The 41,665-nt window shown below is 70.4% G+C and carries 37 protein-coding genes; 16 read left to right on the plus strand and 21 right to left on the minus strand.

Features of this window, described 5'->3' with window-relative positions; genetic code table 11:
* Positions 1–290 precede the first annotated feature (290 nt).
* Entirely contained in the window at positions 291–1,574 is a 1,284-nt protein-coding gene (locus tag AC07EQ_RS17120) for an alginate O-acetyltransferase AlgX-related protein (protein WP_478388886.1), read from the minus strand.
* Between the two features lie 107 nt (positions 1,575–1,681).
* Here AC07EQ_RS17120 and AC07EQ_RS17125 point away from each other — a divergent pair, with 107 nt between their 5' ends.
* Together AC07EQ_RS17125 and AC07EQ_RS17130 are read left to right on the plus strand one after the other, a co-directional pair.
* Positions 1,682–2,041 (plus strand): VOC family protein, encoded by a 360-nt coding sequence (locus AC07EQ_RS17125; RefSeq protein WP_478388887.1) that lies wholly within the window; start codon positions 1,682–1,684, stop codon positions 2,039–2,041.
* 233 nt (positions 2,042–2,274) lie between these two features.
* Positions 2,275–2,496, plus strand: coding sequence for a hypothetical protein (locus AC07EQ_RS17130; protein ID WP_478388888.1), 222 nt, complete (start codon positions 2,275–2,277; stop codon positions 2,494–2,496).
* Between the two features lie 133 nt (positions 2,497–2,629).
* Here the strand turns inward: AC07EQ_RS17130 and AC07EQ_RS17135 are convergent, their stop codons facing one another.
* Positions 2,630–3,220, minus strand: a complete 591-nt coding sequence (locus AC07EQ_RS17135) for a TetR/AcrR family transcriptional regulator (RefSeq protein WP_478388889.1) — start codon at positions 3,218–3,220, stop codon at positions 2,630–2,632.
* Positions 3,221–3,316: 96 nt separating this feature from the next.
* Here AC07EQ_RS17135 and AC07EQ_RS17140 point away from each other — a divergent pair, with 96 nt between their 5' ends.
* Complete coding sequence (locus AC07EQ_RS17140) at positions 3,317–4,249, plus strand: alpha/beta fold hydrolase (protein ID WP_478388890.1); 933 nt, start codon at positions 3,317–3,319, stop codon at positions 4,247–4,249.
* A 120-nt stretch (positions 4,250–4,369) separates the two neighbouring features.
* On the opposite strand, the gene AC07EQ_RS17145 is transcribed toward AC07EQ_RS17140, so the two are convergent.
* Together AC07EQ_RS17145 and AC07EQ_RS17150 are read right to left on the minus strand one after the other, a co-directional pair.
* Complete coding sequence (locus AC07EQ_RS17145) at positions 4,370–6,106, minus strand: hypothetical protein (RefSeq protein WP_478388891.1); 1,737 nt, start codon at positions 6,104–6,106, stop codon at positions 4,370–4,372.
* A gap of 74 nt (positions 6,107–6,180) precedes the next feature.
* Positions 6,181–7,614: an MBOAT family O-acyltransferase gene (locus AC07EQ_RS17150; protein ID WP_478388892.1), complete on the minus strand. Its 1,434-nt coding sequence runs from the start codon at positions 7,612–7,614 to the stop codon at positions 6,181–6,183.
* A gap of 150 nt (positions 7,615–7,764) precedes the next feature.
* Here AC07EQ_RS17150 and AC07EQ_RS17155 point away from each other — a divergent pair, with 150 nt between their 5' ends.
* Positions 7,765–8,604 (plus strand): phospholipid scramblase-related protein, encoded by an 840-nt coding sequence (locus tag AC07EQ_RS17155; RefSeq protein WP_478388893.1) that lies wholly within the window; start codon positions 7,765–7,767, stop codon positions 8,602–8,604.
* A gap of 189 nt (positions 8,605–8,793) precedes the next feature.
* Here AC07EQ_RS17155 and rlmB read toward each other — a convergent pair whose 3' ends face one another.
* From rlmB to AC07EQ_RS17190, 7 genes are all read right to left on the minus strand, one after another.
* A complete protein-coding gene (gene rlmB / locus AC07EQ_RS17160; protein ID WP_478388894.1) occupies positions 8,794–9,747 on the minus strand; it encodes a 23S rRNA (guanosine(2251)-2'-O)-methyltransferase RlmB in 954 nt (317 codons plus the stop codon).
* Between the two features lie 3 nt (positions 9,748–9,750).
* Entirely contained in the window at positions 9,751–11,145 is a 1,395-nt protein-coding gene (gene cysS, locus AC07EQ_RS17165; RefSeq protein WP_478388895.1) for a cysteine--tRNA ligase, read from the minus strand.
* 71 nt (positions 11,146–11,216) lie between these two features.
* Positions 11,217–11,897, minus strand: a complete 681-nt coding sequence (locus tag AC07EQ_RS17170) for an HAD family hydrolase (RefSeq protein ID WP_478388896.1) — start codon at positions 11,895–11,897, stop codon at positions 11,217–11,219.
* Positions 11,898–11,979: 82 nt separating this feature from the next.
* Complete coding sequence (locus AC07EQ_RS17175; RefSeq protein ID WP_478388897.1) at positions 11,980–12,180, minus strand: hypothetical protein; 201 nt, start codon at positions 12,178–12,180, stop codon at positions 11,980–11,982.
* A 186-nt stretch (positions 12,181–12,366) separates the two neighbouring features.
* On the minus strand, positions 12,367–12,849 hold the full coding sequence (gene ispF / locus AC07EQ_RS17180) for a 2-C-methyl-D-erythritol 2,4-cyclodiphosphate synthase (RefSeq protein WP_478388898.1): 483 nt from the start codon (positions 12,847–12,849) through the stop codon (positions 12,367–12,369).
* Complete coding sequence (gene ispD / locus AC07EQ_RS17185; RefSeq protein ID WP_478388899.1) at positions 12,846–13,535, minus strand: 2-C-methyl-D-erythritol 4-phosphate cytidylyltransferase; 690 nt, start codon at positions 13,533–13,535, stop codon at positions 12,846–12,848. The genes ispF and ispD overlap by 4 nt, the downstream gene beginning before the upstream one ends.
* Positions 13,536–13,554: 19 nt before the next feature.
* Positions 13,555–14,043: a CarD family transcriptional regulator gene (locus AC07EQ_RS17190; RefSeq protein WP_009947449.1), complete on the minus strand. Its 489-nt coding sequence runs from the start codon at positions 14,041–14,043 to the stop codon at positions 13,555–13,557.
* A gap of 298 nt (positions 14,044–14,341) precedes the next feature.
* Here AC07EQ_RS17190 and AC07EQ_RS17195 point away from each other — a divergent pair, with 298 nt between their 5' ends.
* From AC07EQ_RS17195 to disA, 3 genes are all read left to right on the plus strand, one after another.
* Positions 14,342–14,929 (plus strand): copper chaperone PCu(A)C domain-containing protein, encoded by a 588-nt coding sequence (locus tag AC07EQ_RS17195; RefSeq protein ID WP_478388900.1) that lies wholly within the window; start codon positions 14,342–14,344, stop codon positions 14,927–14,929.
* A 250-nt stretch (positions 14,930–15,179) separates the two neighbouring features.
* On the plus strand, positions 15,180–16,556 hold the full coding sequence (gene radA / locus AC07EQ_RS17200) for a DNA repair protein RadA (RefSeq protein WP_478388901.1): 1,377 nt from the start codon (positions 15,180–15,182) through the stop codon (positions 16,554–16,556).
* Positions 16,553–17,656: a DNA integrity scanning diadenylate cyclase DisA gene (disA, locus tag AC07EQ_RS17205; protein ID WP_478388902.1), complete on the plus strand. Its 1,104-nt coding sequence runs from the start codon at positions 16,553–16,555 to the stop codon at positions 17,654–17,656. The genes radA and disA overlap by 4 nt, the downstream gene beginning before the upstream one ends.
* A gap of 253 nt (positions 17,657–17,909) precedes the next feature.
* Here the strand turns inward: disA and AC07EQ_RS17210 are convergent, their stop codons facing one another.
* Positions 17,910–18,497 carry a hypothetical protein gene (locus tag AC07EQ_RS17210; protein ID WP_478388903.1) on the minus strand — a complete coding sequence of 196 codons (588 nt, stop codon included), beginning with the start codon at positions 18,495–18,497 and terminating at the stop codon, positions 17,910–17,912.
* A gap of 351 nt (positions 18,498–18,848) precedes the next feature.
* Here AC07EQ_RS17210 and AC07EQ_RS17215 point away from each other — a divergent pair, with 351 nt between their 5' ends.
* From AC07EQ_RS17215 to AC07EQ_RS17240, 6 genes are all read left to right on the plus strand, one after another.
* On the plus strand, positions 18,849–19,751 hold the full coding sequence (locus AC07EQ_RS17215; protein WP_358567137.1) for an HhH-GPD family protein: 903 nt from the start codon (positions 18,849–18,851) through the stop codon (positions 19,749–19,751).
* Positions 19,751–20,269 (plus strand): 2'-5' RNA ligase family protein, encoded by a 519-nt coding sequence (locus AC07EQ_RS17220; RefSeq protein WP_478388904.1) that lies wholly within the window; start codon positions 19,751–19,753, stop codon positions 20,267–20,269. The genes AC07EQ_RS17215 and AC07EQ_RS17220 overlap by 1 nt, the downstream gene beginning before the upstream one ends.
* 232 nt (positions 20,270–20,501) lie before the next feature.
* Positions 20,502–21,185, plus strand: coding sequence for an ATP-binding cassette domain-containing protein (locus tag AC07EQ_RS17225; protein WP_478388905.1), 684 nt, complete (start codon positions 20,502–20,504; stop codon positions 21,183–21,185).
* Positions 21,182–23,122, plus strand: a complete 1,941-nt coding sequence (locus AC07EQ_RS17230; RefSeq protein WP_478388906.1) for a YhgE/Pip family protein — start codon at positions 21,182–21,184, stop codon at positions 23,120–23,122. Before AC07EQ_RS17225 ends, AC07EQ_RS17230 begins: the two co-directional genes overlap by 4 nt.
* A 57-nt stretch (positions 23,123–23,179) precedes the next feature.
* Positions 23,180–24,148, plus strand: coding sequence for a DUF1444 domain-containing protein (locus AC07EQ_RS17235; RefSeq protein ID WP_478388907.1), 969 nt, complete (start codon positions 23,180–23,182; stop codon positions 24,146–24,148).
* Positions 24,149–24,217: 69 nt separating this feature from the next.
* On the plus strand, positions 24,218–24,526 hold the full coding sequence (locus tag AC07EQ_RS17240) for an antibiotic biosynthesis monooxygenase family protein (RefSeq protein ID WP_093267950.1): 309 nt from the start codon (positions 24,218–24,220) through the stop codon (positions 24,524–24,526).
* A 98-nt stretch (positions 24,527–24,624) separates the two neighbouring features.
* Here the strand turns inward: AC07EQ_RS17240 and AC07EQ_RS17245 are convergent, their stop codons facing one another.
* Positions 24,625–25,626 (minus strand): endonuclease/exonuclease/phosphatase family protein, encoded by a 1,002-nt coding sequence (locus AC07EQ_RS17245; RefSeq protein ID WP_478388908.1) that lies wholly within the window; start codon positions 25,624–25,626, stop codon positions 24,625–24,627.
* An 83-nt stretch (positions 25,627–25,709) separates the two neighbouring features.
* On the opposite strand from AC07EQ_RS17245, the gene AC07EQ_RS17250 reads away from it, so the two are divergent.
* Together AC07EQ_RS17250 and AC07EQ_RS17255 are read left to right on the plus strand one after the other, a co-directional pair.
* Positions 25,710–26,663 carry an ATP-binding cassette domain-containing protein gene (locus AC07EQ_RS17250; protein WP_478388909.1) on the plus strand — a complete coding sequence of 318 codons (954 nt, stop codon included), beginning with the start codon at positions 25,710–25,712 and terminating at the stop codon, positions 26,661–26,663.
* Entirely contained in the window at positions 26,660–27,481 is an 822-nt protein-coding gene (locus AC07EQ_RS17255) for an ABC transporter permease (RefSeq protein ID WP_478388910.1), read from the plus strand. The genes AC07EQ_RS17250 and AC07EQ_RS17255 overlap by 4 nt, the downstream gene beginning before the upstream one ends.
* A 300-nt stretch (positions 27,482–27,781) precedes the next feature.
* Here the strand turns inward: AC07EQ_RS17255 and AC07EQ_RS17260 are convergent, their stop codons facing one another.
* Positions 27,782–30,958, minus strand: coding sequence for a BTAD domain-containing putative transcriptional regulator (locus tag AC07EQ_RS17260; RefSeq protein WP_478388911.1), 3,177 nt, complete (start codon positions 30,956–30,958; stop codon positions 27,782–27,784).
* Positions 30,959–31,319: 361 nt separating this feature from the next.
* Between AC07EQ_RS17260 and AC07EQ_RS17265 the strand changes: the two genes are divergently transcribed.
* Positions 31,320–32,045, plus strand: a complete 726-nt coding sequence (locus AC07EQ_RS17265; protein WP_478388912.1) for a DedA family protein — start codon at positions 31,320–31,322, stop codon at positions 32,043–32,045.
* Between the two features lie 127 nt (positions 32,046–32,172).
* Here AC07EQ_RS17265 and AC07EQ_RS17270 read toward each other — a convergent pair whose 3' ends face one another.
* The 7 genes from AC07EQ_RS17270 to AC07EQ_RS17300 all read right to left on the minus strand — a co-directional run bounded on the left by AC07EQ_RS17270 (position 32,173) and on the right by AC07EQ_RS17300 (position 41,483).
* The gene (locus tag AC07EQ_RS17270; protein ID WP_478388913.1) at positions 32,173–34,725 is read right to left on the minus strand and encodes an ATP-dependent Clp protease ATP-binding subunit; all 2,553 of its coding nucleotides are present in this window, start codon (positions 34,723–34,725) and stop codon (positions 32,173–32,175) included.
* A 243-nt stretch (positions 34,726–34,968) separates the two neighbouring features.
* The gene (locus tag AC07EQ_RS17275) at positions 34,969–35,841 is read right to left on the minus strand and encodes an ABC transporter ATP-binding protein (protein WP_478388914.1); all 873 of its coding nucleotides are present in this window, start codon (positions 35,839–35,841) and stop codon (positions 34,969–34,971) included.
* A complete protein-coding gene (locus AC07EQ_RS17280; RefSeq protein ID WP_478388915.1) occupies positions 35,838–36,929 on the minus strand; it encodes a FecCD family ABC transporter permease in 1,092 nt (363 codons plus the stop codon). The genes AC07EQ_RS17275 and AC07EQ_RS17280 overlap by 4 nt, the downstream gene beginning before the upstream one ends.
* Positions 36,926–38,008, minus strand: coding sequence for a FecCD family ABC transporter permease (locus AC07EQ_RS17285; RefSeq protein WP_478388916.1), 1,083 nt, complete (start codon positions 38,006–38,008; stop codon positions 36,926–36,928). The genes AC07EQ_RS17280 and AC07EQ_RS17285 overlap by 4 nt, the downstream gene beginning before the upstream one ends.
* Before the next feature lie 289 nt (positions 38,009–38,297).
* A complete protein-coding gene (locus tag AC07EQ_RS17290; protein WP_478388917.1) occupies positions 38,298–38,651 on the minus strand; it encodes a histone-like nucleoid-structuring protein Lsr2 in 354 nt (117 codons plus the stop codon).
* Between the two features lie 184 nt (positions 38,652–38,835).
* Positions 38,836–40,290, minus strand: a complete 1,455-nt coding sequence (gene lysS, locus AC07EQ_RS17295; protein ID WP_478388935.1) for a lysine--tRNA ligase — start codon at positions 40,288–40,290, stop codon at positions 38,836–38,838.
* Between the two features lie 398 nt (positions 40,291–40,688).
* The gene (locus AC07EQ_RS17300) at positions 40,689–41,483 is read right to left on the minus strand and encodes a type III pantothenate kinase (protein ID WP_358567185.1); all 795 of its coding nucleotides are present in this window, start codon (positions 41,481–41,483) and stop codon (positions 40,689–40,691) included.
* Positions 41,484–41,665: the final 182 nt, after the last annotated feature.

Here is a 41,665-nt window from a genome sequence, read left to right on the forward strand (position 1 = left end):
GTAGAGCCTTTCGCGGCAAGAACCCCCCTCCCGGCTTTCTTCGCCTCCAGAAAACCACTCCCACCCAACCTCTGCCCTGTTGGGGTGGGGCGGCCCCCGCTCCCGGTCCCCCCCCCACCTCGGCACCTCAGACCACCCGGGTATGGCCTCGATGGCGCGCGATTTTGCCTAAAACTGGATCCCGACGCGCCCGGGCATGTCCGGCCGGATTCCCATTTTGCCTAAAATTGGGATTTCCAGTTTTAGGCAAAATCGGGATGTCTGGAAGTGCCCGTCCGCATTGCGGAAGGTCAGCGGATGGGGTGGGCTGCGAGGATCGCGCCGACCTGGTCGGCCACCTCCGCGTCGAGCATCGGGTAGCGGCCTCCCGCGACGAAGCGCTCCGAGAGCTCGAAGGTGACCACTTCGCCTTCCGCCAGCAACCGGCCCGCCGCCACCGGGTCCACCGCGACGTTGTCCGGGTGCGTGATCGTGATGTCGGCGAACGTCGCCGCCAGGTACGGGCTCGCGAACTGGGTGAACGAGTCGCCGACCATCCGCACCGGCCGGTCGATCATGCCCGGCAGCGCCGGCGACTCCAGGTGCAGCGGCTGGTGGAAGTCGCTGGGCCTGAACTGCGTGTTGTCCTCCGGCCCGCCGTCGGGCGCCAGCGAGTACGCCTGGATCGGCACGGTCCGGTCCTGCCCGAGCAGGTCCGGGATGTCGGCGCTGTGCGGGTACTGCCGGGACGGCCGGACCAGCCAGCCGCTCGTCACGCCCGGCCGCAGTCGTTCCGCGAGCTGGTAGGTCATGGCGATGCCGCCCTCGTGGGTCCAGTGCGTGTCGATGTCGTGGTAGACCGGCCGCTGGTTGCGCGCCGCGACCTCGCGCAGCTGGGCGCGCAGGTCCACCGCGCCGGTCGCGGCGGGCACCCGGCTCCAGAACTCGTCGCGGGCCTGCGTCGAGCAGTCCTTCCCGGCGTAGCCGTCCGGCATGTTCTCCGGGTAGACGGTGGACTTGTCCGGGGCGATGACCAGCTGGAACTTCCGGCCCGACGCCTCCACCACGGCTCGCCAGCGGCGCAGCCCGGCGATCACCTGGTCCAGGGTCCGCTTCGGCACGCACCGGTATGCCACGTCGTGGCCGAGGTACAGCCAGCCGTTCTTGCCCTCGATGACGGCGGGGAACACGTTCTCGTTGATCGGCGGTTTCTCGTCCACCTGCCCCGCACCTATCGGCGAGGTGTGCGAGCCGCCGGCCAGCCGCGCGGGCTCGCCGAACACGCCGCGGCTGAGCGCGTCGACCGACTGCACGGCGCCCTTGCGGAACGGCAGGTTGTCGGTGGCCCACGCGTTCAGCCCGGTGAAGAACCCCCAGCCTTCGGTGACGCTGGGGAAGGCCGCGAGCGGGCGGTTCTCCAGCTGCTCGGCGCGCGCACCGAAGATCCAGGTCACCACCGGCGCGGTGAAGAACAGCACCGCGCACAGCAGCGCGGCCAGCTGGCGCCTGCCGTGCCGGGGCCGGTGCAGCGGGTGTTCCCGCGGCAACCACGCCTCGTGGACCGGGGGAAGATCGGAATGCTCCTGCCGCGACACGGCACCACGTTAACCGGGCACGCACCGCAACCGACCCAGAACTCGCGGATTCCCGGCACCCCGGCGCGCAGCGGTGAAATTTCCGGGCCCGGCGGTAGCGTCCGCGCATGTTCCGCGAAGCCTTCCCGATCTTGTCGACGCCCGACCTCGGCCGCGCGATGCGCTTCTACTGCGATGTGCTCGGATTCGAGCCGCAATACCGGTTCCCCGCCGAAGGCGAACCCGAATTCGTCACGCTCCGCCTGGAATCCCTCAAGCTCGGCCTCGGCGCGAATCCCGAAGTGCGGCCAGGCCGCCATTTCGCCCTGTGGCTCTACACCGACGACGTCGACGAAGCGGTGGGCCGCCTCCGAGCCGCAGGCGTCCCGATCCTCCGGGAACCCCAGGACATGCCCTGGGGCGAACGCATCGCCACGGCCGCCGACCCGGACGACAACCAGATCCATCTCGGTGCAGCGATCACCTGACCGACACCGCTTTTCCGCCGGCCTGGCCCGTGAGTGTTTTGTGTTGCTATAGCGACACAAAACACTCACGGGCCGCTACCTGACGAAAGCGCATTCGCGGTGCCATAAGGGAAGGCGGGTGTCCTCTTCGGGCAGTTCGTTCTCCGGATTCTTGGGCGGGCACTCCGCGCCCGGATAGCGTTTTCCACGAAAGCGGATCCGCGCAACATTCCTACTATCTCGGAGGAATCATCGTGCTTCGCAAGATCACCGTCGGGGTCGCGGCCGTCGCCGGACTCCTCGCCTTCAGCGCCCCGGCCATGGCCTCCGGTGGCCCGTACCCGGCAGGCGTTTACCCGTCGTACGAAGCGGCTGTGGCGGCGTGCGACGCCGGGAAGGCCCAGGGTCGCTGGACCGGCTGCTCCATCGAGGCCGGCATGGGCGACCCGATCCTCCTGTGGGTCTGGACCGACTGAACGAACTGACTTCGAAGCGCCGCCCCCACATCCGAAGAAGGCGGCGCACCAAGACGCACACCCCGGGGTGCAGGTTCAACAGGCGCATCGAACCTGCACCCCGGGGTGCTTCTTTTCAGGAACGGGCTGCGCGTCAGCCGGTAGGGGCGAGCCGGCTCGCGACGGTCTCACAGGCGAGACGCACCACGGTCCGCAGCTCCCGATCCGATGCACCGGCACGGCTGAGCACCGCGAGGGATTGGTTGATCGCGACGACGTAGATGGCGAGGTCGTCGAGCGTCGCCGGATCGGCGCGCTGATCGTCGAGCGCGGCTCGGATGCGCGTCTGCTGGATGTCGAGCAGGCGGCGGACGTGCGCAGCACTTTCGGGCGTCAGCACGGCCGACTGGGCGGCCGCCTGAGCGATGAGACAGCCCTCCGGCACAGCAGGGTCGTTGATCCTGGCCAGGACGACACCGAAGAACGCCTCGACGGCACGGACCGGATCGCCCGGGTGCGCCGCGAGCGCGTCCTCGAAGCGGGCACCGTACGTCGCGGAGTACCGGTCCAGCGCTCGGCGGAACAACTCGTCCTTGCCGCCGAACGCTCCGTAGAGCGATCCCCGGCCCAGTCCGGTGGCAGTGCCGAGCATGTCCAACGATGCGTCTGCGTATCCCCGCTGCCAGAACACCGCCATCGCCTTGTCCAGGGCTTCGTCGACGTCGAACTGCTTGCGACCCGACATGCCACCTCCTCCGCTCGGCGTGAGCCTACCTACTTCTTGGATCGAACAGTACAAGAATCATGGACCGATCGTTCCAAGATGGTTTACGGTCGGAGCATGGGAGAAACAACCGAGCTCGCAGGCCGCGGCTCCGCCAGCGGCGCCCCCGGGCTGCCCGCCGGGTTCACCGACACCTTCCGCAGCCGCTGGGTGCAGGTCGGTGACCTGCGCCTGCACGCCGTGACCGGCGGCGATGGGCCGCCGTTGCTGCTGCTCGCCGGCTGGCCGCAGACCTGGTACGCATGGCGCGAGCTGATGCCGACGCTGGCGCGGGACTTCACGGTCGTCGCCCCAGACCCCCGGGGCGTTGGCCTGTCCGGCAAGCCGGACGACGGCTACGACACCGGCACCCTCGCCGCCGACATGGCGGGCCTGATGAGCGCGCTGGGACACGACCGCTTCGCGATGGCCGGCCACGACGTCGGCATGTGGACCGGATGCGCGCTGGCCGCGGACCATCCCGAGCGCGTGGAACGCCTGGCCCTCACCGAGGCCGTGATCCCCGGTTTAGCGCCCTCCCCACCGCTGTTCGCGCCGCAGGAGGCCGTCGATCGGCTGTGGCACTTCGGGTTCAACCGGCTCGGCTCGCTGAACGAGGAACTCGTCGCAGGCCGGGAACGGCTCTTCTTCGGGTACCAGTTCGCGACCAAAGCGGCCCGCCAACTGCCGGAGCACGCCGTCGACCTCTACATCGAGGCCCTGTCCGCCGATCGAGAGGCCCTGCGCGCCAGCTTCGAGTTCTACCGCGCGATCGACACGACGATCGCGCAGAACGCCCAGCGCAAGGAGCGGAAGCTGACCATGCCCGTGCTGACCATCGCCGGCGCCCGCTCCGTCGGCGACCTGGTCGGCGAATCCCTGGCCCCGGCCGCCGAAGACGTCACGAGCGTCGTCCTGCCCGAGTGCGGGCACTACCCGGCCGAAGAAGCCCCGCAGGAAATGCTCGCCGCCATGACCGAATTCCTGACCCCGTACCGCGCCGCATTCTGATCGTCAGAACCAGTGAGGTTCTTCCAACCTCGTTTTGCGTGGCGGTGCGGGTAACGGAACCTCAGAGGCTCCCTGGTCCGTGGGTGCCCTGACTTATGCATGTCCGTGTGCGCGGTGCGCTCAGCCGCCGCCGGTGCCGGTGTCGCTGTGGCCGCCAGTGCCGGTACCGCTGCCGCTGCCGCCGATGTCGCTGCCAGTGCCAGTGTCGCTACCCGTGCCGGTGCCGGTACCGCTGTCGCTGCCAGTGCCGCTGCTGCTGTCGCTGCCGCCGGTACCGCTGTCGCTGCCAGTGCCCGTACCGGTGTCGCTGCCGGTACCAGTGCCACCGGTGCCGGTATCGCTGCCAGTGCCAGTGTCGGTGCCGCTGCCAGTGCCCGTACCGGTATCGCTGCCCGTACCGCTGCCGGTGCCAGTGTCGCCGCCGGTGCCAGTATCGCTGCCAGTGCCGCCAGTGTCCGTGCCTCCGGTGCCGGTGTCGGTGCCTCCGGTGCCGCTGTGGCCGCCGGTGCCGGTATCGCTGCCAGTGCCGCCTGTGTCAGTGCCGCCGGGGTTGCTGCCGTGCTGCCCGGGCTCGAACGGATTCGGGGGTGCGGGTGCTGCCGGGGGCACCGCTGGCTCACTGTTCGCACCCTTACCGGGTTCGAAGGGAGGCGGCGGTGCCGGTTCCGGGACGTGCGGCGGTACGTACGGGTTCGGAGGCGGGGATTCGGGCCCACCGAACGGGTTCGGCGGCGGGGGTTCAGGTCCGCCGAACGGGTTCGGCGGCACCGGTTCCGGAACATGAGGTGGCACGAACGGATTCGGCGGCGGCGGTTCAGGTGCCGACGGGGCCTGCACACCGGGAGGTTCGGGAGGCCGTGGCTCGGGAGCACTCCCGCTCGGCCAGAACGTGTAGATCAGGCCACCGGCGGCGACCACTGTGCCCACCACGGCGACGATCTTCTTGAACCGACCCTTGACGACCTCGAACCCGACTTGCGCAGCCTTGACCAGGCTCGTGCCTGCCAGCCACTTCGCGATCTGGCTCACCACGCCCGGGCCTTCGGCAGACTCCGCTCCACCCGGTCCCGGCGCCGGAGGCAGCTGATCACCTGGCTCGGTCGTGGACGGCTCACCGTCCGGCCCCACGGGCGACGGCGCGGAAGGCCCGGGGGCCTGCTGTGCCTGACCAGGCTTCAGGGTCCAGTCCGGCGTTTTCTCACCGGTGCGCAACGTGGGCGTCTTGCCGCCGGCACCCGCATCCACCGCCGGCGGCTCGCCGGCACTCGGCAGCGGCTCCGCAGCTTCGGTGATCGGCAGCTCCGAAACGTCATCACCGCCCGGCCGCCCCGGTTCGTAACCGCTCTCGACCGGCCCCAGCCCGGAATCTTCAGGCGGCGTCACACCGAACTCGTCCAAGGCGGTCTGGTCCGCCCAGGTGTCCCCCTGGTGGTCGTTCAGGAAATCCTCGCTCGCGCGGGACCCGTTGAGGCGAGCGTTCCGCGCCTCCTCGATGCGTTGCCTGGTCGCCTCGATCTCCCGCTGACCGTCCCGGAGTTCGTCGCTGAGCCCGCGTCCTTCCTCATCGAGGTGCTCGACCTCCGACACCGGTTTGCCGAGGGCCTCGGCCGCCTGCATCTCCGACCGATGCATCTTCTGGTGCATCGCCAGCGCCTTCTGGGCGACCTCCAGGCCCCTCTCCTGGTTTTCGATGTAGTTGTCGATCGCCTTCTGGACGACCTGCTGCTTCGTAGTGACCATTCGTCCCCGCCTCCGGATCCGCCACGTGCTCGTCCGAAGAGAGGGCTGCGCCGGCCGGGACCACCATGAGGCGCAGCCGGTCCCCGACAGGCCGGGAATCTCCACTTCCCAGTCCACGCCACATCGATTCGTGGACCGACAGAGCAGAAAGTCCCAACAAGCGAAAAGCCTGGTCAGGGACCCTGAGATGGTCAGAATTGGTAGTACAGGAACGGGCTGAAGGAGCCGGTGGCGACGAGCAGGCCCGCGTAGCCGAGGCCGAGGGTCAGGACGCCGATCCGGAGCGCGTAGGCCTGCGGGGTCCGGACCGCCTCCAGGAACGGGCCCGTGCCCGAGTTCGCCGGCAGCGCCACGACCACCAGCGCCAGCAGCAGGAACACCAGGCGCTGGTTCGTCACCGACGCCGCGACGATGTCCGTCAGGCCCGCGAAGTCCGGCAGCAGCATGTGGCCCAGCATCACCAACGCGCTGCCCAGGTCCGACGACCGGAAGAACACCCAGCCGATCACCACCAGCAGCATCGTCAGCGCGCGGCGGCCGAGCCGGGCCCGGGTGCTGCTCGGCGCGTGCGACCAGCCGAAGGCGCGCTCCACCACCAGCAGCGCGCCGTGGAACAGCCCCCACACCAGGTACGTCCACGCCGCGCCGTGCCAGAAACCGGTCAGCACGAAGATGATCGCCAGGTTCCGGTAGGTGCGCGCCGTGCCCCCGCGGTTGCCGCCCAGCGGGATGTAGACGTAGTCCCGGAACCAGCGGGACAGCGACATGTGCCAGCGGCGCCAGAACTCCGTGACGGTCACCGAGGAGTACGGCCGGGCAAAGTTCTCCGGCAGCCGGAACCCGAGCATCCGGCCCAGCCCGATCGCCATGTCCGAGTAGCCGGAGAAGTCGAAGTACAGCTGCATCGTGTAGCCGATCGCGCCGAGCCAGGCGATCGCGAACGTCATGTCCTCGTTCGGAGTGGCGAAGCAAGCGTCCACCATCGGCGCCAGCGTGTCCGCGATGACGACCTTCTTCGTCAGGCCCCACGCGAACCGCGGGAAGCCCGCCGCGATGTCGTCGAGCCGGTGCGTCCGCTGCTGCGGGAGCTGGTCGGCGATCTCCCGGTAGCGCACGATCGGACCGGCCACCAGCTGCGGGAACATCGCGATGTAGGTGATGAACGAGACCGGATCGCGCAGCGCCGGGCGCTCGCCCCGGTAGATGTCCACCACATAGGAGATGTGGTGGAACGTGTAGAACGAGATCCCGATCGGCAACGCCAGGTGCAGCACCGGGAAGTCGCCGCCGAACCACTGGCCGAGCACCGCGAGCTGCGCGGTGGCGAACCCCGCGTACTTCCAGATCGCCAGGATCGCGAGGTTGAACGAGATCGTGCCGATCAGCAGCCACTTCCGCCGGTTCTGCTCGAAACCCCAGTCGTCGGGCTCCAGGCGCCGGCCGGCGAAGTAGTTCACTGCGATGCAGGCGAGCAGCAGCAGTGTCGTCCCGCCCGCGCCGCTGACGTAGAACAGCAGGCTCGCCACGGCGATCACGACGTTGCGTCCACTGCGCGGTGCGATCAGCACGGCCGCGAGCACAGCCGGCAGGAAGTACCAGAGGAACAGCGGACTTGCGAACGACATCGGGGGCCTCGGGGTACGGGAGGCCCTCGCCTCCTCGCTGGTGCTGAATTGCTCCGTCGGACTCTAGCCGAGCCCGGACCGTCACCGGCCCGGAACGCGATGAGTGCAAACCCGGGACGGCCGCCGCGGCGATCGCCTAGCCTGAGGCCCATGAACGCTCCGCCGCCCGGCTGGTACCCGGACCAGGCAGATCCGCGTTACGTGCGCTGGTGGGACGGCCGGCAGTGGACCCCGCACGTCCAGCCCGCCCAGCCGGTCCAGCAGCAGCCGCAGTACGCGCAGCAGCAGAACGACGCCTCGGCCATCGAGCTGGCGATGGGCGGCACCGGCGACGCCGCGTCCGTCCAGCAGCAGGTGCAGCAGCGCGCCGGTGTCGGCGGCACGGTCGCCGGCGGCGGTGGCACGCTGTTCACCGAGCCGGTCCTGGTGATCAACCAGAAGGCGAAGCTGATCGAGATGGCGAACGAGTACGCCGTCTACGACCAGCACGGCCGCCAGCTCGGCTCGGTCATGCAGGTCGGCCAGAGCGGCGCGCAGAAGGCGCTGCGGATGTTCACCAAGCTCGACTCGCTGATGACCGTGACGCTGGAGATCCGCGACGTCACCGGCCGGCCGATGCTGGTGCTGACCCGCCCGGCGACCATGTGGAAGGGCACGGTGCACGTGCAGCGGCCGGACCAGTCGCCGGTCGGGGACATCAAGCTGGCGAACGTCTGGGGCAAGGCCAGGTTCGACTTCGAGGTCAACGGGCAGCGCATCGGCGGCATGCGCGCGGAGAACCTGCGCGCCTGGGACATCAAGGTCCTCGACCACGCGGACACCGAGATCGGGCAGATCACCAAGACCTGGCAGGGCCTGGCGAAGGCGGCGTTCACGACCGCCGACAACTACGTCCTGCAGGTCCACCGACCGCTCCAGGACCCGTTGCTGAGCATGGTCGTCGCATCGGCCCTGACGGTCGACACCATCCTCGGCCAGAACCAGTCCTGACGCCCCCACCTGCGGTTTCAATTGAAACTGACCCTCAAGTTCCAACCGAAACCGCACCCCTCCGGTGTGTCGGGGTCACGACACACCGGAGGGTGTGGACAACCTCGTACGGCTGTGGAGAACTTCCGCAATTTCAATGGAAATCGGACCTTCGATTTCCATTGAAATTGCGGACCACCGGACCGGGGGTCAGTGCCTGCGGCGGCGGGCGACCTCGGCGAGGACGACGCCCGCGGCGACCGAGGCGTTGAGCGACTCCACTCCTCCCGCCATCGGGATCGACACCGTCTGGTCGCAGGTTTCCCGGACCAGCCGGGACAGTCCGCGCCCCTCCGAGCCCACGACGACCACCAGCGGTCCCGTCGCCAGCTCCAGCTCGTCCGAGGTGACGTCGGCGTCGGCGTCCAGGCCGATGACCATCAGCCCGGCTTCCTTCAGGTCCTTCAGCGTGCGGGTGAGGTTGACCGCCTTGGCGACCGGCAGCTTCGCGGCCGTGCCCGCGCTGGTGCGCCAGGCGACGGCCGTGATCCCGGCGCTGCGCCGCTGCGGCACGATCACGCCGTGCGCACCGAACGCCGCCGCGGAGCGGATCACCGCGCCCAGGTTGCGCGGGTCGGTCACGCCGTCGAGCGCGACGATCAGCGGCGGCATGCCGGAATCGTGCGCCGCCGCGAGCACGTCCTCCGGGTGCGCGTAGGAGAACTGCGGCACCTGGAGCGCGAGCCCCTGGTGCATCGCGTTGTTCGTCATCCGGTCGAGCTCCATGCGCGGCACGTCCACCACGGAGATCCCGCGCGACTTCGCCTCCCGCACCGCCTCGGTGACCCGGTCGTCGATGTCGATGCCCTGCGCCACGTACAGCCCGGTCGCGGGCACACCGGCCCGGATGCACTCCACCACCGGGTTGCGCCCGGCCACCAGCTCCGGCTGCGTGTCCTGCTGCGCCTTGCGCTTCGCGCGCTGCTGCTCCGCCTTGCTGCGCGCGTCGGCGCGCCGCTTCGCGGGGTGGCTGACCCGGTCCTCCGCCTTCGGCGTCGGCCCCTTGCCGATCAGCCCCCGGCGGCGCTGCCCGCCGGATCCGACGACCATGCCCTTCTTGTTGCTCTTGCGCATGCCGCCGCGGCGTTTGTCGTTGCCGGCCACGTGTTACCCGTCTTTCAATGTCCACATCGGACCGTCGGGGGTGTCCTCGACGGCAATCCCGCTGGCCTGCAACCGATCGCGCAGCAGGTCGGCGGTGGCGAAGTCGCGCTCCTGGCGGGCCTGCCGGCGCTGGTCGAGCATCGCCTGGACCAGGTCGGCCAGCGCGGCGTGCGCGGCATCGTCCGAACCGGCGTCCTCGGCCCACTTCTCGGACAGCGGGTCCAACCCGAGCACGTCCATCATGGCCCGCACCGACGCCGCCGCGTCGCGAGCCGCCTCGTCGTCGCCGCGGTCCAGCGCCGCGTTGCCCTCCCGGACCACGTTGTGCACCGCCGCGATCGCCTGCGGCGTCGACAGGTCGTCGTCCATCGCCTCGGTGAACTCCGCGGCCGGCTCGCCGGGCTCGACGTTGCCGGCTCGCTGCCCGACGCGGCGCACGAACGACTCGATGCGCCGGTACGCGGCGACCGCCTCGGCCAGCCCGCCCTCGGAGAACTCGATAGTCGACCGGTAGTGCGGCGTGACCAGGTAGTAGCGCAGCTCGGCCGCGCGGGCGCGCTTGAGCACCGCCGGGATGGACAGCGTGTTGCCGAGCGACTTCGACATCTTCTCGCCGCTCATGGTCACCCATGCGTTGTGCATCCAGTACTGCGCGAAGCCGTCCCCGGCCGCGTTCGACTGGGCCAGCTCGTTCTCGTGGTGCGGGAACACCAGGTCCAGGCCGCCGCCGTGGATGTCGAACTCGCTGCCGAGGTAGAACGTGGCCATCGCGGAGCACTCCAGGTGCCAGCCCGGGCGGCCGTGCCCCCACGGCGTCGGCCAGCTCGGCTCGCCCGGCTTCGCGCCCTTCCACAGCGTGAAGTCGCGCGGGTCGCGCTTTCCGCTGGCCAGGGTCTCGCCCTGCTGCACCTCTTCGAGGCGCTGCCCGGACAGCTTGCCGTAGTGGTCGGCGTAGGAGGCCACCGCGAAGTAGACGTCGCCGCCCGCCGCGTAGGCGTGGCCCTTGTCGATCAGCCGCTGGATCAGGTCGACCATCTGCGTGACGTGCCCGGTCGCGCGCGGCAGCACCGACGGCGGCTGGCAGCCGAGCTGGTCGTAGGCCAGCTCGAAGGCGCGCTCGTGCGTCGCGGCCCACTCCCACCACGGCCGACCGGCTTCGCCGGCCTTGGTGAGGATCTTGTCGTCGATGTCGGTGACGTTGCGGACCAGGCGCACGTCGTAGCCGACCCGCTGCAGCCAGCGGCGCAGCACGTCGAAGTTCAGCCCGCTGCGGACGTGGCCGACGTGCGGAATGCCCTGCACGGTGGCACCACAGACGTAGATCGACGCCACTCCGTCGCAGCGCGGGTGGAATTCGCGCGTCGTGCGGGTCGCGGTGTCATGCAGGTGCAGGCTCACGCCCCTGATGGTACGGGGACAGGTCGGCGCGCAATCACGACAGGGGCTGGCGCGTCAAGGGGTAGTGATCGTCAGCGCAGCACGTCGGCGACGGCGGTCAGCAATCCGTCCGGCCGCTCGGCGGTGGACACGGGGTCGACGATCGCCACCCGGCAGCCGACCGCCGCCGCGCCGCCGTCGGCCTCCTCGCTGTCGCCGACCATCAGCGCCTCCTCCGGCGCGACGCCGAGCCGCTCGCAGGCGCGCAGGAAGATCTTCGGGTCCGGCTTGATGACACCTTCGAGGTAGGACAGCAGGAACTCGTCGACGTAACCGGTGACGCCGATCCGCTCGAACGCGGGCCGGATGTCGAAGGCGATGTTGCTGATCACGCCGATCTTGGTGCCCGCCTCGTGCAACCGGCGCATCACCTCGACGGTGTCCGGGTACGCCGTCCAGAAGCCGGGGTCGATCAGCCGCTCGTAGAGGCCCTCGGCCTGACCGTCCTGCACCCCGGAGCTGCGCAGCACCTCCAGGTAGACCTTGCGGTGCAGGGCTGGATCGAGGTCGCGGTTCTCCCACGCGTCCTGGAATTCCGGGCCGAGCTGCACGATCTGGCCGACCGGCGCCGTCATCCGGCGCATCACCTCGGCCTGCGCCTCCAGGTCGAACGGGGCGCCGTCGGCGCCGGCGAGGTCGGTGAACCAGGACTCGTCTTCTTCGAGACGGAACAGCGTGCCGGAGAAATCGAAGAGCACCGCGCGCGAAGTCACGCCACCAACGGTAAGTGGACTGGACCGGGTCGGGCACCGACATGCGGCCAAGCTCACGACCCGGACCACCCCTCCGCCGCAGTCAGCAGCGCCGCGCCTGGTGGCTGCGCATCGGGACGACGATGCCCGCGATGCAGATGGCCGCACTCGCCCACAACAGGATCACGGCCGCCGCCAGGCCGAGGCCGCTGCCCCCGGACCACAACACGAACGACACTGGCCACACCAACGCCGGCTGCACTACGAGCAGCCGACGCACCCACCGGTTCCGCTCGATCACCATGCGTCGAGCATGGCGCGGACCGACCCCGGCATTCCAGACCGCGAGCCCTGAGTTTTCCCTGACTCCGCCTATCCGTTACGCCTAGCTATCCGCCTGTTACTCGACGGGCCGGACGCAGCCGCCGTGCGCACTTCGCGTCGCTATCGCAGCACGAAGTGCTCACGGCCCCGTGGCCAGCCGGAACCGTCAGGTCGCCGGGAAGATCAGGGCGGTGGCCACGGCGGCGATGCCTTCGCCGCGGCCGGTGAGGCCCAGGCCGTCGGAGGTCGTGCCGGACACCGACACCGGCGCGCCGACCGCCTCCGAGAGCACCTGCTGCGCCTCCTCGCGGCGCTTGCCGATGCGCGGCGCGTTGCCGATCACCTGCACGGTCGCGTTGCCGATCCGAAAACCCGCCGCAGCGACCCGGTTCCGCACCTCGACCAGGAAGTCCGCGCCGTGGGCGCCGGCCCAGCGGTCGTCGTCGGTGCCGAACACCGCGCCGAGATCGCCGAGTCCCGCCGCCGACAGCAGCGCGTCGCACAGCGCGTGCGCCGCGACGTCGCCGTCGGAGTGCCCGGCGCAGCCGTCCACGCCCGGCCAGAGCAGGCCCGCCATCCAGCAGTCGCGCCCGGCTTCGACGGGGTGGACGTCGACGCCCTGGCCGACTCGGGGCAGCAGCTCGGTCACTCGGGTTCTCCAGCCACGGCCAGCACCGATTCGGCGATGGCCAGATCGAAGGCGGTGGTGATCTTCAGGGCGTGCGGGTGCCCGGCGACGGTGTGCACCTTGCCGCCGACCCGCTCCACGAGCCCGGCGTCGTCGGTGGCCACGTCACCGGCCGCGGCGTAGGCCGCCCGCAGCACGTCGATGGCGAAACCTTGGGGCGTCTGCACCGCCCGCAGCTGCGAGCGGTCCACGGTCGAGACGACGTCGCCCGCGTCGTCGACCTGCTTGATCGTGTCGGTCACCGGCAGCACCGGGATCACCGCGGGAGCGCCCTGCTCGACCGCGGACACGACATCCCGGATCATCGAAGCCGGGGTGAAAGCACGTGCGGCGTCGTGCACCAGCACGACCCGCGCATCCGGCGCGATCCGCTCGACCGCGTCGAGCGCGCGCCGCACGGAGTCGGTCCGCTCCGCTCCCCCGGCGACCACGTGCGCGGACGGCAACGCGGCCAGCTCCGCGGTCACGACCTCGACCTGATCGGCCGGGGCCGCGACCACGACGTGCTGCACGCGGCCCGAGGCCAGCAGGCCGCGGACCGCGCGCAACAACAACGATTCACCGATCACCGGAACCAGCGCCTTCGGCATCCCGGCACCCAGGCGCACCCCGCGGCCGGCCGCGGGTACCAGCGCGACAACGCTCACGCTCGTCTATTCCCGATGATCACACTGCGGTGGCGAGGACTTCGTCCAGCAGGGTTTCCGCCTTGCCTTCGTCAGTACCTTCGGCCAATGCCAACTCGCTGACCAGGATCTGCCGCGCCTTCGCGAGCATTCGCTTCTCGCCTGCGGACAGGCCACGATCCTTCTCGCGTCGCCAGAGGTCGCGCACCACTTCGGCCACCTTGTTCACATCGCCGGAGGCGAGCTTCTCCAGGTTGGCCTTGTACCGTCGAGACCAGTTGGTGGGCTCTTCGGTGTGCGGGGCCCGCAGCACATCGAAGACCCGATCGAGCCCCTCCTGACCGACAACGTCCCGGACGCCGACGATCTCGGCGTTGTCCGCGGGAACGCGCACGGTCAGGTCGCCCTGCGCGACCTTGAGGACGAGGTACTGCTTTTCCTCGCCCTTGATCACACGAGTCTCGATTGCTTCGATGAGCGCGGCACCGTGATGCGGGTAGACGACGGTCTCTCCGACCTTGAAAACCATGTGTCCTCTGCCCCTTTCGCTACGCCCAGTTTAGCACGTCGGGCAACCGGGCCTCGACCACCTCGCCATCCGTATTCGCAGGTCAGGCGGCGGACAGGGGTTGACAAGGATGCCCCGAACGTGCAAGGAGACACCTTTCGGCCCACTGAAATCGTCCACTATGGATAGTCTGGACGGAGTGCCATCCGGGCCTCCGGGGACCCGGAAATAGGTAGTTCGGCTAGCCCCTCGAACGGCCGCGCGCGGTGGGGATTAAGCTTCCAGCGGTTGTCCGGCAATCAGGAAGGACGCTGCATCCGTGAGCCGCCCTCAGCACCTCAAGGCCGTTCGCCTGCGGTTGATCCCGGCCGTCATCGGGCTCGGCGCCGTCGTCGCCCTCGCCGGGTGCAGTGCCGGTCAGGTGACCGAGACCGACACCCAGGTCGCCGCCGTCAACGGCGGCAACGGTGACCTCAAGCAGATCTCGATCCGCGACGCCACCTTCACCTTCCCGACCACCGACGCGCGCTACCCGGCCGGTTCCTCCGCGCCGGTGCAGCTGGTGATCGCCAACGAGGGGCCGAGCGACAAGCTGGTCCAGGTCTCCAGCCCCTACGCCGCGTCGGCGACCCTCGGCGGCATCACCGACCTGCCGAGCCGGACCGCGCTGCACGCCGTCGGCAAGTCCGCGCAGGTCCAGCAGGGCGAGACGGCCGCGGACCGCGTGGTGGAGATCACTCTGAACGGGTTCAAGCAGGACATCACGCCGGGCGTGACGGTCCCGGTGACCTTCGTCTTTGAGAAGGCCGGCTCGGTCACCGTGCAGGTGCCGGTGGGTGCCGACCACTCACCGCGCCCCGAGCACGGCAGCCCGGTGTCGGGCGCCGAGCAGGGCGGCGGTCACTGACCGCAGGCTTCGCCGGAACGGGCCGTCCGAACGCGCGGGCGGCCCGTTCTCGCGTCTCGTGGGGCCGCAATTTCCATTGAAATCGAAGGTCTGATTTCCATTGAAATTGCGGCACCACGGACGGCGGGCCGGGCTGCGGGCAGGGTGTTGACCGCCTGATCCACTCGAACGTGGTGAATCCGGTGCGGCGGTGCGGCGGTGCGCGATGCCGGTGACCGGGCCTGTCGTCGCGGGCGGATAGCCTCGCCGCGTGCCCCCGAAGAACACCCGCACCGCCCGTCCCGCATACCGCTGCGCCGACTGCGGCCACGAGGTCGCCAAGTGGGTCGGCCGCTGTCCGAGCTGCCAGGCGTGGGGCACCATCGACGAGACCGCCGCCGCCCGACCCGTGCTGACGAAGGTCGCGGCGGGCGCCCCGTCCACCCCCGCCCGGCCGATCGCCGAGGTCGATCTCGATTCCGCCCGCGCGGTGTCCACCGGCATCGCGGAGCTGGACCGGGTGCTGGGCGGCGGGATCGTGCCCGGCGCGGTCGTGCTGCTGGCCGGCGAGCCCGGAGTGGGAAAGTCCACACTTCTGCTGGAGGTCGCGCACCGCTGGGCCGCAGGCGCCTCGCCCGGCCCGTCGCTCTACGTCACCGGCGAGGAATCCGCAGGTCAGGTGCGGCTTCGCGCGGAACGCACCGATTCGGTGCACCCGGAGCTCTACCTCGGCGCCGAGAGCAACCTGTCCGCCGTGCTCGGGCACGTCGACGCGGTGCGGCCGGGTCTGCTGATCGTCGACTCGGTGCAGACCGTGCAGTCGCCCGAGGCCGACGGCAGCCCCGGCGGCGTCACGCAGGTCCGCGCGGTGACCACGGCGCTGGTGTCGCTGGCCAAGGAGCGCGGCCTGCCGGTGGTGCTGGTGGGGCACGTCACGAAGGACGGCGCGGTGGCCGGTCCGCGCGTGCTGGAGCACCTGGTCGACGTGGTGCTGCACTTCGAGGGCGACCGGCACTCGGCGCTGCGGATGCTGCGCGGCGTGAAGAACCGGTTCGGGCCCGCCGACGAGGTCGGCTGCTTCGAGCAGCGCGACGACGGCATCGCCGAGGTCCCGGACCCGTCCGGGCTGTTCATCAACCGCAACGAGACCCAGGTCGACGGCACCGCGGTGACCGTGATGGTCGAGGGCAAGCGCCCGCTGCTGGTGGAGGTCCAGTCGCTGGTGATGAAGACCCAGATGGCCATGCCGCGGCGGTCGGTCAGCGGCCTGGACTCGGCCCGGGTGTCGATGATGCTCGCGGTGCTGGGCAAGCACGGCAAGGTGCCCACCGGCGAGTACGACGTGTTCGCGGCGACGGTCGGCGGCACGAAGGTGCACGAGCCCGCCGCGGACCTCGCGATCGCGCTGGCCATCGCCTCGTCGCAGAAGGGCAAGCCGCTGCCGCCGAACCTGATCGCGGTCGGCGAGGTCGGGCTCGCCGGGGAGATCCGGCGGGTCAGCAGCGTCGGGCGGCGGCTGGCCGAAGCGGCCAGACTCGGGTTCGACCGGGCGCTGGTGCCGCCGGACGCGGGCCCGCTGCCGAAGGGCGTGCGCGCCACGGTGGTGTCGAACGTCAGCGAGGCGCTCAAGATCGTGGGTGTCAAATGAGCAACGAGCAGCTGCGCGGCACGCTCGCCCGGCTGGCTCCCGGAACCGCGCTGCGGGACGGGCTGGAGCGCATCCTGCGCGGCCGCACCGGCGGCCTGATCGTGCTCGGCTACGACCCGGCGGTGGAAGCGCTCTGCGACGGCGGGTTCCACCTGGACATCGAGTTCAGCGCGACCCGGTTGCGCGAGCTGTCCAAGATGGACGGCGCGGTGGTGCTGTCCACGGACGCGACGCGGATCATGCGGGCGAACGTGCACCTGGTGCCCGACGCGAGCACGCCCACCGAGGAGTCCGGCACCCGGCACCGCACGGCGGAGCGCACCGCGATCCAGACCGGCTACCCGGTGGTGTCGGTGAGCCAGTCGATGAGCATCATCAGCGTCTACACGCAGGGCCACCGGCACGTGCTGATCGGCTCGCCGGAGATCCTCTCCCGCGCCAACCAGGCGCTGGCGACCCTGGAGCGCTACACCGCGCGGCTGGCCGAGGTCGCGCAGGCGCTGTCGGCGCTGGAGATCGAGGACTACGTGACGTTGCGCGACGCGATGACCGTCGTGCAGCGGATGGAGATGGTGCGGCGGATCGCCGACGAGATCGAGGGCGACGTCGTCGAGCTCGGCAAGGACGGCCGGCTGATCGAGCTGCAGCTGGACGAGCTGGTCGGTTCCTCGCGGGAGGCGCGCGGCGGTCGCGCCCGGGACGGCATCGACCTGGACCGCGAGCTGATCGTGCAGGAGTACCTGCCGACCGCCGGGGCGATGCCGACCTCGGAGCAGGTCGAGGCGGCGCTGCACGAGCTCGACGGCACGGAGCTGCTGGACCTGACGGCGATCGCCGGGGCGTTCGGCTACCCGGACAAGCCGGAGGCCTTGGAGGAGCACCTGAGCCCGCGCGGCTACCGGCTGCTCGCGAGGGTGCCGCGCCTGCCGACGGCGGTGCGGCGGCAGCTGGTGGAGCGCTTCGGCTCGTTGCAGCGGCTGCTCGCGGCGACGGTGGCCGAGCTGCGCGAGGTGGATTCGATCGGCGAGGCGAGGGCGAGCGCGATCCGGGAGGCCCTCTCCCGCCTGGCGGAATCCTCCATAGTGGACCGCTTCGCCTGACGAGCCCCCGCCCGAGCAGGTTCCCAATTTTGCCTAAAACTGGATTCCCGCCCTCCGCAACACCAGACCGAGTTTCCAATTTTGCCTAAAATCGTGCGCCCCACTCACGACCCGGCGGGCGCGCGATTTTGCCTGAAATTGGGAACCTCCGCGCTCCTGGCAGGCCTTGGCGGGCTCCGATTTCGCCTGAAATCGGGCACACTTGGCCTTCTGGCGGGGCCTTGGTGGGTTCTGGGTTCGCCTGGGGACCCGGTCAGTTGGCCGCGGTCAGGCGGAACGGGGTCGGGGAACTGTTGAGCGCCGCCAGCCTGGCCACCACCTGGTAGTCACCGGCCTGGGCCTTCGCCTGCCCGTCCCCACAGTCCGATGTGGACGTCTGGCCCGACCACTGGATGTCGTTGCGCACCGACTGGCCCGGCTGCAGCAGCGGCTGCTCGTTCGTCGACTCCGAGTAGCAGTCGTTGCTCGACCACACGTGCTTCCCGCCCGGGGTCGACACCGTCAGCTCGCGCAGCAGGCGGTTGATGTCGCGCACGCAGGCGCGGTCGCTCGCGTTGGTCACCACGACGCTCATGCCGACCCGCTCGCCCACCTTGAACTCCGGGCGGGCAACCTCGGCCACGACGCGCATCGACTCGTCCGCGCACGGCTGCGGCGGCGCGTCGGCCGCCACCGCGACCGGCGGCCCCGGCGGCGGGACGGCTTGCGGCCCCGCGGCCCCGCCCAGCAGGGCGATCGCGCCCCAGCCGAAGAGCGCCACCACCAGCACGACCGCACCGATCGCCACCGCGCGGCGACGCCAGTACACCGTGGGCGGGAGCGGTCCGGTCGGATCAAGCACGGCAACGACAGTAACCCGGCGACTACTCCGAACAGCGTTACCAACGATCACCCAATCGGGCGTATCGCGGCCGATCAGGCCCCGGCACCCGGGAACGTGCGCCCGCCGAACGCGCTCCCGACCGCCGCGTGGAGCGGCGCGATTCCTCGCGAAATCAACGTTCGCCCGGGTGACCGGCCGATTTCTCGGGAAGTTGCGCATCACGCCAGGATCCGAGGACATCCTCGCAGGTAGATGAGGTTGTTCCGGATCTAGTTAGGTGGAGGTTCACGCGACGGCCGGGGCGGCTCCGCGTGGTCCTTTCGGGCGTGTTCTCCCCCGCACCGGGGGCCTGGCAGGATCGGAGGTGCCATGAAGACCACCGCCGCGCATCCCGCCCCGCCCCTGGATCCGGTCGAGCTCATCGACTGGTTCGCCGCCACCGCCCGGCCGCTGCCGTGGCGCGCGCCCGGCACCACGGGCTGGGGCGTGCTGGTCAGCGAGACGATGCTGCAGCAGACGCCGGTCAACCGGGTCCAGCCGATCTGGGAGGAGTGGATGCGCCGCTGGCCGCGTCCTTCCGACCTGGCCGCCGAGCCGCAGGGCGAGGTGGTGCGCGCCTGGGGGAAGCTCGGCTACCCCCGCCGGGCCCTGCGGCTGCACGAGGCCGCCGCGACGATCGCCGCCGAGCACGGCGACGTCGTCCCGTCCGATGTCGACACGCTGCTGGCCCTGCCGGGCATCGGCGCCTACACCGCCCGAGCGGTGGCGGCCTTCGCCTACGGCAAGCGGGCTCCGGTGGTCGACACGAACGTCCGGCGGGTGGTGGCGCGCGCCGTGCACGGCGCGGGTGACGCCGGTCCGCCGTCGACCAAGCGCGACCTCAACGACGTCGACGCCCTGCTCCCGGCCGACGACGCGAGCGCCGCGAAGCTCTCGGCGGCGCTGATGGAGCTCGGCCAGATGGTGTGCACCGTGCGGTCGCCGCTGTGCGAGGCCTGCCCGATCGCGCACGACTGCGCCTGGCAGCACGCCGGACGCCCGGCCTACGCCGGACCGCCGAAGAAGGTGCAGAAGTTCGCCGGCACCGATCGCCAGGTGCGCGGCAAGCTGCTGGACGTCCTGCGCGGCTCGACCGGTCCGGTGCTGCGGGAGCAGCTGGACGCGGTCTGGTCGGACGCCGGGCAGCGCGACCGCTGCCTGGATTCCCTGCTGGTGGACGGGCTGATCGAGCAGACCGACGACGGCCGCTTCGCGCTCCCCGGCGAGCACTGATGGCGCAGGCGGTGGTGGCGTTCTTCGACGACGCCGCGGATTCCGCGGTCCGGGCGCTGTGGCGGCGCCTGGACGCAGCCGGGGTGCCGAGCGTCGCCGCGCGCAAGCACCGCCCCCACGTCATCTTCGCCGCGGCCCGCGCCATGCCGACCGCGGCGCGCAAGGCACTGCGCTCGGAGCTGGAGCTGCTGTCCATTCCGGACCTCTGGCTGCACACCTTGGGGACCTTCCCCGGCGAGGAGCGGGTGCTGCTGCTGGGCGCGGTCGTGGACACCGAGCTGCTGGCGGTGCACTCGGCGGTGCACGACGCACTGGCCGGACGGGTGCAGCACCCCTCCGCCTACTACTTCCCGGGCGCGTGGATCCCGCACTGCACGCTCGCCCAGGGCATCACCGACGACCAGCTGGCGGCGGGATTCCGGACGCTGCAACCACCGGAGCCGGTGCGCGCCGGGATCGGCGAGATCGCCATCGTCGACACCAAGACCGGCGAGGCCGAGACCGTCACCACCCGCTGATCCTCCGATCGTGGGCGCAAGTGGCCGCTCCGACGGCCACCGCGACCTCACCCGCGACAGTTTCAATTGAAACCGCCGCTGCCGGGCCCGATTCCGGCCGCGCACCCGAACGCGCTCGACACGCCGCGGGTCCGCGACATTCGATCCACAGTGGACTACCGTCGATCACGAGTTGCCGACCTCCGCGCGAGCCGCCACTTTGGAGCAGCAAATCGCGCACGCAGGAGGGTGAATGGACGTCGACGGCGTGGCCATCCTCGCCCGCGGAATCGCCGCCAGGGGCCCGGAGGGCATCGTGTTCGCCAACCTCGACCTGCGCGTCGAACCGGGCGCGCTGGCCGTGATCACCGGGCCTGCCGGCACGGGCCGCACCTCGCTGCTGCTCGCGCTGTCCGGCAGGCTCCCGCTCGTCACCGGGCACCTGGACGTCTCCGGGCACGTGCTGCCCGCGCAGGCCAAGGCGGTGCGGCAGCTGATCCGCCCCGCGCGGCTGCGCCCCGGCTACGAGCTGGAGGACAAGCACCGGGTCCGCGAGGCGATCGCGGAACGCCGCCTGATCAGCGGCGTCTCCGAGCGCGCCGTCGAAGCCGCGCTCGACCGGGTCCGGATCGCCCCGGACCGCACCGCGCTGATCGACGAGCTGCACCCCGCCGAGCGGCTGCTGTTCGCGGTGGCGCTGACGATCGCCGGCTCACCCGCCGGGATCCTCGTCGACGACGTCGATGCGGGCCTCCCCCGGGCGGCCCGCGCGCAGGTGTGGGCCGGGCTGCGCGAGGTCACCCGCACCGGGATGACGGTGCTGGCCAGCGCGACCGATCCGCCGTCGGGCGACGTCGAGGTGATCCCGCTGCCCGTCCGCGAGCCGGAACGGCCCACGAAGGTGCTCGACCGGCAGGAAGAAGAGGTCGCCCGGTGAAAGCGTTCAAGCTGGCCTGGCTGGAGATGCGGCGCTTCCGCGGGCCGCTGCGCCGCTTCGTGCCGCTCGTGCTGATCCTGGTCCCGCTGCTGTACGGGTCGCTGTACCTGTGGTCGAACTGGGATCCCTACGGCCAGTTGAACCGGGTGCCGGTCGCGGTGGTCAACTCCGACCTGCCGGTCGACGCGCGCGGCGAGCACATCAACGCCGGCGAGCAGTTCGTCCAGCAGCTCAAGGCGACCGACATCTTCGACTGGAACTTCGTTGATTCCGCCGAGGCCCGGCACGGCCTCGTGGAAGGCCGGTACTACTTCACGATCGAGGTCCCCTCGGACTTCAGCGCGAAGCTCGCGACCGCGGCCGACCGCAACCCGGAGCGCGCCGCGCTGCAGATCGTCAAGAACGACGCCAACGGCTACATCGCCGGGATCATGGCCGACACGGTGCAGACCGAGCTGCAGAACCAGATCAACGCCGCCGCGCACGCCACCTACGCCCGGGCGCTCTACGGCGAGCTCGACCAGGCGCGGGAGAAGCTGCAGCTGGCTTCGGAAGCGTCGAAGCAGCTCGTCGAGGGAACCGACCTGAGCAAGCAGGGCACCGCAGCGCTTTCCAAGGGCCTGGGCGGAGTTCGCGACGGCACCGGCCAGGTCTCGCGCGGCGTGCAGGACATCTCGGACGCCACCGCGCAGCTGAGCAAGCAGCTGTCCGCGGTCAGCGACTTCACCGCCGAGCGGCTGCCCGACGCGGTCAACGCCCTGGTCAACGCGAGCAACATCGCGGTCAACAGCCTGAGCACGATCAAGACCACCACCGGGTTCCTCGGCCAACGCGCCGCCGAGGGCCGCTCGGCGATCGAGGAACTCGGCAAGCGGCGCCCCGAGATCGCCCAGGACGCCGCCTACCAGCGCGCCCTGGACAACGCCCAGAAGCTGGCCGATTCCGCGAGCACCGCGGACAAGGACGCCCAGCAGGCCCTGGCCACGGCGCAGGACGCCAACTCGCAGGCGCTGACGCTGCAGAACAGCATGGGCCCGCTGCAGAACCAGATCCACGCGTTCACCGCCCCGGCGGACACGCTGCGCGCGGGTGTCGCGGAACTCTCTGGCGGCGCCAACGGCATCACCAACGGCATGGACACGCTGGCGGCGAGCAGCGGGGTGCTGGAGACCGGCGCCGGGCAGCTCAACGACGGTGCGAAGAACCTGCAGGGCCTGGTCGACGACACGCTGGGCAAGATCCCGCCGACGAACCCCACCGAGGTCGCGCAGGCCGCCGACGTCCTCGGGTCGCCGACCGAGATCCAGACCGACAACCTCAACCCGGCGCACGTCTACGGGCGCGGGCTGGCGCCGTTCTTCTTCGCGATCGCCCTCTGGGTCTTCGGGCTGTTCGCGTACCTGCTGCTCAAGCCGGTGAACCTGCGCGCGCTCGCGGATCGCGTCGGGGCGTTCACCATCGCGTTCGCCGGTTTCCTGCCCGCGGCGGTGCTGGGCATCGCCGGCGGGCTGGTGCTGTACGCGGTGGTCGACTTCGGGCTCGGGCTCGACCCGGTGCACGTCTGGTGGACGATCGGGCTGGTCTCCCTCGCCGCGGTCGCGTTCGTGGCCATCGACCACTTCCTGCGCACCGCGCTCGGCGCGGTCGGCGACCTGCTGTCGCTGGTGCTGCTGATCATCCAGCTGACCGCCTCCGGCGGGCTGTACCCGATGGAGACCGCCCCGGCGCCGTTCCAGGCCGTTCACCCGTTCCTGCCGATGACCTACCTGGTGGACGGGCTGCGCGTGACGATCTCCGGCGGCGTCACCGAGCACCTGCTCCGGGACGTGGCGGTGCTGGCGGGCTTCCTGGTCGTCTTCCTGGCGCTGACCACCCTGGTCGTCCAGCGCCAACGGGTCTGGAACATCGGCCGCCTGCACCCGCAGATCGAGCTGTAGAACCGATCTCGCGGTACCGGGTCGAATTGTCATCGGGCTTCGCTAGCGTTCGGCCACATGGCACAAACTTTTGCTGCGGTGGAGATCCCGGAGTGGCGCGGCGGCTTCGACGCCGAGCAGTTCGAGGCGTTCCGCAAAGAGGTCGACGACGCTTGCGACTGCTTCGGCGCGGGAGGGCAGCACCTCGAATCGGGCTTCGTCGAGTTGGTCTCGGGGGCCTACTCCGACGTCTACGAGTTCCGGCTCGAACAGCTCGCCAAGCGGTGCGCGGAAGCACCGCGTGAGGACTGGGAGGGCATTTGCTTCGGCCAGATCGACGCGTGGAGCATGGCGGAGGCCCAGTCGGAATGGCTGGAGCAGGCATCCTTCGAGCAGGTGCGGGATCTCCTGCGGATCCACCTGTTCGACGGAAGCCCGCGCTGCGAAACGGACGAGTCGGAGGAGCCCGACGAGTCCGAGGAGTGGTTCCGGCTGCCGCTGGCCGACGGGCTCTGGATCGGGCTGGTCGTAGCGGACGCGCCATCGGCGGACGAGGACGAGCCCGAGATCGACACCCAGGTGCACAACGCGGCGGTGCAGGCCTGGGGCGTGGAGCCCGAGCAGCTGGTCGAGGCGGCTCTCGCGAACCTGCGCCGGGAGGAGGAGACCCCGGAGTGGGGCGAGGTGTCCGTCGAGCTGTCCGATGAGGACGGGGAGCCGGTCGCGACGATCACGGTGCTGACCGCCGAGAACGCCCCGTGGGCGCTGCTGCTCGACGAGATCGAGCCGGAGTTGGCGGAGCGCGGAGTGGTGCTGGCCGTTCCCGCGCAGGACTCCGTGCTCGTGGCGGAGGTGCCCGAGCCCGACATGCTGGACCTGGTCGTCACCGCGGTCTCCGAGGTGGCGCGCGATCACGTCGATGCGGCCGAAATCGGCTACGACATCGGCGACAGCACCTACTGGTACCAGAACGGCGAGTTCAGCAGGTTCGAGGAGTCCGAGCCGGACGACGACCAGCACGACGGCGAGGCAGAACCGGTCGGGTAGGGGCGGGGCCGGCGGCTGCCTCGGGCCGTGCGGTCGCCGGTGGTCGCGGCGGGCTCGTAGGCTGGCTGCATGGCTGTTGTGAAGATCAATGCGATCGAGATCCCTGAAGGTGCCGGCCCGGAGCTGGAGAAGCGGTTCGCTTCGCGGCACGGCTCGGTGGACAGCGCTCCCGGGTTCCTCGGGTTCGAGCTGCTGCGCCCGGTGAAGGGCGAGAACCGCTACTTCGTGTACACGAAGTGGGAGTCCGAGGAGGCGTTCCAGGCGTGGGCCAGCGGCCCGGCGAAGGAGGCGCACGCGGGCGAGGCCAAGAACCCGGTGGCCAGCGGGTCCAGCCTGCTGGAGTTCGAGCTCGTCCAGGAGTCCCACCCCGGCAAGTGACCGGCCGGGTAGCCGTTCCGGCTGTTCAGGACCCGTGAGTGTTTTGTGTCGCTATAGCAACCCAAAGCACTCACGGGCACTGACCTGCGGCGCAGCGATCAGCCGGTCAGGACGACCGTGGCGAGGATCGCGCGGTGGTCGGCGCCGGCCACGTCGACGGTGCGGAACGACTGGGGCGCGATGCCGCCGCTGGTGAGCACGTGGTCGATCGTGACCGGCGGCGGGAACCAGGTGCCCGGGCCCGGCCAGGTCGGGTGCAGGCCGTCGCCGGTGGCCTCGGCGACGTCGGTGTAGCCCTGGCCGATCAAGTACTTGAGCCGGGTGTGGTCGAGGGTGGCGTTGAAGTCGCCGACCAGCATCCGGGGCGTGCCGTCGGTGGCCGGCGCCGGCAGCCCGCGCATCTCGCGGTCCCAGACCTCGGCCGTGTCCCGGCCCATCGGGTACAGCGGGTGCACCGCGACGATCTCGAAAGCCGGTGAGCCCGGCCGCTGCACCCGCGCCGATGGCTGGGCCAGCGTCGAATCCGGCACCAGCGACAGTTCCTTCAGCGGGTAGCGCGACGCGATCCCGGAGCCGTCCGCCTTGGGCCCCGGCTGGAACACCCGGTGCGGCAGCGTCTCGGCGAGCCCGGCGGCGTCCAGCGCGGCCACCAGCTCGGGCGTGAGTTCCTGCAGGCTCAGCACGTCGACCTGGTTCTGCCGCACGATGTCCACGACCTGCGCGGCATCCGCCCCGCCGAAGAAGCCGTTCAGCGACATCACCCGCAGCGCAACGCCCTGCGCCGGAGTCGCGTCCGGAATGGCGCGCGGCGCGACGGAGAGCACCAGGATCGCGGTCGCCAGGCCGACGACGAGCGCGGTCAACCAGCGCCGCAGGATCACGGCGAGCAGCGCCAGCACGATGCCGGACAGCGCCGCGTACTGGGTCAACGCCGCCAGCGCCACCAGGTACCGGCCGCTGTCCCAGCCCGACAGCGGCAGCGTCGCCCAGGCCAGCAGGCCGATCGCGGCCAGCACCAGCAGCACCGTGACCACGCGGCCACCGGGCTTGCGCCGCGGCGGGTCGTCCCGCTCCGGCTCGACGACCAACGTCCGATCCATCCTGGCTCCCCATGTCGTCCGCGTCACCCAGCCTGTCAGCGAGCTGTGCGCGGGCTGTCAGCATCCCCCCGGAGGGTGAAAGCATGTCATTCGCGATCCAGGCCGAGGGTCTGGTCAAACGATTCGGCTCCACCACCGCGCTGGCCGGGGTGGATCTCGCCGTGCCGGCGGGAACGATCCTCGGCGTGCTCGGCCCCAACGGTGCGGGCAAGACCACCGCGGTCCGGATCCTGGCCACGTTGCTGCGGCCGGATGCGGGCACCGCGACCGTCGCGGGCTACGACGTGCTCCGCCAGCCGGTCGCGGTGCGCAGCCGCATCGGGCTCACCGGCCAGTACGCCTCGGTCGACGAGGAGCTCACCGGCATCGAGAACCTGGTGCTCATCGGCCGGTTGCTGGAAATGCCGAAGCGCGACGCCAAGGCGCGGGCGGCCGAACTGCTGGAGCGGTTCGGCCTCACCGACGCCGGCGGCCGCGCCATCAAGACCTACTCCGGCGGCATGCGGCGCCGCCTGGACCTCGCGGCGAGCCTGGTCGGCCGCCCCGAGATCCTCTACCTCGACGAGCCCACCACCGGGCTCGACCCGCGCAGCCGCAACCAGGTGTGGGACATGGTGCGCACGCTCTCCGCCGAGGGCGTGACGGTGCTGCTGACCACCCAGTACCTGGAGGAAGCCGATCAGCTGGCCGACCGGATCAGCGTGATCGACCACGGCCGGGTGGTCGCCGACGGCCGCGCCGACGAGCTCAAGCGCCGCGTCGGCGGCCAGACCCTGCAGGTGCGGCCGACCGATCTGGCGAACGTGCCCGCGGTGCGCCGGATCCTCGCCGAGCTGACCGGCGCCGAACCGTCGACGAACGACGACAGCGGGCTGCTGACCACGCCGGTCGACGACCCGGTGCTGCTGTCCACCCTGGTCCGCCGGCTCGACGACGCCGGGATCACCGCCGACGAGCTCGCGCTGCGCCTGCCCAGCCTGGACGAGGTGTTCCTGGCCATCACCGGCAAGGCCGCCGAGGAGGAGACCGCCGCATGACCGCCACGATCGAACGCCCGCCGGCCGCGCCGACGACCGCCTCGGAGCGCATCGGCCCGATCCGCGCGCTGCGGCACGGCCTGACGCTGGCCGGGCGCAGCATCCTCAAGATCCGCAAGTCGCCCGAGGGCCTGATCGACGTCACCATCCAGCCGATCCTGTTCCTGGTCATGTTCGTCTACCTCTTCGGCGGGGCGATCAACGGTGGGGACACCTCGGGATACCTGCAGCTCACACTGCCCGGTGTGATGGCGATGAACATGGTCTTCGCCAGCCTCGGCACCGGCTGGGCGCTCAACACCGACATCTCCAAGGGCGTGTTCGACCGGTTCCGCAGCCTGCCGGTGGCGCGGTCGGCGCCGCTGATCGGCGCGGTGCTGGGCGACATCGTGCGCTACCTGGTGGCGCTGGCGGTGCTGCTGGTCTTCGCCACCATCATGGGCTTCCGCATCCAGACCGATCCGCTGTCCGCGCTGGCCGCGATCGTGGTGGTGATCGCCTTCGCGCTGGCGATGTGCTGGATCTCGGTGTTCCTCGGGATGCTGATCAAGAACCAGCAGGCGCTGCCCGGCGTGGCCATGGCGTTCATGTTCCCGCTGACCATGGGCAGCAACGTGTTCGTGCCGACCGAGACGATGCCGGGCTGGCTGCAGGCGTGGGTGAGCATCAACCCGGTCACCAAGCTCGCGGACACCGCGCGCGGCCTGATGATCGGCGGGCCGGTCGCCGGGCCGCTGACGGCGACGCTGATCTGGATGGTCGCGATCGTGGCGGTGTTCTTCCCGCTGGCGATGTGGGCGTACCGCCGCCGGATGTGACCGACGGCGCCGCACTCCGGAGCGGCGTTTCCGCAGGCAGAGAGCCGTGCGCGTTTTGTGTCGCCATAGCAGCACAAAACGCGCACGGCCCCCGTGACCAGCGGAAACCGGACCGCGAACACGCGCGCATGGTGCCTGACCAGCGGTGACGACGGCGTTATCGGTGGTCCCCGGGAGGTGTCCCCGACCGGAGCGGAATAATCCTCATGTCCGCCTGCGGTCGGTCCCTCCCGCGTCGGGGGCGGGAGGGACCGACCGCAGGTCCGGCAAAGCCTCCGCCCGATTCGGGGCTGACGCCCCTCAACCCCCCAACGCGTCGCGAAGCTCCGCGAAGGCGTCGTCCCGCGAGAGCGCGGCTGCGCCGTCGCGCTCTTCGCGGTGCTCTCCGGCCAGCTCGCGCAGCAGCGCTCGCACTTCGGGGTCTCCTTCGTCGACCAGGCCGCGCAGCACGGTGGCGATGCCGATCAGGCGTGCCGCCCGCTGCGGCCGGCCGGCGGCGAACTCCACGCGTGCCGCTTGCTCCGCGATGGTCGCGTTCAGCGGCATGTCGCGGAGCGCCAGTCCCACGGCGAGGGCTTCGGCGAGCAGTGCCAGCGCCTCGCCGGGCTCGCCTTCGTCGAGGCGCAGCCGCGCTTCGCCGAGCAGTTCCATCTGCCGCAGCGGCTCCGACGTCGTCGCCGCCTCCGCCAGCGCCGCGCGCGCCGCGGCCAGGTAGTCGCGGGCCTGGTCCCGGTCGCCAGAATGCCGGGCGACCTCGGCGAGTCCGGTCAGCGCCGCGATCTGGTGGTAGAGGAACCTGTTCCGGCCGATGCGCTCGGCGCGCAGCAGGTCGGCGCGCGCCCCGTCGAGGTCTCCGCCGCGCAGCCGCTCCATGCCGATCCGCGCCAGCGCGGGCACCAGATCCTCGGTGGCGCGCAGTTCGCGGAACGTCTCGACGGATTCCTGGAACGCCTCGATCGCGCCCTCGTGGTCGCCGCGCCGCGACCGGAACTCGGCGATGCTCGTGGTGGTCTGCGCGCTGCCCCACCGGTCGCCGATGGCGCGGAACTCGGTGCGCGCGGCGAGCATGTCCTTCTCCCCGGCGATGGGATTCCCGTTGTGCTCCGCGCCGAATCCCCGGCAGAACAGGCCGGCGGCCCGCACCCACGGGTGCGGGTGCTGCAGCGCCCGCTTGACGCATCTGTCCAATTCGGACTGTTCGCGGATCAGCATCCAGCCGATCGGTTCCATCACCGACGCGTACAGGTAGCGGAAGCTCGCGCCGGTGTCGCGGGTAGCGGTCACCGCGGTGCGCAGGCCCTCGACCCAGTCGGGGTTGGAGTCGACGGCCAGCACCAGCATCAGGTCGACGACCGCCCGGCTCTCCGGCGGCGCCGCGCCCGGCAGGGCGGCCACCTCTTCCAAGCGGCCCTTCAGCTCGTCGTGCTGCGCGGACATCGACCAGTACCAGCTCAGCGCCGCGCACAACCGGAATCCCCGGTCCGCGTCGCCGGATTCCGTCGCCCAGTGCAGCGCGGCGATGATGTTGTCGTGGTCGGCGTCCAGCCGGTTCAGCCAGTCGATCTGCTCCGCGTCGTGCAGCCGGGGCGCGGCGGACTCGGCGAACTCGACGAAGTACGTCGCGTGCGAGCTGCGCAGGGCGTCCTTCTCCCCGGCCGCGGCGAGCTTCTCGGCGCAGAACGCGCGCACCGTCTCCAGCATCCGGTACCGCATGCCGAGTTCCGAATCGACCGCCTCCACCAGGGACTTCTCCACCAGCGGGACGAGCACGTAGAACACGTCCGCGGCAGGCATCCCGGCGTCGGCGCACACCGCGGAGATCGCGTCGGCCGAGGCATACCCGGCGAACACCGACATCCGCCCGGCCAGCACCTGCTCCCGCTCGGTCAGCAGGTCCCAGCTCCACTCCACCACCGCGCGCAGCGTCCGGTGCCGCGGCATGGCGGTGCGATTTCCGCTGGTGAGCAACCGGAATCGGTCGTCGAGCCGCTCGGCGACCTGCCGGACGCTCATCGCCCGCAGCCGGGCCGCCGCCAGCTCGATCGCCAGCGGCATGCCGTCCAGCCGACGGCAGATCTCCACCACGTCGCGGGTGTTGCCGTCGCCGAGCGCGAAACCGGGCCGGGCGGCGGCCGCCCGATCCACGAACAGCCGGACCGCCGCGGCCTCCGGCGCCGCGTCCTCGGCCTCCGGCAGCTCCAACGGCCCGACCGGCAGCAGCCGCTCGCCGGTGAGCGCCAACGGCTCCCTGCTGGTCGCCACGACCCGCAGCTGCGGGGCCCGGCTCAGCACCTCCTGCACGAACTCGGCGGCGGCCTCGATCACCTGCTCGCAGTTGTCCAGCACCAGCAGCGCCGGCTCCGCCGAGAACAGGTCCGCCGCCCGGTTCAACGCGTGCTTCATCGGCGATTCCAGCAGCCGGGTCTCGCGCACCCCGAGCGCGGCGAGCACCGCCGCAGTCACGTCCTGCCCGTCCCGCACCGGCGCGAGCTCGACGAACCACACCCGCCGATCCGACATCCCGGCGGCGGTCTCGACCGCCAACCGCGTCTTCCCCGCGCCGCCGGGACCGAACAGGGTGACCAGCCGGGAATCCGCCAGCTCCGCGCGAACCCGCTCGATCTCCCGCTCCCGGCCGACGAAACTGCTCAACCGGGTCGGCAGCACCGGCCGGATCGGCGCCCACCGCAGCTCGTCGCGCGAATCCGGCTCCGGCCGCGGTGCCGGACGCGGCACCAGGCCGGGATCGCCGCGCAGCAGCGCGACCTGCAGATCCCGGAGCTCCTGCGACGGCGACACCCCGAGCTCCTGGTCCAAACGGCGCCGCAATGCCTCGTAAGCGACAAGCGCATCGGCCTGCCTGCCGCTCGCGTAGAGCGCGCGAACGCGCAGCGCCGTGAGCCGCTCGCGCAGCGGAAAGCGCGCGCAAAGCCCCTCCAGCTCGGGCACCAGATCGGCATGCCGACCGGCACCGAGATCGGCCTCCGCCCGATCCTCGACCGCGGCGATGCTCAGCTCCCCCAACCGCGCCGCCTGCGCCTCGGCGAACGGCGCGTCGACGAAGTCGACGAGCGCATCCCCGTGCCACAACTCCAGCGCCTCGCGGAGCGTGGCAGCGGCGGCATCGTGCCGGCCGCTGCGGAGCAGGCGGCGACCCTCTGCCGCGAGCGCGGCGAAGCGGATGGCGTCGACGTCGTCGGGATCCACCAGGAGGGCGTAGCCCGACTGGTCGGAGCGCAAGGACAGCTCGCCCGCGAGCGCGCGGCGCGCGCGAGACACCAGCGACTGGAGCGCGTTCAGCGCGCCGGCCGGCTGGGCGGAGCCCCAGAGGTCGGCGATGAGGAGCTCGGTGGAGACGGTGCGGCCGGCGTCGAGCGCGAGTCGCGCGAGGAGCATCCGCACCCGGAGGCCGCCGACCGCTATCGCCCGACCGTCGGGTGCGTTCAGCCGAAAGGGCCCCAGCAACGCCACGCGCACCGCACCAGCTTCGCAGAAGGGACCGACCCGACGCCCGCCATTTCGGGCGTTGCGCACGCGGCCGCACGGCGAAACCCGAGAGGTCATCGGGTGCCCGACGCGCCGGGGGCGCCCAATTTTAGGCAAAATCGGAGCCCGTTCTGCCCGGTTGGGCCGGTCCAATTTTAGGCAAAATCGGAAACCGCCCCGGGTGAGCGGAGCCCGCGAATTATGGGGTAGATCACCCCCCGTCGGGCCGGAGTACCGCCGCAGGCTGGAATCATGGAAGAAACGGACATACCACCGATCATGTTCCGCCGGCACGGCTCGCACGCCGACGTGCTCCACACCGTCCGGGCGGGGCGCTACCGGAGCCGCTCGAATGGATCTGACGACCCTGGCCGCCACCTCCGCCGAACCGACCGGCTTCGCCGCCTGGGTGATCTCCGTGATGGAGGTCCTCGGCGGGCCGGGAGCAGGAATGATCGTCGCCTTGGAGAACCTGTTCCCGCCCATCCCGTCCGAGGTGATCCTGCCGCTGGCCGGATTCACCGCCAGCCAGGGCAACATGTCCGTGATCGGCGCGATCCTGTGGACGACGCTCGGCTCGCTGATCGGCGCGCTGGCGCTCTACGGCATCGGCGCGACGCTGGGCCGCGACCGCACCCGCGCCATCGCCGCCAAGATCCCGCTGGTGAAGATCTCCGACATCGACCGGACCGAGGCGTGGTTCGCCAAGCACGGCATCAAGGCGGTCTTCTTCGGCCGGATGATCCCGCTGTTCCGCAGCTTCATCTCGCTCCCGGCCGGCGTCGAACGCATGCGCCTGGCCACGTTCGCCCTGTTCACCACGCTCGGCAGCCTGATCTGGAACACCGTCTTCGTGCTGGCGGGCTACCTGCTGGGCCAGAGCTGGTACCTCGTCGAGGAGTACGCGGGGCTGTTCTCCCGCGCGGTCCTGATCACGGCGATCCTGACGGTCGCGGCGTTCATCGCGATCCGCATCCGCAACAACCGCCGCGAACGCCAGCTCTCGGAGGCCCCCACGGTCCGCCTCGCCCGGGTGCCCGCCGAGGCCCCGACCGAGGAGATCCGCCGCATCCGCTGACCGGGCCACAGCCCTCGTGAGTACTTTGGGCTGCCATAACGCCCCACAGTGCTCACGAGCCCCTAACAGGAGTCGAGCACAGCAGAAGGCCCCGCGCCGTGGAGCGCGGGGCCTTCTGGGTCTTGCGTCAGGCGGACTCGGAGTCCGAGCCCTCGGACTTCTCATCGGAGGCGGCCGAGACCGCGACCGGCGGGGCGTCCGGGACCAGCGACGGCTTCTGCTCGCCGCGGAAGGTGAAGTGCGCCTTGTCGTCGGCGCCTTCGCCGTCCCAGCCCTCGACGTCGACGATCACGATCTGACCCGGCTGGATCTCGCCGAACAGGATCTTCTCGGACAGCTTGTCCTCGATCTCCCGCTGGATCGTCCGGCGCAGCGGCCGCGCGCCCAGCACCGGGTCGAACCCGCGCTTGGCCAGCAGCTTCTTCGCCTTGTCGGTCAGCTCCAGGGCCATGTCCTTGGCCTTGAGCGCCTTCTCCACCCGACCCGAGAGCAGGTCGACCATCTGGATGATCTCCTGCTCGGTGAGCTGGTGGAAGACGATCACGTCGTCGATGCGGTTGAGGAACTCCGGCCGGAAGTGCTTCTTCATCTCCTCGTTGACCTTGGACTTCATCCGCTCGTAGTTGGACTCAGCGCCCTGACCACTGGAGAAGCCCAGGCCGACGGCCTTGGAGATGTCCTGCGTGCCGAGGTTCGAGGTGAAGATCAGCACCGTGTTCTTGAAGTCGACCGTGCGGCCCTGACCGTCGGTCAGGCGGCCGTCCTCCAACACCTGCAGCAGCGTGTTGTAGATCTCCTGGTGCGCCTTCTCGATCTCGTCGAAGAGCACCACCGAGAACGGCTTGCGCCGGACCTTCTCGGTGAGCTGGCCGCCCTCCTCGTAGCCGACGTAGCCCGGAGGGGCACCGAACAGCCGCGAGGCGGTGTAGCGGTCGTGGAACTCGCCCATGTCGATCTGGACCAGCGCGTCGTCGTCCCCGAACAGGAACTCCGCCAGCGCCTTCGACAGCTCGGTCTTGCCGACGCCCGACGGCCCGGCGAAGATGAACGACCCCGACGGCCGCTTCGGGTCCTTCAGGCCCGCGCGGGTGCGGCGGATCGCCTGCGACACGGCCTTGACCGCGTCGTCCTGGCCGATGATCCGCTTGTGGAGCTCGTCCTCCATGCGCAGCAGGCGGGTCGTCTCCTCCTCGGTGAGCTTGAACACCGGGATGCCCGTCCAGTTCGCCAGCACCTCGGCGATCTGCTCGTCATCGACCTCGGCGACCACGTCGAGGTCACCGGCCTTCCACTGCTTCTCCCGCTCCTCCTTCTGGCCGAGGAGCTGCTTCTCCTCGTCCCGCAGGCGGGCGGCCCGCTCGAAGTCCTGCGCGTCGATCGCGGACTCCTTCTCCCGGCGCACGTCGGCGATCTTCTCGTCGAACTCGCGCAGGTCCGGCGGCGCGGTCATGCGGCGGATGCGCATCCGGGCGCCGGCCTCGTCGATCAGGTCGATCGCCTTGTCCGGCAGGAAGCGGTCGTTGATGTAGCGGTCGGCCAGGGTCGCCGCGGCGACCAGCGCGGAGTCGGTGATCGACACCCGGTGGTGCGCCTCGTAGCGGTCCCGCAGGCCCTTGAGGATCTCGACGGTGTGCTGCAGCGACGGCTCGCCGACCTGGATCGGCTGGAAGCGGCGCTCCAGGGCCGGGTCCTTCTCGACGTACTTCCGGTACTCCTCGAGCGTGGTGGCACCGATGGTCTGCAGCTCGCCGCGGGCCAGCATCGGCTTGAGGATGCTCGCCGCATCGATCGCACCCTCGGCGGCGCCCGCGCCGACCAGGGTGTGGATCTCGTCGATGAACAGGATGATGTCGCCGCGGGTCTTGATCTCCTTGAGCACCTTCTTCAGGCGCTCTTCGAAGTCACCGCGGTACCGGGAACCGGCGACCAGCGAACCCAGGTCCAGGGTGTAGAGCTGCTTGTCCTTCAGCGTCTCGGGCACCTCGCCCTTGACGACCTTCTGGGCCAGCCCCTCCACGACCGCCGTCTTGCCGACGCCGGCCTCGCCGATGAGCACCGGGTTGTTCTTGGTGCGCCGCGAGAGGACCTGCATGATCCGCTCGATTTCCTTCTCCCGGCCGATCACCGGGTCGAGCTTGCCCTCGCGGGCGCTCTGCGTGAGGTTGCGGCCGAACTGGTCCAGCACCAGCGACGACGACGGGGTGCCCTCGCCGCGGCCGCCGGCCTCCGCGGGCTCCTTGCCCTGGTAGCCCGAGAGCAGCTGCAGCACCTGCTGGCGCACCCGGTTGAGGTCCGCACCGAGCTTGACGAGCACCTGAGCGGCGACGCCCTCGCCCTCGCGGATCAGCCCGAGCAGGATGTGCTCGGTCCCGATGTAGTTGTGGCCGAGCTGCAGCGCCTCGCGCAACGACAGCTCCAGCACCTTCTTGGCCCGTGGGGTGAACGGGATGTGTCCGCTGGGGGCCTGCTGCCCCTGGCCGATGATCTCCTCGACCTGTTGGCGCACGCCCTCAAGCGCGATACCCAGCGACTCCAACGCCTTGGCGGCGACACCCTCACCCTCGTGGATCAAGCCCAGGAGAATGTGCTCGGTGCCGATGTAGTTGTGGTTGAGCATCCGGGCCTCTTCTTGGGCCAGGACGACCACCCGCCTCGCGCGGTCGGTGAACCTCTCGAACATTCGCACTCCCTGACTGCTGCGCCGGCGGTCTCGTTGGCTGGGCACGGCTCCTGCATCGCCGATGCCCACGACGGGTTCAGCACTCTTGAGGACCACTGTAGTAGCCCCACCCGGTCGCGGTCCGTGCCCGCTACGGCCTACTGCCCACATTCTTGTCCGGCACCCTGACCAACGGCACGCTGGCCTGCGAGATTCCGGATTTGGACCGATCGGATGGCCCTGTCCGCTCAGCGCGAACAGGTCTTACTTCTTGGACTGATCGGCGGACGCGCCACGCCTCCCGCCGATCGGCACCACCATCGGGGTACCCGCGACGGGATCAGCAATCACCCGCGCCTTCAGCCCGAACACCTCGGCCAGCAACTCCTCGGTGAGCACCTCGCCCGGCGCGCCCTCGGCGACGATCGCGCCGGCCTTCATCGCCACCAGCCGGTCGGCGTAGCGGGCGGCCAGGTTCAGGTCGTGCAGCACCATCACGACGGTGCGACCGCTCTCGTCGTGCAGCTGCCCGACCAGCTCCAGCACGTCCACCTGGTGCGAGAGGTCCAGGTAGGTGGTCGGCTCGTCGAGCAGCAGCAGGTCGGTGCCCTGCGCCAGCGCCATGGACAGCCAGGCGCGCTGCCGCTGGCCGCCGGAGAGCTCGTCCAGGGTGCGGTCGGCGAGGTCGGCGATGCCGGTCATGCCCAGCGCCTCGGCCACCGCCGACTCGTCGTCGGAGGACCACTGCCGGTACCAGGACTGGTGCGGGTGCCTGCCGCGGGCGACCAGGTCGGCGACGGTCAGGCCCTCCGGCGCCACCGGCGACTGCGGGAGCACCCCGAGCACCCTGGCGACTTCCTTGGTGGACATCTTGTGGATCTGCTTGCCGTCCAGCAGCACGCTGCCGCGCCGCGGGTTCAGCAGCCGGCCCAGCGCGCGCAGCAGCGTCGACTTGCCGCAGCCGTTCGGGCCGATCACCGCGGTGATGGTGCCGTCCACGACGTCGAAGTCCAGGCCGTCGACGATGACGCGGTCGCCGTAGGCCAGCTGCAGGTCGGTGGCGTGCAGCCGCTGCCGGTCGCCAGAAGGCATCGCGCGTCCGTCGTCGGTCGTCTTGGACGTGGCGGATGCGGTCATGCGCGGGCCTCCCGGTACCGACGAACGAGCAGGTAGATGAGGTACGGGGCGCCGAGGATGGCGGTGATGATGCCGACCGGCAGCTCGGTGCCGCCGAAGGCGGTCCGGGAGATCACGTCCGAACCGACGACGAGCGCGGCGCCGAGCACCGCTGAGGTGAGCAGCGGCGGCCGCGAGGTGCGCGCCACGCGCAGCGCGATCTGCGGGGTGGCCAGCGCGACGAACTGGATCGGCCCGGCCGCGGCGGTGGCGATCGACGCCAGCGCGACCGAGGCCAGCAGCAGCACGCCGCGCGAGAAGTCCATCCGGACGCCCAGGCCGCGCACCGTGTCGTCGTCGAACTGCAGCGCGCCGAGCACGTGTGCGCCGATCAGGGCCAGCGGGATCAGCACGACCAGGGCGATCCCCACCGGGATGACGTGCTCCCAGCCGCGCGCGTTGAGGCTGCCGGTCAGCCACACCATGGCCCGGCTCGCCTCGGTGACGTCGCCGACGGTGAGCAGCCAGTAGGTCGCGTTGCCCGCCAGCGCGCTGACGCCGACGCCGACCAGCACCAACCGGAAGGAGTCCACGCCGCGGCGGTACGCCAGCCCGTAGACGGCGATGCCGGTGACCAGCCCGCCCGCCAGCGCCACCAGCGGCAGGCCGTAGTCGGCCAGCGCGCCCGCGAGGCTGCCCGCGGTGCCGCCGAGCACGATCACCAGCGTCGCGGCGGTGCCCGCGCCCCAGGTGATGCCGAGCATGTCCGGGCTGGCCAGCGGGTTGCGGGCGAGGGCCTGCATGATCGCGCCGGCGAGGCCGAGCGCGGCGCCGACCAGCAGGCCGGTCAGCGACCTCGGCAGCCGCAGCTCCCAGATGATGATCTGCTGCGCCCGGTCGCCGCCGCCGAACAGCGTGTCGAGCACCTCCAGCGGGCTGATCTGGTACTCGCCGAGGCCGACGTTGAGCACGAACACGGCCAGCAGCACGACCAGGCCGCCCAGCAGCGCCACCAGCGGCCGCAAGCGCAGCACGCCGGAGAACGGGCCCACCCGGACCGGCCGGCGACCGGAGACGCCCGGCTGCTCGTCTTCGAGGACCTGGGTCACAACCGCACCAACTTCCGGCGGCGCACGAGCGCGATGAAGAACGGTGCGCCGACCATCGCCAGCATCACCCCGACCTGCACTTCGGACGGCCGCGCCACGACCCGGCCGAGCACGTCGGCGAGCAGCACCAGCGACGCGCCCAGCAGCCCGGCGAACGGCAGCAGCCAGCGGTAGTCGGCGCCGGTGAAGTAGCGGGCCACGTGCGGCACGATCAGCCCGACGAACCCGATCGGCCCGCAGATCGCGACCGCGCCGCCGACCAGGATCGCGATCGCGGCGATGCCCGTCCGGCGGGCCCACTCGACGCGGTGGCCGAGCGAGCGGGCCACGTCGTCGCCGAGCGACAGGGCGTTGAGGCTCGACGCGTTGGCCAGCGCCAGCACCACGCCCACCGCCAGGAACGGCAGCACCTGGGGGATCACCGCGGTATCGGTGATCGCGATGGAGCCGACCTTCCAGAACCGGTAGGTGTCCATGGTCTGCTGGTCGGAGATCACCAGCGCCGAGGTGATGGCCTGCAGGAGGTGGCTGATCGCGGTGCCGGCCAGCGCCAGCGTCACCGGGGTCGGGCCGCCGCGGCCGAGGGAGCCGATCGCGAACACCGCGAGCGCGCCCAGCATCGCGCCGGCGAAGCCGAACCAGATGAAGCCGAGCAGCGTCGTGACGCCGAAGGTGTAGACCGCGAGCACGACGGCCAGCGCCGCGCCCTGCGTGATGCCGAGGATGCCCGGGTCGGCGATCGGGTTGCGGGTGTGGCCCTGCATCAGCGCGCCGGCCAGGCCCAGCGCCGCGCCCGCGAGGACGCCGACCACGGTGCGCGGCACCCGGAGCTCGCGGATGATCAGGTCGTTCTCCGTGCCGGTCGGCGCGAACAGCCCGGCCCACACGTCCGCCAGCGGAATCGTCTTGGCGCCGATCACCACGCTGAGCACGCAGCTGACCGCGAGCACGACCAGCAGGACGACGATGCCCGTGACCCGGCGGCGCCGGCGTTGTCGCAGGCGTTCGCCACCGGCAGCTGTGGACGCCGCGGCCTGCTCGGACCCGGGAGGGCCGTCGACGGCCACGCTGCGACTCACGTCCCACTCCCTCTGCTCACCCGTCCGGACCGCACTTAGGTTAGGCCCACCTAAGGCCGAACCAACAGGGTGGGCCGGAATGTCCGATGTCACACGCCGGCGGAGGGCGGCTGTCTACCGGCGCCGGGGCAACCGGGAAAAAGGGCAACCCGGGCCACAATCGGACAAGATCTCGCGTTGATCAATCGCCACTTTTCGGCCCGTTATGCGGCGATTAGAGTTATCCGAACGCAACGAGGGGCGTTTGCGGGGCCCATCGGCCCGCAAACGCCCCTCGGCGTCGGTTACTTCAGTTCGCCTGGTGGTACTGCTCGACGATGTCGGCGGGGATACGGCCCCGGTCCGACACCTTCAGGCCGCGCTTGCGAGCCCATTCCCGAATGGCCTGGTTCTGCTCGCGATCGGCACTCGTGGAACCGCCGGCGGCACGCGCCGCGGCACCCGGGCGCGGACCCGGCTTCTTCCGCCCGCCCGCCCGGCGCGCGTTCGAGACGTAGTTCGCGAGCGCATCCCGCAACTCACCGGCATTGTCGGCGGAAAGGTCGATCTGGTAGGCGACGCCGTCCAATCCGAACTCGACGGTTTCATCCGCCTGCCCGCCGTCGAGATCGTCGACAAGGGTGACTGTGACCTTCTGCGCCATCTTCGAAGTCCTCCCCGGAGCAAAAAATGTGCAATAGCGGGACAGCGACCTCGCCAGGAGCGCAACTCCCTTGCGAGTACGTCAATAAGCCGTCACCGGAACATTCTGAGCACAGGTTAGCGCAGTAACTGCGACAATGCACTCACCCGGGCCGGAAAATTCACCGCCTCCCGCCCTGATCGGGTCATTCCGGCCGGACCAGCGGGAACAGGATCGTCTCCCGGATACCGAGACCGGTCAACGCCATCAACAACCGGTCGATACCGATTCCGACCCCGCCGCTGGGCGGCATTCCGTACTCCAGGGCGCGGAGAAAGTCCTCGTCGATCGGCATGGCCTCGTCGTCTCCGGCGGCCGCGAGTGCGGCCTGTTCCTCGAGGCGAGCGCGCTCCACGACCGGGTCGACGAGTTCGGAGTATCCGGTCCCGAGCTCGAACCCGCGAACGTACAGATCCCATTTCTCCGCCACGCCCGGCTCGGTGCGGTGCTGCCGGGTCAGCGGGGAGGTCTCCAACGGGAAGTCGCGAACGAACGTCGGCGCGGTCAAATGATCGCCGACCAGGTGCTCCCACAGCTCCTCGACGAGCTTTCCGTGGCCGTGCTTGGGATCGGTCTGCAATCCGTAGGAGTCCGCGTGCTTGCGCAGCGCCTCCACCGGAGTTTCCGGGGTGATCTCCGAATCCAGCGCTTCCGACAAGGAGTCGTACATCCGCAGCGACGCCCACTCGCCGGACAAGTCGTACTCGGTCCCGTCGAACCAGGTGACCACCTGCGAACCCGCGACCGCCTCGGCCGCTTCCTGGATCAGCGACCTGGTGAGCTCGGCCATGTCGTTGTAATCGGCATACGCCTGGTAGAACTCCAACATCGCGAACTCCGGCGAGTGGGAAGAATCACTGCCCTCGTTGCGGAAGTTCCGGTTGATCTCGAAAACCTTCTCGATCCCGCCGACCACGCATCGCTTCAGATACAACTCCGGCGCGATCCGCAGGAACAGGTCGATGTCGAAGGCGTTGGAATGCGTCGTGAACGGGCGAGCCGCGGCACCGCCTTGCAGCGTCTGCAACATCGGGGTTTCCACCTCGACGAAACCGCGCCGATCGAACGAATCCCGCAGCGATCGCTGAACCGCGGCGCGGGTGCGCACCGTGTCGGCGGCCTGCTTCCGCACGATCAGATCGACGTAGCGCTGCCGGACGCGGGTTTCCTCGCCGAGGTCCTTGTGCATCACCGGCAGCGGGCGCAGCGTCTTGGCCGCCATCCGCCATTCGTCTGCCATCACGGACAGCTCGCCGCGCCGGGAGGTGATCACCTCGCCGTGCACGAAGACGTGGTCGCCGAGGTCGACATCGGCCTTCCAGGCCGCCAGCGAGTCCTCACCGACCTGCTTGAGGCTGAGCATGGCCTGCAGCTCGGTCCCGTCGCCGGCGCGCAGCGTGGCGAAGCAGAGCTTTCCGGTGTTGCGCAAGAACATCACGCGGCCCGCGACGCCGACCTGGTCGCCGGTGGCGGTGTCGGGCTCCAGGTCCGGGTACGCGCCGCGCACCTCGGCGAGGCCGTGCGTGATCGGCAGGTTCACCGGGTAGGGGTCGACTCCGGCGGCGAGCAGGCGCTCCCGCTTCTCCCGCCGGATCCGCATCTGTTCCGGCAGATCGTCGACGCCGTCAGCGCTGGTTGCCGGAGGGTTGGGAAGGTCCTGGTCAGTCACGGCCTCCAAGGGTACGTTTCGCCCTCCGCGACGCCGCCACCAGGCGTCCTTTCAGCGGTTGACACCACACGGCCCGTTTCACGCCCGGTGCGAGAACTCGTTTCGCGCGGTGGCGCATGCTCGCCGGCGGGAGTGAACGGCCTGTTCGCTTCGATAGGTGAAGTGAACGGTCCGTTCGCTTCATCCCCCAACGTCGGTCGGGCGCCGCTTCGGAGTGGAGTGAACGGACCGTTCGTGCCGATAGGCGAGGTGAACAGGCCGTTGACTCCTGTCCGGCAACATCCCGGGCGACCGCTGTAGCGGTCCGAGGTGTTCGCGAGTGCCGGGGGTCAGCGGAAGTTGCGGTCGAAGACGAGGCGGAGGCCCAGCAGCGTCAGGTCCGGGACGTGGTGGGTGATCGTCGTGGATTCGGTGACCACCAGCGGCGCCAGGCCGCCCGTGGCGAGGACCGTGGTGGGGCCGCCGTGGGTGGACTCCAGCTCGGCGACGATGCGGCGCACCAGCCCGTCCACCTGGCCGGCGAATCCGAAGAGGATGCCGGACTGCAGGCACTCCACGGTGTTCTTGCCGATCACGGAGCGCGGGCGGACCAGCTCGACCTTGCGCAGCTGCGCGGCCCGGGAGGCCAGCGCGTCCAGCGAGATCTCGATGCCCGGGGCGAACGCGCCGCCCAGGAACTCGCCCTTGGACGAGATCACGTCGATGTTCGTGGACGTGCCGAAGTCGACCACCACGCAGTTCGTCGCGTGCAGGTGGTGCGCCGCCAGGGTGTTGATCACCCGGTCGGCGCCGACCTCCTTCGGGTTGTCCACCAGCAGCGGCACCCCGGTGCGCACGCCCGGTTCCACGACCACGCGCGGCACGTCGCTCCAGTAACGGCCGAGCATCACGCGGAGCTCGCGCAGCAGCGCGGGCACTGTGGACAGCGCCGCGATGCCGGTGATCTCCTCCGCGTAGTCGCCGAGCAGCCCGCGCATGGTCAGCGCCATCTCGTCGGCGGTCATCCGCGGCTCGGTGCGCATCCGCCAGTCCCGCACCAGCGTCTTCGCGACGTCGGCATCCGGGCGGTCGGCGTAGAGGCCGAGCACGATGTTGGTGTTTCCGACGTCGATGGCGAGCAGCACCGTCGTTCGTCCCTTCGGGAGATTCGTGCCGGGTCGAGTTCGACGTCTCCGTCCGCTCGGGGCCGTGGGGGTTTTTTGTTTTTTGTTGTCCCACAAAAAAACCCAACCCCCCGCTTTTTGGAAACCCCAAAACCCGAGCAACAATCATGTTCCTGATTTTTTCCGAGAAGGTTTGCCGTCTT

The organism is Saccharopolyspora sp. NPDC045839 (genome assembly GCF_056431645.1).

Excerpts from the sequence above, each read along its gene's own strand:
- AC07EQ_RS17125 (WP_478388887.1), top strand. The coding sequence starts at position 1,682 with ATGTTCCGCGAAGCCTTCCCGATCTTGTCGACGCCCGACCTCGGCCGC.
- AC07EQ_RS17135 (WP_478388889.1), bottom strand. The coding sequence starts at position 3,220 with ATGTCGGGTCGCAAGCAGTTCGACGTCGACGAAGCCCTGGACAAGGCG.
- AC07EQ_RS17140 (WP_478388890.1), top strand. The coding sequence starts at position 3,317 with ATGGGAGAAACAACCGAGCTCGCAGGCCGCGGCTCCGCCAGCGGCGCC.
- AC07EQ_RS17150 (WP_478388892.1), bottom strand. The coding sequence starts at position 7,614 with ATGTCGTTCGCAAGTCCGCTGTTCCTCTGGTACTTCCTGCCGGCTGTG.
- AC07EQ_RS17155 (WP_478388893.1), top strand. The coding sequence starts at position 7,765 with ATGAACGCTCCGCCGCCCGGCTGGTACCCGGACCAGGCAGATCCGCGT.
- AC07EQ_RS17175 (WP_478388897.1), bottom strand. The coding sequence starts at position 12,180 with ATGGTGATCGAGCGGAACCGGTGGGTGCGTCGGCTGCTCGTAGTGCAG.
- AC07EQ_RS17190 (WP_009947449.1), bottom strand. The coding sequence starts at position 14,043 with ATGGTTTTCAAGGTCGGAGAGACCGTCGTCTACCCGCATCACGGTGCC.
- disA (WP_478388902.1), top strand. The coding sequence starts at position 16,553 with ATGAGCAACGAGCAGCTGCGCGGCACGCTCGCCCGGCTGGCTCCCGGA.
- AC07EQ_RS17215 (WP_358567137.1), top strand. The coding sequence starts at position 18,849 with ATGAAGACCACCGCCGCGCATCCCGCCCCGCCCCTGGATCCGGTCGAG.
- AC07EQ_RS17220 (WP_478388904.1), top strand. The coding sequence starts at position 19,751 with ATGGCGCAGGCGGTGGTGGCGTTCTTCGACGACGCCGCGGATTCCGCG.
- AC07EQ_RS17225 (WP_478388905.1), top strand. The coding sequence starts at position 20,502 with ATGGACGTCGACGGCGTGGCCATCCTCGCCCGCGGAATCGCCGCCAGG.
- AC07EQ_RS17235 (WP_478388907.1), top strand. The coding sequence starts at position 23,180 with ATGGCACAAACTTTTGCTGCGGTGGAGATCCCGGAGTGGCGCGGCGGC.
- AC07EQ_RS17240 (WP_093267950.1), top strand. The coding sequence starts at position 24,218 with ATGGCTGTTGTGAAGATCAATGCGATCGAGATCCCTGAAGGTGCCGGC.
- AC07EQ_RS17245 (WP_478388908.1), bottom strand. The coding sequence starts at position 25,626 with ATGGATCGGACGTTGGTCGTCGAGCCGGAGCGGGACGACCCGCCGCGG.
- AC07EQ_RS17250 (WP_478388909.1), top strand. The coding sequence starts at position 25,710 with ATGTCATTCGCGATCCAGGCCGAGGGTCTGGTCAAACGATTCGGCTCC.
- AC07EQ_RS17255 (WP_478388910.1), top strand. The coding sequence starts at position 26,660 with ATGACCGCCACGATCGAACGCCCGCCGGCCGCGCCGACGACCGCCTCG.
- AC07EQ_RS17265 (WP_478388912.1), top strand. The coding sequence starts at position 31,320 with ATGGATCTGACGACCCTGGCCGCCACCTCCGCCGAACCGACCGGCTTC.
- AC07EQ_RS17270 (WP_478388913.1), bottom strand. The coding sequence starts at position 34,725 with ATGTTCGAGAGGTTCACCGACCGCGCGAGGCGGGTGGTCGTCCTGGCC.
- AC07EQ_RS17275 (WP_478388914.1), bottom strand. The coding sequence starts at position 35,841 with ATGACCGCATCCGCCACGTCCAAGACGACCGACGACGGACGCGCGATG.
- AC07EQ_RS17290 (WP_478388917.1), bottom strand. The coding sequence starts at position 38,651 with ATGGCGCAGAAGGTCACAGTCACCCTTGTCGACGATCTCGACGGCGGG.
- lysS (WP_478388935.1), bottom strand. The coding sequence starts at position 40,290 with ATGCGGATCCGGCGGGAGAAGCGGGAGCGCCTGCTCGCCGCCGGAGTC.